General features: G+C 34.4%; 48 protein-coding genes and 1 tRNA gene (1 of these 49 cut by a window edge). 37 read left to right on the top strand and 12 right to left on the bottom strand.

Features of this window, described 5'->3' with window-relative positions; translation table 11 throughout:
* Nucleotides 1–174: 174 nt before the first annotated feature.
* The 3 genes from FD33_RS12335 to FD33_RS12325 all read right to left on the bottom strand — a co-directional run bounded on the left by FD33_RS12335 (nucleotide 175) and on the right by FD33_RS12325 (nucleotide 5,428).
* Nucleotides 175–3,093 carry a hypothetical protein gene (locus FD33_RS12335; protein WP_025085858.1) on the bottom strand — a complete coding sequence of 973 codons (2,919 nt, stop codon included), beginning with the start codon at nucleotides 3,091–3,093 and terminating at the stop codon, nucleotides 175–177.
* Nucleotides 3,094–3,420: 327 nt separating this feature from the next.
* Complete coding sequence (locus tag FD33_RS12330; protein ID WP_162256995.1) at nucleotides 3,421–4,746, bottom strand: sensor histidine kinase; 1,326 nt, start codon at nucleotides 4,744–4,746, stop codon at nucleotides 3,421–3,423.
* On the bottom strand, nucleotides 4,736–5,428 hold the full coding sequence (locus tag FD33_RS12325) for a response regulator transcription factor (RefSeq protein WP_056956012.1): 693 nt from the start codon (nucleotides 5,426–5,428) through the stop codon (nucleotides 4,736–4,738). Before FD33_RS12325 ends, FD33_RS12330 begins: the two co-directional genes overlap by 11 nt.
* A gap of 213 nt (nucleotides 5,429–5,641) precedes the next feature.
* On the opposite strand from FD33_RS12325, the gene FD33_RS12320 reads away from it, so the two are divergent.
* Together FD33_RS12320 and FD33_RS12315 are read left to right on the top strand one after the other, a co-directional pair.
* Complete coding sequence (locus tag FD33_RS12320) at nucleotides 5,642–8,053, top strand: glycosyltransferase family 39 protein (protein ID WP_025085857.1); 2,412 nt, start codon at nucleotides 5,642–5,644, stop codon at nucleotides 8,051–8,053.
* Nucleotides 8,054–8,074: 21 nt separating this feature from the next.
* Complete coding sequence (locus tag FD33_RS12315; RefSeq protein WP_227005254.1) at nucleotides 8,075–8,860, top strand: glycosyltransferase family 2 protein; 786 nt, start codon at nucleotides 8,075–8,077, stop codon at nucleotides 8,858–8,860.
* A gap of 382 nt (nucleotides 8,861–9,242) precedes the next feature.
* Here the strand turns inward: FD33_RS12315 and guaC are convergent, their stop codons facing one another.
* The gene (gene guaC, locus FD33_RS12310) at nucleotides 9,243–10,220 is read right to left on the bottom strand and encodes a GMP reductase (protein ID WP_025085856.1); all 978 of its coding nucleotides are present in this window, start codon (nucleotides 10,218–10,220) and stop codon (nucleotides 9,243–9,245) included.
* 313 nt (nucleotides 10,221–10,533) lie between these two features.
* Between guaC and glnA the strand changes: the two genes are divergently transcribed.
* Nucleotides 10,534–11,862, top strand: coding sequence for a type I glutamate--ammonia ligase (gene glnA, locus FD33_RS12305; protein ID WP_025085855.1), 1,329 nt, complete (start codon nucleotides 10,534–10,536; stop codon nucleotides 11,860–11,862).
* A 159-nt stretch (nucleotides 11,863–12,021) separates the two neighbouring features.
* Nucleotides 12,022–12,459, top strand: coding sequence for a MerR family transcriptional regulator (locus tag FD33_RS12300; RefSeq protein WP_025085854.1), 438 nt, complete (start codon nucleotides 12,022–12,024; stop codon nucleotides 12,457–12,459).
* Between the two features lie 138 nt (nucleotides 12,460–12,597).
* Here FD33_RS12300 and FD33_RS12295 read toward each other — a convergent pair whose 3' ends face one another.
* Nucleotides 12,598–12,879 carry a hypothetical protein gene (locus FD33_RS12295; protein ID WP_056956011.1) on the bottom strand — a complete coding sequence of 94 codons (282 nt, stop codon included), beginning with the start codon at nucleotides 12,877–12,879 and terminating at the stop codon, nucleotides 12,598–12,600.
* A 203-nt stretch (nucleotides 12,880–13,082) separates the two neighbouring features.
* On the opposite strand from FD33_RS12295, the gene FD33_RS12290 reads away from it, so the two are divergent.
* The 8 genes from FD33_RS12290 (at nucleotide 13,083) to FD33_RS13070 (ending at nucleotide 22,102) form a co-directional block, all read left to right on the top strand.
* A complete protein-coding gene (locus FD33_RS12290; protein WP_227005253.1) occupies nucleotides 13,083–14,204 on the top strand; it encodes a hypothetical protein in 1,122 nt (373 codons plus the stop codon).
* Between the two features lie 10 nt (nucleotides 14,205–14,214).
* The gene (gene wsfD / locus FD33_RS12285; protein WP_025084459.1) at nucleotides 14,215–15,699 is read left to right on the top strand and encodes a glycan biosynthesis hexose transferase WsfD; all 1,485 of its coding nucleotides are present in this window, start codon (nucleotides 14,215–14,217) and stop codon (nucleotides 15,697–15,699) included.
* Nucleotides 15,692–17,251: a hypothetical protein gene (locus tag FD33_RS12280; protein WP_025084460.1), complete on the top strand. Its 1,560-nt coding sequence runs from the start codon at nucleotides 15,692–15,694 to the stop codon at nucleotides 17,249–17,251. Before wsfD ends, FD33_RS12280 begins: the two co-directional genes overlap by 8 nt.
* 36 nt (nucleotides 17,252–17,287) lie before the next feature.
* Nucleotides 17,288–18,517, top strand: a complete 1,230-nt coding sequence (locus FD33_RS12275) for a glycosyltransferase family 2 protein (protein ID WP_025084461.1) — start codon at nucleotides 17,288–17,290, stop codon at nucleotides 18,515–18,517.
* On the top strand, nucleotides 18,462–19,085 hold the full coding sequence (locus FD33_RS13125) for a cellulose biosynthesis cyclic di-GMP-binding regulatory protein BcsB (RefSeq protein ID WP_338025604.1): 624 nt from the start codon (nucleotides 18,462–18,464) through the stop codon (nucleotides 19,083–19,085). The genes FD33_RS12275 and FD33_RS13125 overlap by 56 nt, the downstream gene beginning before the upstream one ends.
* Nucleotides 19,048–20,586 carry a cellulose biosynthesis cyclic di-GMP-binding regulatory protein BcsB gene (locus FD33_RS12270; RefSeq protein WP_319792510.1) on the top strand — a complete coding sequence of 513 codons (1,539 nt, stop codon included), beginning with the start codon at nucleotides 19,048–19,050 and terminating at the stop codon, nucleotides 20,584–20,586. Before FD33_RS13125 ends, FD33_RS12270 begins: the two co-directional genes overlap by 38 nt.
* On the top strand, nucleotides 20,573–21,436 hold the full coding sequence (locus FD33_RS12265) for a hypothetical protein (protein ID WP_056956010.1): 864 nt from the start codon (nucleotides 20,573–20,575) through the stop codon (nucleotides 21,434–21,436). Before FD33_RS12270 ends, FD33_RS12265 begins: the two co-directional genes overlap by 14 nt.
* A 543-nt stretch (nucleotides 21,437–21,979) precedes the next feature.
* Nucleotides 21,980–22,102: a hypothetical protein gene (locus tag FD33_RS13070; RefSeq protein ID WP_256970478.1), complete on the top strand. Its 123-nt coding sequence runs from the start codon at nucleotides 21,980–21,982 to the stop codon at nucleotides 22,100–22,102.
* Between the two features lie 156 nt (nucleotides 22,103–22,258).
* Here the strand turns inward: FD33_RS13070 and FD33_RS12260 are convergent, their stop codons facing one another.
* Nucleotides 22,259–22,744 carry a hypothetical protein gene (locus tag FD33_RS12260; RefSeq protein ID WP_025084462.1) on the bottom strand — a complete coding sequence of 162 codons (486 nt, stop codon included), beginning with the start codon at nucleotides 22,742–22,744 and terminating at the stop codon, nucleotides 22,259–22,261.
* A 167-nt stretch (nucleotides 22,745–22,911) separates the two neighbouring features.
* On the opposite strand from FD33_RS12260, the gene FD33_RS12255 reads away from it, so the two are divergent.
* The 3 genes from FD33_RS12255 to FD33_RS12245 all read left to right on the top strand — a co-directional run bounded on the left by FD33_RS12255 (nucleotide 22,912) and on the right by FD33_RS12245 (nucleotide 25,951).
* A tRNA-Gly gene (locus FD33_RS12255) sits at nucleotides 22,912–22,982 on the top strand.
* A 344-nt stretch (nucleotides 22,983–23,326) separates the two neighbouring features.
* The gene (gene argS, locus FD33_RS12250) at nucleotides 23,327–25,018 is read left to right on the top strand and encodes an arginine--tRNA ligase (RefSeq protein WP_025084463.1); all 1,692 of its coding nucleotides are present in this window, start codon (nucleotides 23,327–23,329) and stop codon (nucleotides 25,016–25,018) included.
* A 12-nt stretch (nucleotides 25,019–25,030) separates the two neighbouring features.
* Nucleotides 25,031–25,951 carry a prenyltransferase gene (locus FD33_RS12245; RefSeq protein ID WP_025084464.1) on the top strand — a complete coding sequence of 307 codons (921 nt, stop codon included), beginning with the start codon at nucleotides 25,031–25,033 and terminating at the stop codon, nucleotides 25,949–25,951.
* Nucleotides 25,952–26,012: 61 nt separating this feature from the next.
* On the opposite strand, the gene FD33_RS12240 is transcribed toward FD33_RS12245, so the two are convergent.
* Nucleotides 26,013–26,927 carry an RluA family pseudouridine synthase gene (locus FD33_RS12240; protein WP_025084465.1) on the bottom strand — a complete coding sequence of 305 codons (915 nt, stop codon included), beginning with the start codon at nucleotides 26,925–26,927 and terminating at the stop codon, nucleotides 26,013–26,015.
* Between the two features lie 90 nt (nucleotides 26,928–27,017).
* On the opposite strand from FD33_RS12240, the gene FD33_RS12235 reads away from it, so the two are divergent.
* From FD33_RS12235 to FD33_RS12215, 5 genes are read left to right on the top strand one after another with little or no spacing between them, the layout of a single operon-like run.
* Nucleotides 27,018–29,090 carry a PBP1A family penicillin-binding protein gene (locus tag FD33_RS12235; protein WP_056956009.1) on the top strand — a complete coding sequence of 691 codons (2,073 nt, stop codon included), beginning with the start codon at nucleotides 27,018–27,020 and terminating at the stop codon, nucleotides 29,088–29,090.
* A gap of 9 nt (nucleotides 29,091–29,099) precedes the next feature.
* Nucleotides 29,100–29,441: a YlbF family regulator gene (locus FD33_RS12230; RefSeq protein WP_025084466.1), complete on the top strand. Its 342-nt coding sequence runs from the start codon at nucleotides 29,100–29,102 to the stop codon at nucleotides 29,439–29,441.
* 60 nt (nucleotides 29,442–29,501) lie between these two features.
* Entirely contained in the window at nucleotides 29,502–30,665 is a 1,164-nt protein-coding gene (locus FD33_RS12225) for a metallophosphoesterase family protein (protein WP_025084467.1), read from the top strand.
* A 2-nt stretch (nucleotides 30,666–30,667) separates the two neighbouring features.
* A complete protein-coding gene (locus FD33_RS12220) occupies nucleotides 30,668–33,097 on the top strand; it encodes an ATP-binding protein (protein WP_025084468.1) in 2,430 nt (809 codons plus the stop codon).
* Nucleotides 33,097–34,035, top strand: a complete 939-nt coding sequence (locus FD33_RS12215; protein WP_025084469.1) for a 3'-5' exoribonuclease YhaM family protein — start codon at nucleotides 33,097–33,099, stop codon at nucleotides 34,033–34,035. Before FD33_RS12220 ends, FD33_RS12215 begins: the two co-directional genes overlap by 1 nt.
* Before the next feature lie 55 nt (nucleotides 34,036–34,090).
* On the opposite strand, the gene yqeK is transcribed toward FD33_RS12215, so the two are convergent.
* From yqeK to FD33_RS12195, 4 genes are all read right to left on the bottom strand, one after another.
* Entirely contained in the window at nucleotides 34,091–34,684 is a 594-nt protein-coding gene (gene yqeK / locus FD33_RS12210) for a bis(5'-nucleosyl)-tetraphosphatase (symmetrical) YqeK (RefSeq protein ID WP_051564088.1), read from the bottom strand.
* A gap of 59 nt (nucleotides 34,685–34,743) precedes the next feature.
* A complete protein-coding gene (locus FD33_RS12205; protein ID WP_025084470.1) occupies nucleotides 34,744–35,655 on the bottom strand; it encodes a peptidylprolyl isomerase PrsA in 912 nt (303 codons plus the stop codon).
* 112 nt (nucleotides 35,656–35,767) lie between these two features.
* Nucleotides 35,768–36,061 carry a hypothetical protein gene (locus FD33_RS12200; RefSeq protein WP_025084471.1) on the bottom strand — a complete coding sequence of 98 codons (294 nt, stop codon included), beginning with the start codon at nucleotides 36,059–36,061 and terminating at the stop codon, nucleotides 35,768–35,770.
* Nucleotide 36,062: 1 nt separating this feature from the next.
* Nucleotides 36,063–36,491: an HIT family protein gene (locus tag FD33_RS12195; RefSeq protein ID WP_025084472.1), complete on the bottom strand. Its 429-nt coding sequence runs from the start codon at nucleotides 36,489–36,491 to the stop codon at nucleotides 36,063–36,065.
* 89 nt (nucleotides 36,492–36,580) lie between these two features.
* Here FD33_RS12195 and FD33_RS12190 point away from each other — a divergent pair, with 89 nt between their 5' ends.
* The 3 genes from FD33_RS12190 to trmB are packed head-to-tail and all read left to right on the top strand — an operon-like array spanning nucleotide 36,581 to nucleotide 39,197.
* Complete coding sequence (locus tag FD33_RS12190; protein WP_025084473.1) at nucleotides 36,581–37,315, top strand: ABC transporter ATP-binding protein; 735 nt, start codon at nucleotides 36,581–36,583, stop codon at nucleotides 37,313–37,315.
* Nucleotides 37,316–38,533 (top strand): ABC transporter permease, encoded by a 1,218-nt coding sequence (locus FD33_RS12185; protein WP_025084474.1) that lies wholly within the window; start codon nucleotides 37,316–37,318, stop codon nucleotides 38,531–38,533. It begins immediately after the preceding gene.
* A gap of 16 nt (nucleotides 38,534–38,549) precedes the next feature.
* On the top strand, nucleotides 38,550–39,197 hold the full coding sequence (trmB, locus tag FD33_RS12180) for a tRNA (guanosine(46)-N7)-methyltransferase TrmB (protein ID WP_025084475.1): 648 nt from the start codon (nucleotides 38,550–38,552) through the stop codon (nucleotides 39,195–39,197).
* Between the two features lie 13 nt (nucleotides 39,198–39,210).
* Here trmB and FD33_RS12175 read toward each other — a convergent pair whose 3' ends face one another.
* On the bottom strand, nucleotides 39,211–39,525 hold the full coding sequence (locus FD33_RS12175; RefSeq protein ID WP_025084476.1) for a hypothetical protein: 315 nt from the start codon (nucleotides 39,523–39,525) through the stop codon (nucleotides 39,211–39,213).
* Between the two features lie 127 nt (nucleotides 39,526–39,652).
* Between FD33_RS12175 and FD33_RS12170 the strand changes: the two genes are divergently transcribed.
* The 14 genes from FD33_RS12170 to FD33_RS12105 form a co-directional block, all read left to right on the top strand.
* Nucleotides 39,653–39,979: a thioredoxin family protein gene (locus tag FD33_RS12170; RefSeq protein ID WP_025084477.1), complete on the top strand. Its 327-nt coding sequence runs from the start codon at nucleotides 39,653–39,655 to the stop codon at nucleotides 39,977–39,979.
* A 22-nt stretch (nucleotides 39,980–40,001) separates the two neighbouring features.
* Nucleotides 40,002–40,637, top strand: coding sequence for a YtpR family tRNA-binding protein (gene ytpR, locus FD33_RS12165; protein WP_025084478.1), 636 nt, complete (start codon nucleotides 40,002–40,004; stop codon nucleotides 40,635–40,637).
* 8 nt (nucleotides 40,638–40,645) lie between these two features.
* Nucleotides 40,646–41,977, top strand: coding sequence for a UDP-N-acetylmuramate--L-alanine ligase (gene murC, locus FD33_RS12160; RefSeq protein ID WP_025084479.1), 1,332 nt, complete (start codon nucleotides 40,646–40,648; stop codon nucleotides 41,975–41,977).
* 52 nt (nucleotides 41,978–42,029) lie between these two features.
* Nucleotides 42,030–43,448 carry an MFS transporter gene (locus FD33_RS12155; protein WP_034543787.1) on the top strand — a complete coding sequence of 473 codons (1,419 nt, stop codon included), beginning with the start codon at nucleotides 42,030–42,032 and terminating at the stop codon, nucleotides 43,446–43,448.
* Between the two features lie 114 nt (nucleotides 43,449–43,562).
* Nucleotides 43,563–46,220: a DNA polymerase I gene (polA, locus tag FD33_RS12150; protein WP_025084481.1), complete on the top strand. Its 2,658-nt coding sequence runs from the start codon at nucleotides 43,563–43,565 to the stop codon at nucleotides 46,218–46,220.
* Nucleotides 46,221–46,234: 14 nt separating this feature from the next.
* The gene (gene mutM, locus FD33_RS12145) at nucleotides 46,235–47,062 is read left to right on the top strand and encodes a DNA-formamidopyrimidine glycosylase (RefSeq protein ID WP_056956008.1); all 828 of its coding nucleotides are present in this window, start codon (nucleotides 46,235–46,237) and stop codon (nucleotides 47,060–47,062) included.
* Complete coding sequence (gene coaE / locus FD33_RS12140) at nucleotides 47,059–47,652, top strand: dephospho-CoA kinase (RefSeq protein WP_025084482.1); 594 nt, start codon at nucleotides 47,059–47,061, stop codon at nucleotides 47,650–47,652. The genes mutM and coaE overlap by 4 nt, the downstream gene beginning before the upstream one ends.
* A 21-nt stretch (nucleotides 47,653–47,673) precedes the next feature.
* Complete coding sequence (gene nrdR / locus FD33_RS12135) at nucleotides 47,674–48,147, top strand: transcriptional regulator NrdR (protein ID WP_025084483.1); 474 nt, start codon at nucleotides 47,674–47,676, stop codon at nucleotides 48,145–48,147.
* A gap of 17 nt (nucleotides 48,148–48,164) precedes the next feature.
* Nucleotides 48,165–49,532 carry a DnaD domain protein gene (locus FD33_RS12130; protein WP_152319008.1) on the top strand — a complete coding sequence of 456 codons (1,368 nt, stop codon included), beginning with the start codon at nucleotides 48,165–48,167 and terminating at the stop codon, nucleotides 49,530–49,532.
* Between the two features lie 2 nt (nucleotides 49,533–49,534).
* Nucleotides 49,535–50,443 carry a primosomal protein DnaI gene (gene dnaI, locus FD33_RS12125; RefSeq protein WP_025084486.1) on the top strand — a complete coding sequence of 303 codons (909 nt, stop codon included), beginning with the start codon at nucleotides 49,535–49,537 and terminating at the stop codon, nucleotides 50,441–50,443.
* 297 nt (nucleotides 50,444–50,740) lie between these two features.
* Nucleotides 50,741–52,711 carry a threonine--tRNA ligase gene (gene thrS, locus FD33_RS12120; RefSeq protein ID WP_025084487.1) on the top strand — a complete coding sequence of 657 codons (1,971 nt, stop codon included), beginning with the start codon at nucleotides 50,741–50,743 and terminating at the stop codon, nucleotides 52,709–52,711.
* A gap of 357 nt (nucleotides 52,712–53,068) precedes the next feature.
* Entirely contained in the window at nucleotides 53,069–54,190 is a 1,122-nt protein-coding gene (gene ald, locus FD33_RS12115) for an alanine dehydrogenase (protein ID WP_025084488.1), read from the top strand.
* A 46-nt stretch (nucleotides 54,191–54,236) separates the two neighbouring features.
* Nucleotides 54,237–55,265, top strand: coding sequence for a bifunctional threonine ammonia-lyase/L-serine ammonia-lyase TdcB (gene tdcB, locus FD33_RS12110; protein WP_199800324.1), 1,029 nt, complete (start codon nucleotides 54,237–54,239; stop codon nucleotides 55,263–55,265).
* A gap of 90 nt (nucleotides 55,266–55,355) precedes the next feature.
* On the top strand, nucleotides 55,356–56,112 hold the 5' portion of the coding sequence (locus tag FD33_RS12105; RefSeq protein WP_056956005.1) for an APC family permease. It continues 629 nt past the right edge of the window; 757 of the gene's 1,386 nt are visible here — the first part of the coding sequence; it begins with the start codon at nucleotides 55,356–55,358; its stop codon lies off the right edge, out of view.

Raw genomic sequence — 56,112 nt, 5'->3', positions numbered from 1 at the left:
CCTAGAAAGTTATTGAACTATAAAACGCCACAAGAACTCTTTGCTAGTTCCTGTGGTGCTTAAAGACATATTTATAAACTTCAAATACTGATATCACTTGGATTCAATTTATTTTGTCCAAGTGGCTAACTTGTTATTGAAATTTTCGGATTGTAAATTTTGTCATCTTTTTTATTATTTAATTGAATCAACAGTTTGCCATGTCCAGTGACTAACATAATTACCATCAGGAGAACCAGTAGTACCTGTACGGAAACCAATTCTAAGATTCTTCAAAATTCGTTTAGTAAAGTCAGTAGTATATTCCCATTCGAATCCGGTTTTACCAGTAGATTTACCAATAATGATGTTACTACTATTAACTTTTTTATTTTTCCAGTAGACATCATGAAGAAGGTACTTTCTGTCAGCGTCAACGATTCTTCGATCAGGATCGTTGGAGGAACCAGAATCATCCCCGTTGTCTTCATCATTGTGATTTTCTGTCTCTTCTTGATAAAACTTACTCATTGAAAGGCTAATGGCAATCGGGTTAGAATCTTTTTCACGATAATCGTCTAAAATGACGTTTCCTTCATCAATTTTTGGTTGAGTCATACTTTCAGTAGTAGGTGAAACGGAGATGGTACCAAAGTCAATTTGTTCGGGTGCCGTTAAAATTAGACTACCTGCAACGTGGCGGAAGTAGAAGAAATCATTTCCTATATGATCTTCAGTATCAACAATTCGCATTTCAATCGTATGGACATCGAAATCATTACAATTTTTGATATCTAAATCTTCAAGTTTCCAAGAATTAGATTCACCCAATTGGGGATTATCTAAATCTTCACTGAGTGTTTTTTCTTCACCGTCATCAACTATATAAGAAATACTTTTGATTAACTTACTGTCTTTATCGTTCCAATATCCTTCAAGTGTCATTTTGTGCATCATCGGATTGTGTGGTTCTTTTTTAGAAGAACCAGGAGAAACTACACTGATTTGTGGTTCGACAGTTGCTGGCTTTTTGAATTTAATGACATGTTCTTTGACGTTAGAAATGTTGCCTTCTTTATCCTTCATATAAAAGCGAAGTTTGTGTTTGTTTTCTTTGAAATCATTAAGAGAGACCTTTTGATCCTTGATTTCATGATGTTTACCAACAATAGCTTCTTTATCAGATTGTTTAGCATCAAATAGTACTTTGAAGTCTTCAGGATCTTCACTATCAATGGAATAGTACATTGTTACATCCGTACTATCAAAGTCATACCACAAACTAGTTAAAGGTAATTCATTTTGACTGATTGGCAAGATTTGAGGATTATCATCAGTACCATTCAAATCTAATTGAATAACGGGACTAAAAGTTTTTCCTTTTACGTCAATCTGAGATGTATATTCCATTTCAACTGTTTTACCAACGGATAAATCTTGTGGAGCAGTTCTCATGGTTAAACCAGCGTCCCAGGTACTTTCATCCTCCGCAGCTCCCAGTCTTCCACCAGCATCATCAGTTCTTTTTGAGTCACCAGCATCGTATTGATCATTGAAAGCATTAAATAAGTGTTCAGGTACGTAAGGAGAGGTAAAGTGTTTTGTCTTTTTATTGTGATATTTGGTAGGGATATATAGTGGGAAACCAGAATCTTTAGGTTTACCAATTTTCCATGGATAATATCTTTCTCTAAAGGCAACAACACCAATTAAACCTGGATTATAACTGTAACCTTTGGTAGCTATATAAGAACTACTTGAAGAGCGGGCAGCCCAGGCGTCAGGTCCATTAGTTTGATTTGTGAAATAACTAGTACGTACACGGTTGTCTTCCGATTGCATGTACATACCACGACCATTACCTAAAGTACGTAATTTTAAATAGTTACCAATTCGACGACCTTTAGTATCGGTAACTTCTTTATTGTCTTCATTTAATGATAGATCATGGTTAGAGAAACCAATGAAATTTTTAAAGAGTTCTTTACCAGTATTTTTAAATTTAATATTGGTAACGACACGTCCCATTTTATTGAAACTAAGTTTGATAGTGGTAGTAATCTCTGGGTTGGGACGATGCTTTTTATCAACAAAGTAGGCTTTTTGTTTGAAAACTATTTTTTGTTCTTCCAAGCCAGTCTGTGGATTAGTTCGATAATAAAACTTTGGTGTATCTAGCATAGAGTAACTTTGACCTAGTTTGTTAGGGCCAGAAGTACCAGGGACACCGACACCATCTGATGATACAACGTAGTTAAATAAATCATTAGAAATAAAAGTTCTGGGTGATCCGTTGGGACGGTCTTCGATTCCTAATGGAGAAAGACCCATATTGATGATATCAGGTGAATCATAGTCTCCTTTTTGATTATCACCGTAATGATCAGTAAAAATATGATTACCTGGAGCAGTAGGACCATCCAAAATACGACTACCTTTTTCGGCGTAAAGAATGGCAGAACCAGCAGCAGTTAAACTATTTACACGAGATTTACCACTAGGCTCATAGGAATCACTGACAGAGGCACGACGGATAGCATAATTATAATCCCCAAAGTAAAGATAGGGGCGAGTGCTAGTTCCATCAGAATATTCTTTAATGGGACCTTCGCTGACACGAAGATGTTCTGCAAATGTCCAACCAGCTTCGCTAGCATCATCTGCAGCATCGTCAACTTCGGGTGTTTCACCAGAATACTTTTCAGGTTGATTTAATTCATAATCAAAGATATTTTCACCGTTAGGCTTTAATACAGATAATTGGAATGGTTTTTTATTATTGACGAAAAGTTTGAAAGAATTGGTGTTAGGTTTATTCAAAGTAACGGTGGTTTCTAATTTTTCGTTATCAACTGTTACATTGGATTCACCAAGTTCTTCTTTTAAAGCGTCGATATCAAGCATATCTTTGACATCTGTCTTCAATATCAATTCTTTTTTTTCTTCTAGGACATAACTGATGATTAATTCGGTATTTTCCTTATGTTGATATTGTTCTGCAACATCAGCATCAGTCATTGGTGCAGCTTTAACCGTGGTAGTAGGTTTAAAGCATAAAAAAAGAATGCTTAAAAAGTACAATAAGCATAGTAAAGGTATGTTTTTAATTTTCATATAAGCAGCACTCCCTCAAACATGATTTTGATATCTTATCATCTGAATAACTTTTTTCTGATTCAAATTAATAGAGTCATTTTTTTGTGAAATGAAGTGCAAAATATTAAAAAACATATTAAAAATATTAATAAAATACGTTCTTTTGAGGGGTTGTTATATAAGAAATAAAAAAAATAATTGTGATAAATAAGTATTAATGTGGTTCTTTCGAAAATTTTGTCAAATTTTAAAAATAAAAATAGCAGTATCTATTTAGAATAGGCGTATGTAATTACGTCTCTAAATAGATACTGCTTGGAATAAGTAGTAAAGGAAGCCATTTTTTTAATGATTTTTTTTGATTGGCAATTCAACGACAAACTCACTGCCGTGTGGTAGGTTATCTTGAATAAAAATTCTACCATGGTGATTTTCTACAATCTGTTTGGCAATTGCTAAGCCCAATCCATGTCCACCACTGCTTTGGTTGCGTGATTTATCAACGCGATAAAAGCGATGGAAGACTTTTTGCTTATCAGCGTCAAGAATACCAGCACCAGTATCAGAAATGATGAATTGATATTTAGAACCTTCAACTTGATCATAGATCCTGATGGTTCCATTTTTAGGCGTGTATTTAGTGGCATTGTCTAAAAGAATAATTAACAGTTGTTTGATTTTATCACGATCCAAATAGAGTGTAGGATGGTGATAAAGGTTAATTTGAAAGACCTTAGATTGTGAATTGATAATATCTTTGAAGGGTTCAATTGGATCTTTAAGAAAGAATTCTGGTTGAGTATATTCAAAATGCAGTTCTGTTGTAGCTTGATCAAATCTTGCCAAATCTAACAGATTATTCGTTAAATTATTAAGACGACTAACTTCATCAAGTGAAACTGAAATTGATTCAGCTTCGTCAATGATTTTTTTATTTGGCCTAGTCAGCATATACTCTAGTTTACCTTGAATGATTGTCAAAGGTGTTCTTAGTTCGTGGGCAGCATCATTGACGAATTCGGTCTGTTGTTTCCAGGACTTAACGATTGGTAACATATTAATACGAGCTAGAAAATAAGAAACCACTAAAGCAATAACCCAAAAAATGAAGAAGGTGAGTGACAAAATTTTAATGAAATTATTCATAGCTTGAATTTGTGTATCAATGTTTTGCATGATCAAAACATAATGACCAGCGTACATTGGATTATTATTATTTTTTGAGACTTTTATTAATATTGAACGGAAATTCATATTCTTAACAAGTAAAGTTTGTTTTTTATTAAGAGCTTTTTTATTTAATTTTATATTTTTTAGTATAGAATAACGATTTCCTAAACTCGATTTATTTAGCAATTTGCCATTGTTATCAAAAACTAAAATTGAAGCCTGAAAAGGAGCCTTGGGACTGGGTTCCTTTTTTTTGCTTTCAAATTGATTATTTGGATTATGCGGTCCCATGGGAGAATCATCCTGTTTTATACTAGGCTGTTTTTTAACAGAGGCCATTTCAATCTTAATATCTTTATCAATACTCTTATAAGTAGATGATTGAAAAAGATTAAAAATAATCAATCCCAAAGTTAAGAAAAGGATGGCAAAGGCGGCCATGATTGAAAGAAATAATTTGAATTGTTGTCGACGAGTAATAGTGCTTTGTTTAGATTTCATTTTCATCTTGGAAAATATACCCAACATTTCTAATAGTTTTGATTAAATTATCATTGCCTGAAGGACGTAATTTTTTACGTAGATTACTCATATAAACTTCGACAACTGTAATTGAAGTATCAGAGTCAAAACCCCAAATACGTTCAAAAATTTGATCTTTAGTCAGAATAGTATTTTTATTTTGTAATAAATAAACTAGTAAATCATATTCTTTAACGTTTAATTCAATTTTTTGTTGGTCGGCAAGTATTTCATGATTATTTAAATTTACTTCCAAATTATTAATCTTAATGGTGGAATCATCCGTTAAAGCACCACTTCTTTTTAATAAAGCTTTAACTCGTACTAATAATTCCTCACGATGAAATGGTTTAGTCAGATAGTCATCTGCTCCCAAATTAAAACCATGAACCTTATCATCTAATTCAGCTTTGGCGGTCAAAATTAAAACAGGAGTGTTGATGCCATCAGTCCTAATATTTTTTAACACATCATAGCCGTTCATTTCAGGCAACATGATATCCAAAATAATTAGATCATAAACATTTTCGGTAGCAGCAAATTTTCCACTTAAACCATCACTTTCAATATCAACTTCAGAAAAATCTGATAAAAAAGTAGCAATATTGCTTGCTAAATTTTCATCATCCTCTACAACTAAAATTCTAATATTATTTGACATAAAAATCTCCTTTTACAAATTCTACCAATTAAATATAAAACATAAATTTTAATTTAAGCTTAATTTAAGCTAGTTTGTCTAATCTTGTTCCTGTCGTTAAGAAAGGAATTGAACAGATGAAAAATTTACAACCGATTTTATTATCGATTCTAGTTTATTCAGTCATTTGTTTTTTAATCAATATAGCTTTTTAGAGATAGGGGAAGATAGATGATGGAATCAAAAGAATCTAGTCGTGTTCAAAAAAATGAACATAATAGTTTTCTACATAAATTGAGAAATATTAAGTATGACTATTGGTTGATTGCTATTTTAATTTTAGCAGCATTCTTGTATGCCTGGAATATTTGGGAAGCAGGTGAAGCTAATAATTTCTATACAGCAGCAATTGTTAGTATGACAAAGAGTTTCAAGAATTTCTGGTATGCCAGTTTTGATCCGGCCGGTTTTATAACGGTTGATAAACCACCAGTAGCATTATGGTTTATGACTATCAGTGCCAAAATTTTTGGAGTTCATGGATGGAGTGTTGTTTTACCGTCAATTTTATTTGGAATTGGTTCGGTATATCTAATTTACAACATGGTTCAAAAAAAATTTGGTAAAGTTCCAGCTCGTTTAGCTGCATTGATCATGACATTGACACCAATCGTTGTAGCAGATTCAAGAACTAATAATATGGATGCTACATTGGTATTCTTCCTGTTACTATCAGTTTGGTTCGTTCAAAAAGCTGTTTTAAGTAAGCAACAACGCTATGTCTGGATTGGTTTTGCTTTAATTGGTTTTTCTTTCAATATTAAAATGTTACAAGCTTTTATGGTCTTACCTGCACTCTATTTGTATTATTGGATTGCTAGTGATGTTAAATGGAAAAAGAAATTGGTTCATTTATCTATAGCAACGGTTTTCTTGGCAATTTTCACGTTGATTTGGCCTTTGTCAGTCGACATGACTAATTCGAATAATCGTCCTTATGAAGGTGGCTCGGAAACTAACTCTGCTTTGGAGTTGGCTTTTGGTTATAACGGAACTGAGAGATTACTAGGACAGACAACTGGTACTGGTGGAGCTTTTCCAGGGATGTCCAGTTCTAAGAAGAGTAGTAAATCAATGACCCCACCAAGTGGGTCTAAGAGTAAAAGTAGTTCTAAGATGGGAAATCCACCATCTAAATCAGGTAAATCTAATGGTGCACCTAAAATACCATCAGGTAGTAAAGGACAAGGACAACCTGGAGGAAATAGTCAAAAAGGTGGTGGTGCAGGCACTGGTGGCGCCGGTGGTGGTGCTTTCAATATTGGTACCGCTGGACCATTTAGATTATTCCAAAAAGAATTGGGACCACAAATTAGTTGGTTATTATTAATTGCTTTATTTGGATTAATATCTAGTTTTGCCTACTATCGTGGCTCAAAGATGAAGAAATGGTACTCACTCAATGCTCAAAGAAAAGAACTTTGGCTTTGGGTTGGCTGGTTAGTTCCTGTAGCTGGATTCTTCTCAGTTGCTAGTTTCTTCCATCCTTACTATACAATTATGTTAGCTCCAGCCATTGCGGTTTTAGCCGGAATTGGAATTTTTACAATGATTCGACAGTGGCGTGAGAAATCGCTTTGGGCAATGCTTTTGCCATTAGCAATTCTTTCAACAAGTATTCTACAGGCCTGGTATTTAACGGATTATTATCCAACTTTGGCATGGATCTTGTTGATTGCCGGAATCATTATTTCTATCCCACTGTTTGTTCTTCCTTGGATTGCTATTAAGCTAAATAATAAACGTATTTGGCCAGCAATTGCTTTAATTTTAATTATGTTGGCACCTAGTTATTGGTCATTAACACCAACATTGGCTGGTTCTAGTGATGGTATTCCTAGTGCGGGTCCATCGTTATTATCTTCCGCTGGTGGTGGCGGCGGAATGGGTAATTCCCAAACTGATTCAACTTTGCTTAAGTATTTGGAAAAACATCAAGGTAATGCCGAATATCTTTTTGCCACTGATGATTCTAGTACTGCCGCCCCATATATTATTGCAACAGGTAAGGCTGTTATGGCAATGGGTGGTTTCAATGGTACCGATAAGGCTATCACATTGAAACAATTTAAGAAGTTAGTTAAAGAAGGTAAGCTGAAGTATTACTACTCTGGTGGTAAGACTGGCGGCTCTAATAACGAGATTGTCAGTTGGATTAAGAAACATGCTAAGAAGGTTAAATTAAGTAGTTCCAATAATAACCAAGTAGCATCTAGTTCAGTAACAGTCTCTTCGAAGACTGAGAATTCTTCTACTAATGCTCCAACTCCTAACGGTAGTGGTCAAAGTGGCAGTATGGCTAGTGGCAAAGCACCATCCGGTCAAACTCCACCAAGTGGTTCTAAACCAAGTAAAAAGCCATCAGGTACAAAAGGTAACACTGCACCTAACGGCAATAGTGGTGCACCAAGTGGTATGAAGAAGCCAAGTGGTACGAAGAAACCAACTGGTACGAAGAAATTAACTAAGAAACAATTAAAGAAGATGAAGAAATCTGGTAAATCAAGTGGTCCATCAATGGGCGGCGGAATGGGTGGCCCTGGTCAATCAGGTACCCTATATGATTTATCCAGCATTTATAAATAAGCTAGAAAGGAATGATTGACGATGAATCAATTAATATCGATAGTGTTACCAGTTTTTAATGAAGAGGCTGGTATTCAAGTAACCATTGACACGTTACTTAATTATATTGAGCAACAAGAAGAACGATATGAACTGATTTTTGTCGATGATGGTTCAAAAGATAAGTCCGTTCCTATTATCAAGCGTGCTCTGGCCCAAAACAGTAGCATTAAATTAGTAGAGTTTTCACGTAACTTTGGTCATCAGATAGCTATTACAGCTGGATTAAATTATTCTAAGGGAGATGCAGTCGTTGTTATGGATGCAGATCTCCAGGATCCTCCCGAAGTTATTCCTCAAATGATTGAGAAATGGCATGAAGGTTATGAGATCGTCTATGGCAAGAGAATGCAACGTGATGGTGAAACATTTTTCAAAAAATTTACTGCCAAAATGTTTTATCGAACCTTCAGAAAACTAGCTACGATCGATATGCCTTTGGATACAGGTGATTTTCGTTTGATGGATCGTAAGGCTGTTAATCAGTTGATGAAATTACATGAAAAGGATCCATTCGTTAGAGGACAAGTGACTTGGATTGGTTTCAAACAGACTAGTGTAAAGTACCATCGTCAAGAGAGGATTGCTGGTGAAACTAAGTATCCACTCTCTAAGATGATTAAATTGGCATTAGATGGAATCACATCTTTTTCTATGAAACCATTACAATTTGTTAATATTTTTTCCATTGTGCCATTAGTAAGTAGTGTTTTTTATCTAGGTTACTTGATAGCTAGCGAAATTACAACGCTGCTTCAGTTGGAATAACAATCTTACTATTTAGTCTTGGATTGTTGATGTTAGCCATTGGTATATTGGGAAGTTATCTCGGGAGAGTTTTGGATCAAGTTAATGATCGTCCCAGATATATTGTTAGCAAAACAGAGGGTTTTGAAGAGAGAAACAATGGGATTCATAAATTCAATGCTCGACAAATTAATAATTAATCAAATTAAAATTAATCTTTGAAATTAAAAAGTTTTCATACTGTTTAATTAACATAGAATGTGTTACAGTAATGGTAAATTTGATAAGTTGAAAGTTGTTTGATGGACAACTTTCTTGTCAAATTGAACATGAACTATCCCATTCATAAAAAAGAAGCTGACGAACACCCAGTCGTCAGCCTCTTTTTTTGTATTATTATATTTTAATAAACATCACCATTATAAATTGAATTCTTTACGATGACATAATCTACCTTACGTAGTGATAGAAGATCTTTGCCACCACCGTAAGAAATTGAAGATTGAAGATCTTGTTGCATTTCGGTTAGAGTATCCATGATCTTACCCTTATAAGGAACAAGCATTCTTTTACCTTCAACATTTTTGTATTCGCCTTTTTGGTATTGGGATGCTGATCCAAAATAGGCTTTGTATTTTTGACCGTCTTTTTCGATGACCTTGCCAGGGGATTCTTCGTGTCCAGCGAGTAGGGAACCAATCATTACCATGCTTGCTCCGAAACGAATTGATTTGGCAATATCACCGTCATTTCTAACACCACCATCAGCAATAATAGGTTTGCTAGCAGCTTTAGCACAAAGCCTGATAGCAGCTAATTGCCAACCACCAGTACCGAAGCCAGTTTTTAGTTTAGTGATACAGACTTTACCAGGCCCGATACCAACTTTAGTAGCATCAGCTCCAGCATTTTCAAGTTCACGTACAGCCTCTGGTGTACCAACGTTGCCGGCGATAAGGAAGCTGTTTGGAATATTTTGTTTGATGTATTTAATCATTTTAATGACACGATCACTGTGACCATGTGCTACGTCAATTGTAATGTAATCAGGAGTTAAGTTCTGTAATGTTAGTTGGTCAATGAACTTGAATTCATCTTCTTTGATACCAACACTAATAGAAGTAAAGAGTCCTTTTTGTTGCATGTCTTTTATGAAATTAATTCTGGTTGCTGGTTCAAAACGATGCATGATATAAAAATAATCATTTTCAGCTAGTTTTTCAGCCAATTTTTCATCTAAGATGGTTTGCATATTGGCTGGTACTACTGGAATCTTAAAAGTCTTAGGTCCAAATTGTATACTTGTGTCACATTCTGAACGACTGTCTACGATACATTTGTTCGGTATTAGTTGAATATCTTCATAATCAAAAACTTGCATGTATTATCCACTCCATTAATTGCGAACTATTTTTATTTTTATATTCGATTTCGTTCGTATCTATAATTTAACTGGTTCACGTTCAGAAGTCAAATATATTCTTCGGCTAAATTAAATTATGTGATAGAATCTTGGTATACAAAAGAATTTGTATATCTTATTATTGATTAGTTTTTTTAATAATATAACGATAAATATTTGACACTGAAACATGTAATTGGTATTATCATTATATTGTTAATGGAACCTTATATTAATAACGTTTATTAGAAGTCTACAAAAAATTGGTATATACAATAGGAGTGGTTAAAAAATGCAACATTATACTGCAGAAGATATTACAAAAATGGTAAATGATGAAAACGTTGAATTTATTTGTTTAATGTTTACAGATATCAACGGCATCATTAAGAATGTTGAAGTTCCTGTTTCTCAATTGGATAAAGTATTGGCAAACAAGATTACTTTTGATGGTTCATCAATTGATGGATTTACTCGTATTGAAGAAAGTGATATGCTACTACATCCAGATTTATCAACATGGTTGATTTTCCCTTGGGGAGAAGAACATGGTAAAGTAGCTCGTTTGATCTGTGATATTTACAAATCAGATGGCACACCATTTGAGGGTGATCCTCGTGTTAACCTTAAACGTGTTATCAAGAAAATGGAAAAGATGGGTTACACTAATTTCAATATTGGTTCAGAACCTGAATTCTTCCTATTCAACCGTGACAAGCAAGGTAATCCAACTCTACATTTAAATGATGATGGTAGTTACTTTGACTTTTCACCTGTCGACTTAGGTGTTAATGTTCGTAAGGATATTGTGCTTGTTCTTGAAAAGATGGGCTTTGAAGTTGAAGCTAGTCACCACGAAGTTGCTCCTGGACAGCAAGAAATTGATTTTAAGTATCAAGATGCTTTGTCAGCTGCAGATAGTATTGAAACATTCAAATTAGTGGTTAAGACAATTGCTAGAAAGAACAACCTATATGCAACATTTATGCCAAAACCAGTTCAAGGTATTAATGGTTCAGGTATGCATATCAATATGTCATTATTCAAAGGTGACGACAATATCTTTGATGATCCCAACGATATGTTATCTGATACAGCTAAAGAATTTATGAGTGGTGTCTTAAAACATGCTCGTGCTTTAACCGCTATTAATAATCCAACTGTTAATTCATATAAACGTTTGGTTCCAGGCTTTGAAGCTCCAACATATATTGCTTGGGCAAGTAAGAACCGTTCACCATTGATTCGAGTACCTGCTGCATCAGGTAAATCAAAACGTATTGAAATTAGAAGTGTAGATCCAACAACAAATCCATACTTGGCAATTGCATGTATCCTTGATGCTGGACTAGACGGTATTGATCAAAACTACGAATTGATGCCAGAAGTTAAGGATAATATTTATAATATGTCTGATGACGAACGTCGCGAAGAGGGTATCGTTGATTTACCTTCAACATTACATAACGCTCTTAAGGCTTTGCGTAAAGATGAATACGTTCAACAATCACTTGGTAAGGATTTAACAAATAGTTTGTTTGCTGCTAAAAATGCTGAATGGGCAAGATACCAACAAACAGTTTCCCAATGGGAAAGAGATACTTACATGTCACAATATTAAATTACGAATAAAATCGGAGTTATATTTCACTTCGTTTAGGCTGCAAGTTCACTGTAAGTGAATTTGCAGTTTTTTTTTATTCAATATTAAAATAATATAAAAATATGAACTATACGATTATACTTAAGATAATAATTTAAAGTTGAAAGGAATATTCAAATGGCTTATTCAATTGGACAAGTGGCCGAAAAAAACGGCCTTTCAAGTTATACCCTGCGATACTATGATAAAGAAGGATTAATGTCTTTTGTTCATCGTGATGACAATGGTCGTCGCAAATTTACTGAAAATGATATGGATTTTGTTGAACTTATTTCATGCCTAAAAGAGACTGGAATGTCGTTGAAGGAAATTCGAGAATTTGTCAATATGTCAATGGAGGGTAATGTAACTTTAGAGCAAAGATTGGCAATGTTTAAACGACAACGTGATGAAGTAATGCGTCAAATTGCCCAGTCTGAAAAGTATTTAGAAAAACTTGATCATAAAGTTAAGTATTTTGAAGCTGCCTGTGCAGCTGGTTCTGAAGAAGGATTAGAAGATTTTTGTGATACTTTGGAAGCAGCTTCAAAAGCCAGTCAATCTATGAATAACTAATTTTTTATTTACATAGATTTTTCTGGAAATCAGTTTTTTTTAATGTTAAGATTTAGCGTAATCAAAATTCTGATTACTGCTTTCCCCCCAGAGAGCAGAAAAGGTTCCAGCGTAAGCTGGAACCTTTTTTATTTGCCATTAATCTCTAGTAATACCTAGAACAGCAGTAGTTTTAATAGAATTATCGTTGTCTTTACCAATCGTTAACCAATCAGCGGCACTGATTAAACCTTCGAGTTTGTTTTCTTCGTGATCCTCAGTAACCTTGCCATCTTCAAAACTACCTTTGAAAATGCAGTCTAAGTAGTAGTGATCGGCGTTACTTGCCATTAGTGATGATTGATATTTCCAAGCCACCAAGTAAGTATCTTCATTTATGAGAATGTTTTTACCATTTATTAAATTAATATTCAAAGCCATGAGAGCGCCTCCTTAAATTCGATTATATCAGAGATGAAAAGAGATATTTCGAAAATATTATATTTATAAAATAAAAAAATGTTCAAATTTATACTAAAAGAATTGGCATGGAGCCCAATATCGTAGATAATTACATATGATGGTAAAAAGATATGCAAAAAAGATATTAAAAGTATTAACTTAGTATTAAGTGAGGGAAAATTTTGAAAAAGAGATTCCAAATAATCCTGCTATTCTTGATGGTCTTGATTTTAGCGGGATGCAGTGATCAGAAAACCAAGGTTTTAGTACCTAATGGTGATAGTAACTTTAGTAAAAGATCCCATTATGGTAACTACATTTCTAATGAAAAAGAATTACAACACTTCATTGAAAATAAGATGATGACTAAAAAGGGTATCTATACGAATTATAAGAAACAATCTTATAAAAAAAATGTTGCTCGTGGTCATGAGTTACTTTCAGAATCATCAGGTATGTGGTTGGAATATCTGATCTATACACATCAATATAAAAAGTTTAGAGAATTTTACCGAGAAACTAAAAAAACTTTTGATCAAGGGTCTCAGTTTAGCTATCGTTACACACCTGCAACTAATAAAAAATTTGATGTTAATGCCACTCTAGATGATTTGAGAATTATTAGGGCGTTACAAATGTATGCCGATCAAACAGGAAACAAGAATTATAAAAAAGAGGCGGCACGAAGATTTGGGTCATTACAAAAGAATACAATGAGCAACGGAAAAATTGCTAGTTTCTACGATGTTAAAACTAAGAAGGCTAGTGACGATGGTTCATTAGCTTATTATGATTTCTCGACTTTAAAATACTTTGAATCAACTTCTAAACAGAACAAGAAGATGTACAAAAAGCAGTTAGCGGTCGTTCAAAATGGTTATTTAGGTGACGCATTTCCACTCTATGCTTCTAGTTACAATTGGAGTAACAAAACCTATAGTAATAACGACTTAAATACTTCAGAGGCTTTGGAGACATTACTTCACTTGTCAGAAATAGGTAAGCTAAAACAAGTCTCTTTAAATTGGTTAAAGAATCAAGTGGATCGTAATACGCTATACAATGGTTATTCTGTTAATGGTAATGTGGTCAGTCGCTCTCATTCGGCGGGTAGTTACGCTTTGGCAGCTATGATTTTTGCTAAGCAAGGTAATAAAAGAATGTATCAAAAGGCTATGAAATTAACTTGGAAGTATCAGGTGAAGAATGAAAAGTCTGCTATCTACGGTGGTATTGGAATTGAGCATCAAAATGAGGCTTATTCGTATAATAATTTAACAACGTTATTGGCAGCAAAATATTGAGGGTGAGTGTTTGAAAAAATTTATATATAACTGTTTAAATAAATTTTCAAAATTTGTCTCTCCAGCACTATTAGCAACGGTTTTGGCAGCCATTATTAGTGGCATTTTATTATTTGTACCACCAATTCATGGATTGGCTGATAATGGAGATTTTTATCGTTCTATTTTGAGTAATGGTATTTATCGATTACCTACTAGTTACAGTCAGTACAGTGATTTTGTGATAACCAAATTTGGTATTATGCAGTACTTTAATGAAAATAACGTATCAGTATTATCATCACAAACCATATTTATTCAAATAGCTTTGTTATTGAATAAACTATTTTATAGTAGGACTATTTTTGATATTAGATTTATGGGTTTAGTTTATTATTTATTCTATTTAGGTGGAATTTATCTTTTAACTAACGCTTTCGTTCGCCCATATCGTAAAGTTAAGAGCTATGTAATGGGACTTTTAATCGTGTTCATTTTTGCCGACTCAGCATACACCTTATATTTCAATTCTTTCTTCGCTGAACCGGGAATGTTTATTTTAATGCTTTACTTGTGTGCATCGATTATTTCCTTAGCAAGAAATATTTATTCAAGAAGATGGCCAATGACCTTTCTATTCTTCATTTCGACAATTCTACTGATTACTAATAAGCAACAGAATGCACCATTGGCTTTGAGTTTTGGTGTGGTAGCGATAGGTATCATGTTTTTACCACATTTTAGGGCCAGAAGAATGGCCACGGCATTGGGAATTGTTTTGGTATTGATGTCTGGCGTGGGAATTTATAAGTCCATCGGATCAGAAATTGTTGGAGCCAATACTTTTCAAACATTTTCGCATGGAACATTATTGGAGACTAGCGATCCAACTAAAAAAATTGAACGTGGTGGAGTCGATGGTCAGTTTGCTCTCATGAGAAATGAAAACTATTATTCTAAAAACTATGCAACGTTAGATCCAGGTAGTAAATATGTAAAAAAACATCTGATGGATAAAACGGGTTTTGCTTGGATTGTCCGTTACTACGCTGGTAATTTGAAACAATTTAATAATTTATTGGACGTAGCTGCTAAGGATGTAACCGCAGTACAGCCACGAGCGGTAGGTAATTTTGTTAGAAATTCAGGCCATAAACCAGGAGAACAAGTAAAATATTTTACTGTATATAGTTCTTTAATGGGAGCTTTCTTTCCAGGGAAATATGCTTTTGACTGTTTACTTGCGATCGGCTTTATTGCTGTCTATAGTGTTGGCTTTTATTTAGATATTAAAGCTAAACGTTACATGGGTATCTTACGATTTTTCTTGATTTTCGGATTAATGACTGTAGTTGTTTTTGTACCGATTGTTTCTATTGTCGGTGATGGCGATGCTGATTTGGCTAAGCATTTGTTTTTAGTACCGGTCAGCTTGAATATGTCTTTACTAATGTTTATTTCCGATTTGATAAATCATACGTTGTGGAATACTGAGGGGGATGAAGTCAGTGAATAAAGGGATTAAATTTTCTTTAGTGATGTCCCTAATGTTAATTTTATTTTCATTATTTAATTTCTCTCGAACCATAAATGCTGCTACGAATCATAATCGAGTTTTACTAGTTTATGATTCACAAAATGATGTAAAGAATGATAAGAAGAATATTGATGCTTTACAACGAAGCCTAACTAGTATGGATTTACGTGTTAAAACTGTTTCACAGGCTGATTATAAAAAAGGTACCTTGGATAAAAAATATTTGGGTGTCATCACGATGATTAATTGGCGTCAGGTCGGTTTGATCAATCGAGAATTTATTAATGATCGAGATAAATTTTCAGGTATAAAATTACATATTGGTGAAAATCTTACGCAAACAGAAATTAATCAATTGGGAATTAAAGTTCAAAAAGTTTATCAGCAACAATTTATTTTGAAAAAAGATTCTAACCGTGAACAATTGCCGTTTAGTCAGAGTATTACGGTCATTACCCAGCAGGCCAATGGAGCAAGCCAAGTAGGTACTCTATCAACTCAACAAACAGATCAAAGGAGTTATCCTTTTGGATATATCAATGGCAAACAGGGATATTTGCCATTTTTTACAAATAAAGGTTTGAGCTTGATTGTACAAACCCAAATGATTGCTCAATTATTTGATCGAGTGGGGAAGTTTCAACCATTATTGACAATAACTAATGTGACTCTATATACAAATTTACGAACACTGGATGAATTAAGTAAATTCTGTTACAAGATGGGAATACCTTTTGCTATAAGTACAACCTCTGTAAGTAAAAACACTGAAATGAAAGCCTTTGATCGATTCACGGCGGTTTTAAGAAATATTGAAAATCGTGGAGGAATCATCTTTTTACAGACTCCTGAAGTCAGCAGTGGTGTGGATACCGCTGGTCAATTACTTAATCAGAAATTTCTGACATATATTGTCAGCTTGGCTCGACAGCAAGTCTTTCCGGTCGGTATAAGTTCTGCTGGTTTTTGGAATCAAGACAAGGTTTTACGAAACAATTCTTTGAAATATGCAGATCATTGGTTATTGATGCAGGATGGGACTAAAGTTACTTACGTTAATCAAGATAACGATGCACAGATTGCTAAACAGAGCTTTTTTGCCATGCCAGCGGCTTCACTTAATGATGTGAAGAAGAGTGATTCTACGACATTTACAATTCCGACTGCTTTAACAATCAATATGCCGTATTCGCAAAAAGAATTAGAGCATGTAGAGAGCGAAATTAAAAATCTTCCACTGAATTGGTATAATCCAGTGGAAGATGGTTTTAGCTCTGAAATTAATACTGAAACTACTAGTTTGAAATATAATCATGGTGACTATTTAGTTAACGGTAAGTTAGAGGATATTCAGAATACTAATTTGGATTTGAATAAACAATTTTCTGATGGTAAGCCTAATTCGCTTTTTAAAGATTACTTCAAAGTCCAGGGCAATATTTTGGCCGTTTTCTTTGTCATTATTATGATTATCCTTTTGATTTTCATTTTCATTGGACAAAAGGTTTATTGGAATCGATTTAAACGTTAAGGAGGGATAGTTATTTCAGTCTTAGATTTTTTTCTGATGATTGCAATTATCTCCATTTGGGGAACTTTGGTAGTTAATTTAATCTTAACTGTTGCTGGATACACATGGTATTTGCGACATGTTACAAGGCCTGATCCTAAGTTACCAGAACAGGCACCGTTCGTATCAATATTGGTGCCGGCACACAATGAGGGCATTGTTATTGTTAAAACGGTTTTGTCATTACTGAGTTTTGATTATCCACAAGATAGATATGAAGTTATTGTTATTAATGACAATTCTAGTGATAATTCAGCGGATTTATTAAAGAATTTGCAGGATCAATTTGGTGAAGCACGCTTAAAGGTTATCAATACTGACAAGGTTACTGGCGGTAAAGGTAAGTCTAATGCCTTAAATATTGGTTTAAAGAGTGCTAAAGGAAGTATTATTTCAATTTATGATGCAGACAATACACCTGAACATGGAGCGCTGAGAATTCTTGTAGCAGAGTTATTATCGGACGATAAATTAGCGGCCGTTATTGGTAAATTTAGAACGCGTAATAAGAATGCGACATTATTGACGCGTTTTATCAATATTGAAACTTTATCATTTCAATGGATGGCTCAAGCAGGACGTCAACAATTATTCCATTTGTGTACGATTCCGGGAACCAATTATGTTATTCGTCGTAGCGTAATTGAAAAAGTTGGTGGTTGGGATGTTAAGGCCTTGGCTGAAGATACCGAAATCAGTTTTCGAGTTTACCAAATGGGTTATAGAATTAAATTTCAACCTCGAGCCGTTACTTGGGAACAGGAACCTCAAACTTTGGATGTTTGGTTCCATCAACGAACTCGCTGGGTAAAGGGAAATATATACGTTATTATCAAAAATGCTAAATTGCTTTTTCAGAAGAAAGGTCGTCCCATTCGTTTTGATCTTTTATACTTTTTGACGATTTATTTTCTATTAATGACGTCATTGGTTCTATCTGATTCAGTTTTTGTCTTGTCAGTGGCAGGAATCGTTCATTCCAATTTACAAGGTTTTAGTAATTATCTCTGGTTATTCGCTGTCTTGATGTTTGTTATCAGTACTTTTGTAACGATAACGACTGAACGAGGTGAGTTAACCTTTAGCAATTTGTTATTAATTATTTTTATGTATTTAGTTTATAGTCAAATGTGGCTAGCGGTAGCTGCATACGGAATGGTGGGGTATATTCGTGAACAAGTCTTTCATAAGCAAGCAAAGTGGTATAAAACGAAACGTTATAAATAGTTTGGCAATTTTGGTTGCCATTTTCATTGCTGCAATAACTTTGTCACAACCAATTTCAGTACAGGCAGCAGACAATCAGACCTATACGCAACAATTTCAAAATAGTATAACGACACTTTCAGGTAAATCAGTGGAAGCTAATATGTATTTTACGAAGATGGATTATTGGGATCTAAAGAAAGTTACTTTCAATTTTAATTATCAAATTTCGCAATTAGCTAATCGTCAAGCATCTGATATTACAGTTTCTTTAAATGGTGTTAAATTCTATTCTTTTAGATCTAAAGATAAAACCGGTTTTCAAACTGAAAAAATCACTGTGCCTTTAGATTTAGTTAGTGGCAGTAATCGGTTGACAATCACTGGTCAAGTCTTAGATCAAATGCCGGATAAAAATTATCAATTGCAGCAAACTCCGGCAAATTGGTTAACCATTGGTAATGGTTCTAATGTTAATTTTGAGTATCAACTTAAAGAAGCAGAGAATACCCTAAGTTCTTTCTATGCCCATTTCTCAGGTCAGGATACAATTGCTTATCAAAGGTCAAAAAATAGCAACAGCCGATAATCCAACCGCTAAGGAATTGACTGCTAGTATGGTTGCCTTATATGGTGAATCTCGAATTATTACCACTGAGAATGATCAGATTCCTGTTGTCAAGTTATCAGAACTGAATGCAGCCAAGAACGACTATATGTTAGTAGTTGCCCAATATGATCACTTGCCTGATGAATTGAAAAAGCAAATTGATCCTGACCAATTAAAAAATAAAGCTCTTATCAAGACATATTATACTGATGGTAAATATTATCTGATTGTTACCGCCAAATCGGGAGCACTGTTGGAAAAAGCAGCTCGCTTTGTGGCCAATGAAGAGTTGATGAAGGAAACCGATAAAGATACAGAGGAAGTTGATGAGACTACCGATACTTATACTTCATCTCTACACGATAATGGGACACACTATTTGACAACATCAGCAGATCGAATTGAAGGGGCAGGTCATAAGGAGAGTAGCTACTTAGTCCAGATTCCTAATGATCGTTCAAATGCTGATGGATCACAAATAACACTGCATTTTAATTATAGTAAAAACTTGAATTTCAATCGGTCGTTAGTAACGCTTTACGTTAACAATACAGTAATTGGCAGTAAAAAATTGACAGCTGTTCATGCTAACAACGATACCTTAAGTGTTAAATTACCGCGTGGTTTGTCATTGGGAAGTAGTTTTACTGTTAGAGCAGCTTTTGATCTTGAAATGAAAGATCAGGATACTTCTGATAATAGTAATACGCCGTGGGCACAGGTTAGTCCAGATTCGAAAATGTTGGTCAAATCACAACGAAGTAATGACCTGCTATTCACAAATTACCCCACGTTATTTATCAATAATGAGACTTATGATGATATAGCTGTGGTAGCTCCTAAAACCTTGAATACAGACGACTTTAAGACTTTAACTAATATCTTTAATTTAATTGGTAATTTTGCAAAGAGTAATACAGGTAGAATTCAGTTTTATAAGTCGATGCCAAGTCAGAATGTTTTGAAGAACAGTAATGTGATTGTATTAGGAACACCACGGAATAATTCAATGATAAAAAAGTTGAATCCTAATCTTTATTTTAAATATTCAAAGAATTTTGATCGAATTATTTCTAATGAGAAATTAAGTATTGAAAAAGATTATGGTAAGAATATTGGAACAGCCCAACTAATGCGTTCACCTTATAATGATAAACGAGGAATGTTAGTTGTTACGGGAAGTAATACTAAGGATGTCTATTTGGCTTCGACACAGATTAACTTTCAAAAAAACATTCAACAATTTACTGGAGATGCTGTGGTTGTTGACATGAATAATGCCCACTATGGATACCGATTTAAGAAGAATAAGGCTATTGATAAGTCTCTGGAAAATAAACGTACTTTTAGTAAAAATTCGCAATTGATTTTATATTTAGGCTTGGCTTTGATCGTGATAATTCTAATTGGAGTAGGAGTTATCTTAACCGTTCGAAAGCAAGGACACTTGAATGGAGGGAGCAAGCATGGCGGAAAATAATAATGATGACGAAAAAAGTTCACTTCTACAGGATGTTGGATTACTCGTTTTTCTTTCTTTGTTTAGTGCTACGGCAATACTTATGGCACTGACGGGCAATATTTTATTAAACGTAATTTATTTGTTCTGTACAGTTATGTTATTGATGATTACTTACTTCTTTGGCATTTTGCCCAGTTTGATTTCTAACATTGTTTTTATTGCGATTCAGGCCATAATCATGATTTATCAATATGTTAGTCAGACGGCGCGAATTCCTTGGCAATTGAGTTTTTGGATGGTTATACCAATGTTATTATCATTGGCACTTTATTCAATGACAAAGAATCAGGTAGCCCTTCAAAAGTCTAACGGAGAGCTGAGAACAGCTTTGATAGAACGTGGGGCATTTGATGAACAGACTAATTTGCGGACGACAGTGGCCTATATTGAAGATATAGCAGTATTTGCAGAAACTAATCGTCGCTTTGATATCCCAGTTACGACAGCAATCATTAAAATTCGCTATTTTAACGACTTGAGACGAATGATGAGTCCTAATCAGACTAAGTTGTTATTAAAATTGACAACTGATTCCATTAAAGAAAAAACGCGTACTAATGATATTACGTATTTGTTAAATAGTGATGATCCGACTTGGGCCATTCTGTTATATACCGATAATAAAGGGGCAGGCATAGCCACTGGTCGAATTAAGGAAGGCTTTGAAAAAAATGTGAAAGCTAACGATTCCCTTTCGACAATGGCTATCTCTATGATCGTAGGAATTGCTTCATGGGATTCGTCAACAATGAAGACACCTTATGATCTAATGAATGCCGGTATTCATGAAACACAGTACGATGTGTAAATGAAACATTAAAAAAGTTCAAAGCAGTGAACATCGAAGATGATGCTGCCTTGAACTTTTTTTTAGGTACGAAAAATTGAATACGCTTTTTTGCATGAAAAGGTCGTTTTGCATTAAAGACAAATTGTATTCAATTTTTAAAAAATTAGAAGTGAAACTAATGACAAAAATAAAAAAGACACTCATTTCTGAGTGTCAAATATATTTGTATGTTAGTGATTTATTATAAGTAAAAAAATCGCAAAAAAGATAATATCAAGAATGGCCGACCATTCATACCATTTATCAGGTTTATTAAACTCTACTGTGTTATGCCCTCGTTTACGAGGGTACCACGACGGATATTCTTTTTTGGACATGTTCTTCATTTTGCATCTTCTCCTTATTTATTGACTTAATTATATCGAGATTTTAGAAAAAATTCTACCGATAAGCAGAATTTTTGAGCGAAAAATTAAAAATGTAAGGGCTTGCTTTTTATAAAATTAGTAATATAATTGTCTCATCCGTTGAGTTAACAACAAACTATTAGGAGGTAGACAAATGAAATATCAAGTAAGCTTGAATACTAAGTCTCAAATGTTTACCGTTGTGGATACAAATACAAAAGTCTTTGCAAACGGTAAAACAATTGAAGAAGCAGTTAACAAATTAAAGACTGCATAATTTTTTTTAACAATAAAATTCAGTTATTAATCAATAAATGATCCATGGTTTAAAACCGTGGATCATTTTTTTGTTTTAAATAAAAAATTTACAAATTGTATAATGAAAAAAGCTAATGGAAAATCCTAATGGATTCTCTATTAGCTTTTATTGATTTTACTTGTTCTTAGCGTTCTTTTGTACGGCCTTAACTGCTTGTTTATGAGTTCCGTCGTATAATTTCCATTTCTTGCCATCAGAAGTTTTGATTGTTGTCTTGCCAACTTTGACAAAGTTCCAATCGAAGTCAGGTTCCATAATAATTCTGAAACCATCGATCTTGAATTTCTTAGGGTTCTTTTTGTCCATAACGATTTTGGCCTTTTTAAAGTTAGTGATATTCTTTTGTGAGCCATCTTTATTTACACGGTTAAATTGGACTTTCTTTTTATCTTTGCCAGTAAAGAAGGTGATGTACTCATCTTTGTTGTCACTACTTACACCAATGTAATCATGACCTTTGATTTCATCTTTTGTAATCTTCTTTGCAGAGTGTTGATCTACTTGTTGAGTACTTTTGGTATTTGAACAACCAGTAGCCACTGTGGCAAATCCACCCATTAATGAAACAGCGGCTAATAAAGTAACCAATTTTTTTTTCATTATAATCTTCTCCTTGATGCACAATATGTCGATAGAAATCTATCATCACTGTTGATTCTATGGTAATGAAATGTAAAAAGCAATTTATATTGTAAATTTTCAAGACAATTTTAAATAAAACTTATCTTTTTGGAATATTATGTTGTATACTTAACTAGTTATGACATGCGAACTTAGTTTAATGGTAAAATACCAGCTTCCCAAGCTAGTGTCGCGAGTTCGATTCTCGTAGTTCGCTTTATACAAGTTTTGAAGTATTGATCGTTTCTGGTCAACGTTTTTTTGTATCAAATGATGTGATATTATTCGTAATAATTATTGTTATTGGTAATTTTATGTGCTATCATATTTTTGCAAAAGAGGGACTAATTAGTTAATTGTTTTCAAGCGAGGTCAAATTTTGGTGTAAGTTGACTATTTCAATGACTAAGTCGCATCCTTTCTTAATTTAAAATGTAAACTGAATATATTAATTAATGAGTGGATATTAATCAATTAGAGTGGTACCGCGGGAAATCTCGTCTCTTTCAATAAGGATATATTATTGGAAGAGGCGTTTTTTTTATCTAATAGGAGGAAAATATGGATTTTAAAAAACAAGTAGTTGACGCTTTAGTCAAAGTTTTACCTGACGAAATTACAGAGGAACAAGTTACAAAATTAATTGAAAAACCTAAAACATCAGATCTTGGTGACTATGCTTTTCCAACATTTATTTTGGCTAAATCCCTACATAAAGCACCAAATATGATTGCTGAAGATTTGGTAGGCAAAATTGAAACAACTGGCTTTGAAAAAGTTGTTAATACTGGTGCCTATATTAATTTCTTCTTAGATAAGAAAGCTTTTTCAAATTCTGTTTTGAATGAAATTTTAAATGATAAAGAAAATTATGGTAACGCTGATGAAGGTAAGGGACGTAATGTACCAATCGATATGTCATCACCTAACATTGCTAAACCTATGTCAATGGGTCACTTACGTTCAACTGTAATTGGTAACTCAATTGCCAAAATTATCGCTAAATTGAATTACACTCCGGTTAAAATTAATCACTTGGGTGATTGGGGAACACAATTTGGTAAGTTGATCGTTGGCTATAAGATGTGGGGTTCAGTTGAAGAGGTTGAAGCCGATCCGATCAATAATCTATTGAAGTATTATGTTCGTTTCCATAAAGAAGCTGAAGAAAAACCTGAACTTGACGATGAAGCTCGTGCTTGGTTTAAGAAGATGGAAGACGGTGACAAGGAAGCTCTTGCTCTTTGGTCATGGTTTAAGGAATTATCATTGAAGGAATTCCAAACAATTTACAACCGTCTAGATGTTCAATTTGATCACTTTACAGGTGAATCTTTCTATAACGATAAAATGGATGCCATCGTTGATACTCTTGAAGAAAAAGGGTTGCTTGAAGAAAGTCGTGGTGCTGAAATTGTTGACTTATCACAATATGATTTATCACCAGCTTTGATCAAGAAGACTGATGGTGCAACACTTTACATTACTCGTGACTTGGCTGCTGCTAAATATCGTAAGGATACTTTTGACTTTGTTAAATCACTTTATGTTGTTGGTAGTGAGCAAGCAGAGCATTTTACAAAACTTAAGATTGTTCTTAAGAAGATGGGTTATGACTGGGCCGATGATATTGTCTATATTCCATTTGGTTTAATTACAACTGGTGGTAAGAAACTATCAACACGTAAAGGTAATGTTATCTTATTAGATAACGTTTTGAATGATGCAGTTGATCTTGCTAAGAAACAAATTGAAGAAAAGAATCCAGATTTGAAAGACAAAGATGCTGTAGCTGAGGCTGTCGGTGTTGGTGCAGTTGTTTTCCATGACTTGAAGAATGATCGTCGTGACAGTTTTGATTTCAATTTGGAAGAAGTTGTTCGCTTTGAAGGTGAAACTGGTCCTTACGTTCAATACACTAATGCTCGTGCTTTAAGTATTTTAAGAAAAGCCAATGTTGATTATTCTGATACAAAGGATTTAGCTATTGCTGATGATCAAGCTTGGGATACCATTAAGATGCTTCAAGACTTCCCAGAGGTCGTTAAACGTGCTGCCAAGGAATATGAACCTTCAGTTGTTGCCAAATATGTTTTGAAACTTGCTAAGAGTTTTAACCAATATTATGCACACAGTAGAATTTTAGCTGACGACGAAGGATTGAAAGCAAGACTTGCTTTAGTTAAATCAGTTTCAACAGTATTACAAATGTCATTAGCACTTCTTGGTGTTAAGGCTCCGGAAGAAATGTAGGGTGAATTAATTTTGGATAGAAAACTCTTTAGCGAACTATCAGAGATAAAAACGACCACACTAGATATAGCATGGTTGATATTAGCAATAGTCTTTGCCTATCTAAATTATGGAACTTACAATTTGGTATATGGTATTTTAGGTTTTATAGCTGTTTTCTTTATTCATTTATTTATTAATTTTCATAATAATTATATGGATTATCGTAATTCAACTAGTGAAGAATATCGTAGCAAAATTAGTACGATTGGAATTAATCGTGAATCATTGGCAATAGTTAAAAAATGGATGTACGGTTTGGCCATTTTTCCATTATTGATTGGGGCATTCTTAATTTATAAGACGGGCTGGATAACTTTAATTCTCGGTATTGTCGGTATCGGGGTTGGATTATTGTATTCGGCAGGTCCCAAGCCACTTAACTCCACGATGTTTGGAGAAGCAGTGGTAGCTATTGCCATTACCCAACTAATTCCAGTGACATACTCTTACTTAGGGTTAGCTGGAACTGGTAAGTTTGATTCTAGTACAGCCATTTCTGTTATTTTGGTGAGTTTGCCAAATACCTTTGCCTTTTTCTGTGCAGAGCTCAGTAATGGAACTTCTGATCTAGAAGCAGATATAAAAAATGGTCGTCATACATTGGTTATTAAAATTGGTAAAACCAATGCCTTGAGTTTGTTTAAAGCTAGTTGGGCTTTAGCCTTCCTGCTAATTCCCATTTTGGCAATTCTCAAAGTAGTACCTTACATTACACTGTTACTCGTACTACTTTATCCAAATATATGGGATGATCTACGTCCTTATCTAAAAGAACAGATAAAGACAAAGACATATCCTCTAGTAATAAAAGCTGTTACTAAGCTGGTGGTGGGATATATTTTATTAATTGCTGTCGGGGCGATTATAAAATTGATTATGTCCATCCTTTAGTACAGTCCAACCAAGAAAGTTATTTCACTCCTAAACTTTTTTGGACAAAAAGAGAGCTCATCTAATTGTCGGGATTAGATGAGCTTTTTGGTTGCTTAAAATAAGCACATATTAAATTATACATATCTTTTGATAATTTTGCCTTAATTATTTTTGAATTATCTGTGAAAGGTTCTTCAAAGGTTAATTTGTCAGCAAACAATAATAGTTTACCATGTTTAGGATCTGAGTTGTAGAGGGGATCATTGACAATAGGCCAACCCATATGAGACAAGTGAACTCTTAACTGATGGGTTCGACCTGTTTGTAAATTTAATTTGAGTAGGGCAAAATCATTGTTCTTTTTGATCACTTCATATTCGGTGATGGCGTTTAATCCATCTTCAGTTACCATACGTTTGCGAACATCGGTGGGATCTTGTCCAATCGGCAAATCAATTGTGCCAGAATTGAAAATTGGTTGATTCAGCTTAACAACAGCAAGATATTGACGATGTAATGTCTTGCTACTCAATTGACGATTGAAGATAGGTACTAAATAAGGTGTTTTAGCGATTAAAACTAAACCAGAGGTTTCCATATCGATACGATGAACCATGTAAGGATGTGCATCTTGCAAGTAATTTTCCACGTCATTCATTAGGGAATCATCTTCAATTTTGCGGTTAGGATGTGTTTTTTTACCAGCTTGTTTGTTGACAACAATAATATCATCATCTTCATAAGCAACATCGATTGGATCATGTCCAGGTAAATAATGTTGTTCCGTTCGAGGTTCAAAGTTAAAGTTCAAAGTAAGCACATCTTTATCTTTAATAATGGTATTAAAGGGCTGATAAATGTCATTTATCAGAACATCGTGCTGTATGCGAAATAGATGTTGCCACTTTTTAGGAATTAACCACTTTTTGAGAAGTTCTCTTAGGGTTAATTTTTCGTTATTTTTAGAATGATAAGTGATTTTCTTCTGGTACATCGAGAGGATTCTCCTTAAATATTGATGAGTAAATTAAAAAATATTCCAATAATGTGATAAAATTTGTTCTTATACAGAGGTATTTAAACAATGAATAATGAAAATAGGTTTTGGGATTGGCTTAAACCGAAATTACTAGTTGCTTGGTCTTTTATTAAAAAGTATTGGAAAAGATTCCAAATTACCCGTTGGATTATCTTATTGGTTTTAACAGCAATACTAGTTTTAAGTAGTTTTTGGACTTACAAAGCTAAAACTTCAAATGTACAAAACTTGCAGTCGTCTTTGCAAACTAAGACAACCGTCTTGGATAAAGATGGAGACGATGCAGGTGAATTATATGCAAACAAGGGAACATATGTTAGTTACGATAAAATTTCTAAAAATATTCAGAATGCAGTAATTTCTACTGAGGATCGTACTTTCTGGACTAACCCTGGTTTTAGTATTAAAGGTTACGCACGTGCTGCACTAGGTTATTTGATACATCATGGCATTAGCGGTGGTGGTAGTACCTTAACGCAACAATTAGCGAAGAATTCCCTTTTAACACAGAAACAGACACTTTCTCGTAAAGGAGAAGAATTATTCTTATCAATTGAAATTAATCACGTCTATTCTAAAAAAGAAATTTTGACGATGTATTTGAATAACGCCTATTTTGGTAATGGGGTCTGGGGGGTTCAAGATGCTTCTGAAAAGTATTTTGGTAAGAATGCCTCCGAATTAAATCCAGCCGAAGGTGCCGTTCTAGCAGGAATTTTAAAAGCTCCTAATAACTATAATCCAATTGATAGTATGTCTAACTCGAAATCTAGACGTAATTTAGTTTTGGATTTAATGGTTGCAAATAAAAAACTAACTTCATCACAAGCTACATACTATAAGAATACACCAATTTATTTAAATGATAATTATGCAGAGAGTAGTTCCTACAAATATCCGTATTTCTTTGACGCTGTTATATCTGAAGCCGTAAATAAATATGGTCTTAAAGAAGACGATATTTTGAATAAGGGCTACAAGATTTACACGACGCTGGATCAAAAGATGCAAACAAATATGCAAAACTCTTTCAGTAATAGTTATCTTTTCCCAGCTAATGCTGCTGATGGTACTAAGATTCAAGGTGCCTCAATTGCTCTAGATCCTAAAACAGGTGGTGTTTTAGCTGTTATTGGTGGTAGGGGTGACCATACGTTTAGAGGTTATAATCGTGCAACACAGATGCAGCAACAGCCGGGTTCTACTATTAAACCATTGGCTGTTTATACACCGGCGATTGAGAATGGTTACAGTTATGATTCAGAATTACCTGATGAAATCACTAGTTTTGGTAAAAATAAATATACGCCAACTAATGCTGACGGTTTATATCAAAAATCAATTCCAATGTATAAAGCTTTGATTCAAAGTGAGAATGTTCCAGCTGTAGCTTTATTGGACAAAATTGGTGTAAAAAAGGGTGTCAATTCTGTAGAAAACTTTGGAATTAAGATTCACAAAAACGATCAGAATTTAGCTTTAGCTTTGGGTGGTTTGGAGAATGGTGTTTCACCAATGCAAATGGCCCGTGCGTATACTGCTTTTGCCAATGAAGGTAAATTAGCTAATACACATTTTATTACTAAAATCGTAGATTCAACTGGAACTGTTATTGTTGATAACACTAATAATTCTACTAAACAAATCATTAGCAAAAACACGGCTAAAGAAATGACAAGTATGATGCTTGGTGTCTATAACGAGGGAACTGGTAAAGCCGCTAAACCTTCTGGTTATCAAATAGCTGGTAAGACTGGTAGTACTGAAGTTCCACGTTCGTGGGGTTATGATGGTACTAAAGATCAGTGGATGATTGGTTATACTCCGGATGTAGTCGTTGCTAGTTGGATCGGTTTCGACAAGACAGATCAAAATCATTTCATACCTGGTACCAGTGAAAATGGTCTAGCTTATCTCTTCAAGGATGAGATGGAAAATATTTTGCCAGAAACTAAAGGTACTGATTTCGGAGTGAAGGACGCCGCAAATTTGGCTAAAGCCGATAAAGATGATTCTGGAAATAAAGATATTACAAAATCTATTGAAGATGGCGTAAACAACGTTAAAAATAAAGCTACAGAATGGTATAATGATATTAAGAACTTTTTTGGTCAATAGGAGGACTGTATGAACATTTATGATAGTGCCAATCAACTTGAACAAGATTTAAGAAAGACAACAGAAGTTTCCGAATTAAAGCTTGCTTTTGAAGCTGTTAAGGCTAACGACCTAGCTTATAAGCTTTTTGATAAAGTTCAAAACAAACAATTTGAACTTCAACAAAAACAAATGCAAGGCCAAGAAATCACGGATGATGACGTCAACTCAATGCGTGAATTAACAGATCAACTTTCAAACTACAGTGAAATTCAAAACTTAATGGAAAAAGAGCAAAAGATGAATTCGATGATGGATGAATTGAACAAAATCATTTCAAAACCAATCGCCGAAATTTATCAAGATAAATAATAAGGACTTAGGGCTTAGGTATTTTGCTCAAGTCCTTTTCTTTTACGGGGGAGTTTTAGAATGAAGTTTTTGCATGCAGCTGATTTGCATTTAGATACGCCATTTGTAGGAATAAGTGACTTTTCAAAAGAATTACAAGCTAAATTAAAGGCTTCAACTTATGAAGCGGCTCGGAAGCTTTTTCGAGTTGCCTTGGAAAAAGAAGTCGATTTTGTCATCTTGGCAGGAGATATTTTTGATGATACAGATAGTTCTTTAAAAGCACAGATGTTTTTGAAGTCCGAATTTGAAAAATTAAATCAAGCTGGCATTAAAGTTTTGATGATTTATGGTAATCATGATTATTATCGTAGTAATTTTTCAGTTATTGATTTTCCTGATAATGTGACAATTTTTGGTCAAAATCCTACAGAAGAAACACTGATTACTAAAGATGGCCAAAAGGTTGGTATTGCAGGATTTAGCTATTATCAACAACACATTAGTAAAAATCTCGTTCAAGATTATCCTGAACGAAATGGCGTAGATTATCAAATTGGCGTTTTGCATGCAGGTGTCGGTGATGACAATTATGCTCCCTTCAAGATTAATGATTTATTGAAAAAAGGATATGACTACTGGGCATTAGGTCATATTCACAAGCGACAGATTTTAAACGAGAGACCGATGATTGTTTATCCTGGTGATATTCAAGGTCGTAATCAAAACGAAACAACTCCTAAAGGTTTTTATCTTGTTTCAGTTGAGAATGGTACTACGCAATTAGAATTTGTTCAGAGCAGCATCTATACATGGGAAAAAGCCAACTTAAATGTCACGACAGATGATACAGTTGATTCTTTGATAGAAAAAATACAACAACTTTTGAATAAACCAAATGTTTTATTAACTTTAACAATTGAGAATGCACAATATCTGGATGCAGATGTTGTTAAGACAATTAATCGAAATGAACTCGAACAACAATTACAAACTTTGGCAACTTCAGGAATACTTTATAAGATTTATTTGAAATATAACAGTAATCCTCAATTAGCTACGATTGATCAGAAATATTGGGATGAAGCAGAACAGAAGTCTATTAATTTAGATGATATCAAGGATTTAGATAGTAGACTTTACAGTTCGGATGTTATTCGAGAGCATATTAAACAGCCAGACTTTTTAAAACATATTGTCGGACTGACTAAAAATACAATTAATCAAAAATATACTGGAGAATAATCGTGAAACTAGTTAAAGCAAAAATATATGGCTTTGGTAAATGGGTCGACCAAGAATTTGACTTTCAGCAAGATTATCAAGTTATTTTTGGTTCCAATGAAGCCGGTAAAACGACCCTCCTAAATTTTATAAAAAGTATTCTCTTTGGTTTTGCATCAGCTAGAGGAGATAATAAGTACCTACAATATAAGCCTAAGACAAGTAGTCAATATGGCGGTGAATTAGTATTTAAGGCTGACGATAACAGTAATTGGACCATTCGTAGAGTTGACGGTAAAGGTGACGGTGAATTAACCCTTTTTCATGATGAACAACAAGTTCCCGAAGCACTTTTAAAAGAAATTATCGGCAGTTTTACTAAAGATGACTTTGAACATACGCATGTTTTTGACGATAAAAATATTTTTTCTATTTATGGATTAGATGAAAATCAATTAGAAACGGAAATTATGTCCGTTGATGCCGTGGGCAGTAAAGAATGGTTAGCCACAGCTGATCATATGACAGCTTCAGCAGAGAATATTTATAAACGTCGTGGTCAGAAACAACCTTTGATTGCTAAGTTAAAAGAACGTGATGACCTAATTGAAGAAAAAGCAGAGTTTGAGAATCAACAAGTTGTTTACCAAAAAGTTAAGAATCAAACCCAACAGACTCAAATTGAGTTTGACGATAATGCAAAGTTATTGAAGCAGGTTAGTGAACAGGAAAACCTTTTACGTAATTTAGATAAGAAGTGGGAACGCTTTGAAAAATTAAGGAAGAATAAACAACCTGCTGGTAATAACGTTCAAATTAGTAATGAAGATTGGGAAAAATTTCTAACTGATAATCAAGAATTAAGTACATTACAAGAGACAACGACGACTAATCGTGTGGCTCAACTGAATAATGTTGAAAAACAAATGTTAATCAATTATAAAGCCAATCAGAAGCGCATGGATTATATTCGCAATCAGAAATTTGAGTTGCAAAACTTACAATTTCATCGGGATGATATGAAATCTAAGTTACTAAAAGTAGATACGCAGGTTGATCAACTGTTCAAAAATAATCCGCAATTATCAGAAGACATGCGGCCATTATCGAGTGAGGAATTGGATCAGATTAATCCACAACAACATGTAAATAATAATAATTTGCCATTGTTGATTTGTGGTATTGCTGCAATTTTAGCTGTAGTGACAGGTAATCCTTTAAAAGTGATCTTTGCAATTGTGGCAATTGGTTGTGGGGGTTGGTATTTCTATCAAAGTCGCAATCTTAAATCTAACCAAAAATTAACTAATTATGCTTTTCTTAGTCAAAAAGGTTATCAAACTTTGAATCGAGAAAGCATTGTTAACATTCAAAGTACGGTTATTCAATTAGCTAATTACCGTTCAACTCAGAATAGCTTGAGCGATGGTATTAAGGCAATTGAAGTTGATTTGAATAAGTGGCGTAATATTCTATTAGAATTGAACATCTTAGATAAGTCGTATAAGAATGATAATTATAATGAACAGATTGAAAAGTACTTTACGAGGTTAGATCAAATCAAAGCGCGGGCTGATTTAAACGAGCAGAGTCAATCAGAAACTCAGGTGATCACTGATAATCGTAATCAACGTTTGCAGGAGATCAATGCAGAGATATCACAAATAGTCGATAAATATCGATTGGTGAGTGTAGAGCAATTTGTCCAAATGCATACGAGTCAAGTTAAGAATCAGATGGTTATTAATCAGATTAAACAGGATAAGGCCTTTTTAGGTGATGACTTAAAGCGATTACAACAATATTCCAATCACGATGAATTGATTAAGGATTTGCAACAAGTTGTTACGAGAAAAGAAACTTTGACTGATAAGAATAATGAATTGAGTCGTCAAATTGGTTCGCTGAAAGAACAGATGCAACAAGTTTTGGACAATACTCAATATCAACGAGTAGTTGACCAATTGGCACAGAATAAAGTTGATATTATTGAATATTATGATGAATGGCTTTCTAAGACCTTAGCTAGTAGATGGATTCGAGAGATGCTAAATATTGCAACTGAAAATCGTTATCCTAAGATGATGCAAAAAGCTACACAATACTTTGCTTTGTTGACGAATAATAACTATGTTAAGATAGATTTTCACGATAACGATATTGCAGTCTTTAGTCAGTCCAAGAATCGCTTCGATGTTCACGAATTATCACAGGCAACAACAGTTCAATTATATATTTCGTTACGTTTGGCTTTCGTTACTGAGATAGCCGACTTAATCAAATTACCAATTTTGATTGATGATGCGTTTGTTGATTTTGATATATCAAGAACAGAAAATGTTTTTGAATTGATTCAAAAAATTGCTAAAGATAATCAAGTTATTTATGTAACTGCCAGTGAACCTAGGTTGTTGCCACAGGATCATATATTGAAATTGAAGGAGGAAGCCTAGTGGGTAAACATATTATTGATTTTAACAACGGAGAAACAATGAGTTTGGAAGTTATTATTAAACGTTCTGATTTTCGACTTGCTAAGAATGGCAAAAATTTTTTGTCATTAGTTTTTGAAGACAAATCAGGACAGATTCCTGGTAAGTATTGGGATGCTAGTGAGGATGATGCCAAGAAGTATCATGTTGGTGCTATTGTCCAATTAGAAGGTCGCCGTGACTTGTATCAAGGAAAGCCACAAGTTAATATTACTCGTCTAGGGCTTTTGGATGCTGAGACTGTGGATATGTCACAATTCGTTCAAACAGCACCTATGAAACGTGCTGATATGGAAAATGAATTTGAGGATGTTTTTTTGCAGATTACTAATGGTGCTTGGAATAGAATTGTTAGATACCTGTTCAAAAAATATCATGATCAATTCTTTACTAGTGCCGCCGCCAAAAGTAACCATCATGATTTTCAAGGTGGTTTAGCTTTTCACACTTTGAGTATGGTACGTATGGCCGAGAAGATTTCTGATCTTTATCCACAAATCAATCGTGCTTTACTGATAGCTGGAGCTTGTTTGCATGATTTTGGTAAAATCATTGAATTAACAGATAGTTTGGACATTGAGTATACCTTTGAAGGTAATATGTTAGGTCATATTACTATTGTTGATGAGGAAATCGTTAAGGCTGCTACAGATCTTGATATTAGTCTTGAAAGTGAAGATATGATTCTTTTGAGGCATATGATCTTGTCACATCATGGTTTGCTTGAATATGGTTCACCAGAACGTCCTAAGCTGTTAGAAGCCGAAGTTCTACATAATATCGATATGATGGATGCTTCTATTAATATGATCACTAAGGCTTTGGATAAAACTGAAGAGGGCAAGTTCACTGAAAGAATTTTTGGTTTAGACAATCGCTCATTTTATAAGCATAGTTAATAATAAAAAGCAGTATCTATTAGATGATTTCATCTGATAGATACTGCTTTATTTTCTATATGGTTAATTGTTTTTTAGCAGCTAATAACCAAGGATGGGCTACTAAAAGGTTGTGTGATAGTAGATAGTCAATATACACAAGAGCAGCTTCTTGATATGAAACTTTTAAAGCAGTGTTCAATTCTTCTAAATATGGAGGAATACCAGGTTGATCCCAGGCAATTTTATCGGCCAGAAAAACAATTAAATCAAAATTATTAAAATTCTTTTTTAGCGTAGTGTGACACTTTATAGCGTTTAAAATTATTGGATCCTTAATTTGAAAGCATTTTTCAGCAATATAGGCGGAAAGTTTTTGATGTAGTAGAAGTGGGACTTGATGTTCTTCTTTTAACACGGGAATATGTAACTTTTCAGAAATCAACAGACGCTCGCTTTTGGGAATAAAGGCGCTGATGTCGTGTAAAAGTCCTGCTTGGTAAAGTTGTTCGTGATATTCCTTAGAAAGGCTGACAGCTTCTTTAGCGACCATCTGGCCGTGATAAAAGGTAGAGATGGTTTCAGTTTCTTGATAGAAACGTTCGATATTCTCCACAAAGCTTTGATTAGTTTGTAACCTGAAGTCGTTGATGTATTTAATGTAATCCATATTTTTCCTCAAAAAAAAGAACCTTGGATTTTTATGTCCAGAGTTCTTTTATCAATTAATTATTTTTTACTTGATGTTGAAGAAGATGATGATACATAACCTGAAAGAACATCTTTCAAATCGCTATCCTTGATAGAAACATCAGCATTCTTCAATACTTTAGAAATAACTTTTTGCATTACAGTTGAATCTTGTAACCATGAAGCGTAAATCTTAGATTTAAGTTCAGCTTCGTGATCCTTCATGTTACCCTTAGCAGGTTTCTTAAGAAGTTTGATAACACTGTAACCGTAACTTGTCTTAACAGGTGTTGTTGTGTAATCGCCGACTTTGCTTAGCTTGTAAGCAGCTGTCTTAAAGTCTGAATCAATACTTGTTGAATCGTTATCGAAGGCTGCTAATTTACCACCCTTGTTCTTTGTAGCAGAATCTGTTGAATATTCTTTAGCAAGCTTAGTGAAATCTCCACCATCTTGAAGCTTAGTAATAACTTCTTCAGCAGTTGATTTCTTAGCTACTAAGATATGAGCAACAGTAATCTTAGGTTGGTAATTCTTCCATTCTTTTTGTAGTTCTTTGTTTGTAACTTTCTTGTTCTTCTTCAAAGCAACCTTTGTAAGAAGATTTGTACGGATATTCTTCTTAAATTGAGCAGTTGTCATGCCGTTTTGTTGAAGAATTGAACTAAATGAAGAACCGTATTGACTCTTGTACTTGTTGTATTCCTTGTTAACTTGTTTTGTTGAAACACTCTTACCATATTGGTCCTCAAGGGCCTTTGTGATAATCATTGTTTGAAGGGTTTGTTTACCTTGAGAAGAACTCTTCATTTCCTTGTAGTATTCTTCTTGAGTAATTCTTCCACCCTTAAGTGTAGCAACAGTTTTGTTACTTGAACATCCAGCAGCAACAACAGTTACCATAAATAGACCAGCAAGTGCTAGGATCCATTTAGTTAATCGTTTATTCATCTTTACACATCCTTAATTAAATAAATATATCTACAGTTGAAAAGACTACCATAAAAAGCTATTAATAGTTTATCATTTTATGAAAAAATCACAAAAACTTCATAATTTAATTTCAATCTTTGTTTAATTCGCTGAGATTTGATTTCATTTCAGCGATAGATTCTTGAAGTTCTTCCACATCTGGTTTGATGCTTTCTGAGTAGTTGGATAAATCTTCTTGAATACCAGAAACTACTTCTGGAACTACTGCAGCGTTTTTCTGTAAGTCAGTTAATATATCCTTAAAATCTTTTATATTCTGAAATATCTTGGTATCATTAACACTAGATAGCGCATCTTTTGATTGGACAAGATGAATTGCGACTCCAGAAATGGTACCAACCACGAATCCAGTAAAAAATTTCATTTTAATCCTCCAAGTTTTCCTTGATCTTGTCAGCACGAGATTGAAGTTCTTCAGCACTAGCAAGACCAGTATTGTCACCCCAGTGCATTGAGAAGGCATCGTCTTTTGAATAACGAGGAACTAAATGAATATGTGAATGCATGACACTTTGGTAAGCAATTTCACCATTATTTTGGCAGATATTCATACCAATAATATTAGGATTTGATGCTTTGATAGCACGTGCAATCATAGGAACTTTCTTGAAAACACGTTCAGCTAAGTCTTCATCATAAGCAAAGATATCTTTGACATGCTTCTTAGGTACCACGAGTGTGTGGCCTGGTGTAACTTGAGAAATATCGAAGAATGCTAGTACATCATCATCTTCGTAAATTTTAGTACTAGGAATATCTCCGTTAATAATTTTACAAAAAACACAATCATCCATGTAAAAAACTCCTTTCAAAAACAGCAATATATTTACTACAATGCTATCATATTAACATTATTAAAAACAGATAATAGGTGGTTTAATCCATGACTTTAGAAGTAAAAGAATTGACCGGAGGATACGGTCAAGTATCAGTTTTAAAGAAAGAGACCTTTAATGTTGAAGGTGGCCAAGTTGTTGGCTTAATTGGTTTAAATGGTGCCGGAAAATCAACAACTATCAAACACATTATCGGACTATTAACTCCGCGAGGAGGACAGATCTTAATCGATGGAATTAGTCTGCATGATGATGTTGAAAAATATCGAAAAAAAATTGCTTATGTTCCTGAAATGCCGATTTTATATCCTGAACTGACTTTAAGGGAGCATATTGATTTAACAATTATGGCGTATGGTTTGGATCATGATAAAACTTGGACCAATGCAACCAAATTGTTAAAGACATTTCGTTTGGACAATAAATTGGATTGGTTTCCACAAAATTTCTCCAAGGGTATGAAACAAAAAGTTATGATTGTTTGTGCCTTTATGACCGATGCTAGTTTGTTTATCATTGACGAACCATTTACGGGTTTAGATCCATTGGCGGTTAATGATCTTTTGAATATTGTTGAAGCTAAGAAAAAAGCCGGATGTTCTGTATTGATGTCAACTCACATCCTAGCTACTGTTCAAAATCATGCGGACAAGTTTGTTTTGATTAATCATGGTCAAGTTAGAGCTGATGGAACTTTGGATCAACTCAAAGCTAAATTCAATATGCAGCAGGATAGTAATCTTGATGATATTTATATTAAGATGTCGCACGAGGATCTCTAAATGACAAATTTATGGCAAGAAAGATTGAGAAGACATCAACTCGATCAATTTAAATATTTAAGACTTATTTTTAATGATAATTTTGTCCTCGCATTTATTGTCTTGATAGGTGCCTTAGGATTTTGGTATTCTAATCTTTTAGGAACAATTCATCATCAATTAATTTTGGGTAAACCAATTGTTATCCTACTGCTATTTTTAGCGACGCAAGTAGGTGGAATTGCTACTTTACTTGAGGAACCTGACAGTACTTTTTTACTAGTTAAGGAAAAAGAATTTTATAAGTATTTTAAAGCTGCTAAGAATTACAGTGTTTTCATTCCAATCGTAACTTTAGCTTTGGTTAATTTCTTGTTGTCAGCTTTTGCTTCAAGGGCAGCAGGAATGAAAATTATTGATATCGTTTTAATTGCGATTGGCCTAATTGTTTTCAAATTGGGATCCCTAAATATTAATCTGATGGCATTGTATGGTCAGGATCACTTTGGAAGTTTAAACATGCGCCTAGTTTCAAACATTCTTTTGATTGTTTCTTTGATTTCTTCAACATATTTTTTGAGTGCCATTATGGTAATTGTTGGAGTGATTTATTACTTGTTCTTGAATATGAGAGTAAGGCCTTTAGAAACTAGTGGACAATTACAGTGGAAGTACGCAATTGAAACTGAGAACCAACGGATGTTTCGTATCAAGCGTTTCTACAATTTATTTACGGATGTGCCTGGTGTTAACAGTAAAATTAAACGTCGTAAGTGGTTAGATGGACTCTTTAATTTCATTAAACCGAAGAGTTCTAATACTTACTTATATTTGTTTGCACGTGGTTTTGTCAGAAATAATGAATATATCGGTCTTTTCCTGCGCTTGACGATTATTCAGGCAATCATGCTTTGCTTGATTGATAACTTTTACATTTCTTTAATTGTTGAAATGTTATTCATCTATTTAGTTGGATTCCAATTGAAACCATACTTCAAAGAAGTTATGCAAAATTTAATGCAACGTTTATATCCAATAAGTAGCAAAGATAAGATTGCTTCTTTTACAAAATTAAGTACAATAATTCTAAGTATTCAATGGATCGTCAGTGCTTTAGCTATTATTTATAAGTTTGGATTAAGTATGAATGGACTTATAATTATTGTTGCTGGAGCTTTGGTATTAGTATTTGTAAATTATTTCTATATGCCAAGACAACTGAGAAAATATTTAAACTAATGGAGAATTTTGATTTATGCGATTAAGAAACAAACCTTGGGCCAAGGATATGATCAATGACAACCTTGACCTAATTGCTGTACAACCAGAAAATATGCCCGGTAAGTGGCAAGATCGTTTCGAGAAGAAACAACCTTTATTCATTGAAGTTGGTTCTGGAAAGGGTAAATTCATTACTGAATTGGCCCAACAGAATCCGCAAAATAATTATATTGCAATGGAAGTTCAAGAGGGTGCCATTGCCTTGGTACTAAAAAAGCAAGTTGAGTTAAAATTGCCCAACTTGCAACTATTGTTAGCTAATGGTGCTGATTTATCAGATTTGTTCGCTGAAAATGAAGTTGCTGGAGTTTATCTAAACTTCTCCGATCCATGGCCAAAAACACGTCATGAAAAGCGCCGTTTAACTTATAAGTCTTTCTTAAAACAGTATCAATATATTTTGAAGGATGATGGCTATCTACAATTCAAGACTGATAATCAGGGACTGTTCGAATATTCATTGATCAGTATGAATAATTTTGGCATGAAATTTGATGAAATTTCATTGGATCTACACAATGATGAAGTCTTAAATGCTAAGAATATTGAAACTGAGTATGAAAAAAAATTCTCAAAAAAAGGCTTCAGGATTAATTACCTGAAAGCCCAATTTGAAAATTAATTATTGATTATTATTATTGTACTTTTTTAATATTAAGTAACTCACCAGTAATGGCGTCAGCAATGAAGTGATATTGAGCAACGTCAAATTCGTCCATAGTTGTAACGCCACCAACGATTCCCCATGTGGAATGACCATTTACGTCAACACGTTGGTAAAGTGGTTCTACCCATGAACCGATTACTTTACTATCTTCGCCCAAGACGGACTTAACTTTATCAATTATTTTTTCGCTATCTAGATGGTGTTTTACTAAAACTGTAGCAGCTGTTCCAGCTACAAGTACAGAACCAGCAACGATTAATGAACCGATACCTTTTTTACTCATAAAAAATCACTCCTTGATTTCAATTTAATGATATATTACCACTATTATATATCATTCGAATACTCAAGAACATTTAATTGACCGTTTAATAAATAAAAAGTATCTTATTGACAGAGGTGAATTAGTTATGAAGACAATTGAAGACTATAACGTAAAAGACTGGCACGAAGCTACTAAAGAAGGAAAATATGTTCTATTTTTCCATGCTGATTGGTGCCCAGATTGTAAATTTATTGAACCAAAGCTTCCAGAATTAGAAAAAGAATACTCAGACTTTACTTGGATCAGCTTTAACCGTGACAATAACATGGAAGTTGCTCAAGAATTAGGGATTATGGGTATTCCTAGCTTTGTTGTTATTGAAAATGGTAAAGAAATTGGTAGACTAGTAAATAAAGATCGCAAAACTAAAGAAGAAGTTGAGACCTTTATTAACAGTGTAATTAACAAATAATTAATCAAGTGAGGGGAAAAACTTGCTATTAAGCTTTTATAATCCAGATGTTTTAGGGGATGTCCTTATCGTTGAGCTAGCTAATGATGCTGGTATCACTCAAGGAACTGCCCAAAAAGATAATGTTGTACGTATTTTTAATGAAAAAAATGATGAAGCCATCGGTTTTAATTTCTTTAGCCTCGGAGAAAAACTAGGAATTGAAAATGACTCCGGTCAAATATTCTTAGATGATGAACAAGTCAACGTCTTAAATGACGCACTTGCTCAAGCAGGTTTTTCTGATAAGTTAGTAGCAGATAAGAGTCCTAAGTTCGTAATCGGACATGTTGATGAAATGAAAGCTCATCCTGACTCAGATCATTTGCACATTACGCAAACTGATGTGGGCTTGGATAAGCCTGTTCAAATCGTTTGTGGTGCACCAAATGTAGATCAAGGACAATTAGTCGTAGTTGCATTACCAGGTGCAGTTATGCCTACCGGTAAAGAAATTTGGCCCGGTGAATTGCGTGGAGTAGATAGCTTTGGAATGATTTGCTCAGCTAGAGAATTGGGTATTCCAAATGCACCACAAAAACGTGGTATTCTAGTACTTGATCATGGTACAGCTGGTCAAGCATTTGATTTTGAAGAAGCAAAGAAATTGTTCAATTAGGAGCTATTATGGAAAAGACAGTTTATCATTTTGTTGGAATTAAAGGAACAGGAATGAGTGCTTTAGCGCTTATCTTGAAAGATTTAGGATACGAAGTTCAAGGATCAGATATTGATAAATATACATTTACACAACGTGGTCTTGAACAAGCTGGAATTAAGATTTTACCCTTTGATGAAAAGAATATTCATGAAGGTTTAACGATTGTTAAAGGAAACGCTTTTAGTAATGATCAAGTAGAAATTAAAAAAGCCAATGATATGCACTTAAAAGTAATTACATATCCTGAATTAGTTGGTACATTAGTTTCTGACTATACTTCAATTGGTATTGCCGGATCACATGGTAAGACAAGTACAACAGGTCTTTTAGCACATACTTTAAGTGGTATCGCTAAGACATCATATTTGATTGGTGATGGTACTGGTAAAGGTATCAAAGATGCTAAGTTCTTTGTTTTTGAAGCCGATGAATATCGTCGTCATTTCTTGGCATACTCACCAGATTACTTAATCATCACAAATATTGATTTTGATCATCCCGATTACTTCTTTGGTGGAATCAATGATGTTGTTGATGCCTTTGAATCAGAAGCTAGAAAGACTAAGAAGGGTATCTTCATCTGGGGTGAAGATGAACATGCTAAGTCAATCAAGGCTGACACACCAATCTATACCTACGGATTAAATGAATCAGATTATATTCGTGCTACAAACATTCAACGTACTGTTAAGGGATCATCATTTGATGTTTCTATCGACGGCGAGAATATCGGTAACTTCCAAGTTCCATTGTTTGGTGAACACAATGTTCTGAATTCCTTGGCCGTTATTGGTGTAGGTCACATGGAAAAGCTTGATCATGCCTTGATCAACCGTGAATTACAAACATTTAGTGGTGTTAAGAGACGCTTTAGTGAAAAGAAAGTGGCTGATCAAGTTATCATTGATGACTATGCTCACCATCCACAGGAAATTAAAGCTACAATTGACGCTGCTAGACAAAAGTATCCTGACAAGAAGATCATTGCTGTCTTCCAACCACATACTTATACAAGAACATTAGCTTTGATGGATGACTTTGCTAAGTCATTGGATATGGCTGATGAAGTTTACTTGACTAATATCTTTGGTTCCATCCGTGAAGCCCATGGTGATATTACAAGTAAGGATCTTGGTAATAAGATTCATAAAGGTGGTAAGGTTCTAACACTTGATAACATGTCTCCATTATTGGAATACCATAATACCGTTATGATATTCATGGGTGCTGGAGATGTTCAAAAGTATGAAACGGCTTATGAACAACTATTGAGTACTTTAAATCCTAATCAACAATAATATTTAAATTAACAGAAGGCTATGACAGAGCGTATTGTCATGGCCTTTTTTTATGAAAAGAGGTAAAAACGTGAAAGATGTTGTTTCTACAAGAGTTAAATTGTCGATTTTAGCGGTTGGCTTATTGTCATTTACAGGAATTTTAATTGAAACCTCGATGAATGTTACTTTTCCTACATTGACGAAGGTTTTAAATGTCAGTTTGGGAACTGTTCAGTGGCTAACAACTGGATATTTATTGTTAACGACAATGGTAATGAGTACAACAGCTTATATTTTAAAAAAATTTAATCCACGAAAAGTTTTTATATTTGCGGCAGTACTCTGTTTGATAGGTTCAATTGTTTGTATGATAGCACCAAACTTTCCAATTCTAATGTCTGGTCGTCTTTTACAAGCAGTAGCTACAGGATTGTCGACGCCATTGATGTTCAATCTGATTTTTTTGGAAGTTCCTCAATCAAAATTAGGTCTCTATACTGGGTTGGCTGGAGTAGTTATTTCTCTGGCTCCAGCTTTAGGTCCAACGTATGGTGGAATCGTTAATCGCATCTGGACATGGCGAGAAATCTTTGTTGGTGTAATTCCATTGATTATTATTTTATTCTTGATAGGTTATTTTTCGATACAAGGAGAGGCCCCAGGAACTAAGGGAATTTTGTTTGATTATGGTAGTGTTATTGGTTTAGCCATTATTTTTTCGATGATTTTGTTTACCTTTGATCAGGCTGGAGCACACGGTTGGATATCTCTGAATTTTGTAGGTTGGCTAATAGCTTCAATTGCTGTTATTGGAATTTTTAGTTGGTACAATCGGCGCAGCAGTCGTCAATTAATTGATTTTTCAATCTTGAAATTATCGGTTTTAAGACTCAGATTATTCAGTTATTTCAGTTTACAATTTATTAATATCGGTTTGTCATTTGTATTACCAATTTTTGCGCAAACAGCTTTGAAATTGGATTCGGCTCAGGCTGGTTTAATGTTGTTGCCGGGGTCTATTTTAGGGGCAATTGTTGGTCCCTTTGCCGGGTATTTGTATGACAAGAAGGGCGCTTTGATACCACTTTTGTTCAGTGGCAGTTTGATAACGATTGGTTCAGCACTATTCTGGTTCAAGAGTGAGAGCTTAACTTTAACCAGTATTACTTTGATCTATATTATTTTAAGAATTGGATTTAACTTTGGCTTTGGAACTTCATTGTCTGATGGTAGTATGCAGGTTCAAGGTTCTAAGAAATCGGATCAAAATTCATTATTCAGTATGATGCAACAATATGCCGGTTCATTAGGGACCAATGTTTTGTCAGTCGTAATTTCAGCGGTAGCCTTAACTAGTGGTACGAAAAATATTGTTTATAATACAATTTTAGGAACAAAAATTGACTTTATTGTTTTAACTGTTCTATCATTGTTGGTACTGGTATCAGTGATTTATGTCTATTTTAGATACGAAAAGAAGAATAACTAAGTAAAAGCCTTGATTGGATTGTAATCTAGGCTTTTTTAGTTGTTCGGAAACTGTTACAACAGGTTGGTATTTGTTAAAATAGAGATAGTTAATTTCAGTTTTATTGGAGAATATATGTCAAAAAATAAAAAGTTACTTTTAATAGATGGAAATAGTGTTTCATTTAGAGCTTTCTTTGCAATGCATAATGTTTTGGATAAATTTGTCAATGGTGAGGGAATACATACTAATGCTCTGTACGCTTTCAACAATATGTTGGAAATTATTCTAAAAGATGAGAAACCAACACATGCGTTAGTGGCATTTGATGCTGGAAAGACCACATTTAGAACTAAAATGTTTGATGAATACAAAGGTACTCGTGCTAAAACACCTCAAGAATTGATGGAACAATTACCGTTGATTCAAGAGATGCTTAATTATCGTGGTATCAAAACTTATGAATTGCCAGATTACGAGGCTGATGACATTATTGGAACTATGTCACATAAGGCTGAAAAAGATGGTATGGATGTCACTATTATTACTGGTGACCGTGATTTGACACAATTAGCCACTGATAAGGTGACAGTAAAAGTCAATGTAAAGGGAGTAACTGAAACTGAAAGTTATACACCTGAACATGTTCAAGAAAAGTTAGGTATTACACCTAATCAGATCATTGATATGAAAGGCTTAATGGGAGATAACTCTGATCACTATCCTGGTGTTGAAAAAGTTGGTGAAAAAACAGCAATTAAGTTGATTAATGAATATGGTAGCGTTGAAGGTATTTATGATCACGTTGATGAGATGAAGAAAAGTAAATTAAAGGAACATCTGATCAGTGATAAAGATAAAGCTTTCTTGAGTAAGAAATTGGCTACGATCGATTTGGATGCACCAGTAGAAATTAAATTGAGTGATTTGGAATATCATGGTGATGATGAAGAACAATTGATGCAATTTTATCAAAAGATGAATTTCAAAACATTTTTGAGTCGGATGGACGTGCCTCAAGAGAATACTGCTGAAGATCTGGCTGATATAACTGTAAAGCCTTTGGATGATGAGGCTGTTAAAACAATTGTGAGTGATTCTAAAGCTCACACGTTGATTGTTGAAGGCTTTGGTGAAAATTATCATACAGCACCAATTATTGGTATTTTGATTTCTGATGGTAAAGATTTCTATGGAACAACTGACTTTGCCATTTTAGAGAATAAATCTTTGAAAAATTGGTTAGCTGATAAGACAAAAGAAAAGTATTTATTCGATAATAAGCGCACAATTGCCTTATTACATCGCTATGGTTGTGATTTGTCCGGAATTAGTTTTGACATGTTACTAGTGTCTTACTTATTGGATTCAAATGATAATAAACAAGATATCGGTTTAGTAGCTAAGAATTACAATGTTAATTTGCCAACTGAAGAAGAATTCTATGGTAAAGGTGTTAAAAAAGCTGTTCCCGAAGATGAGAAACTTTTGTTGAACTTCCTAGCTCAAAAAGCACAAGTTATTGATAACTTGAAAGACCAAATGTTGAAAGAATTAAAGGACAATGACCAGGATAGTCTTTATGATGAGATTGAGTTACCGTTGTCGATTGTTCTGGCTGAGATGGAAATCAAAGGTATTACGGTTGAAGTTTCTAAATTAAAGGAAATGGAAAATACTTTTGCCACACGTTTGGCTGAGATTGAAAAAACAATTTATGAAGAGGCTGGTAAAGAATTCAATATTAATTCTCCAAAACAATTGGGTGTTGTCCTATTTGAAGATTTGAAGTTACCGGTAATTAAGAAGACTAAGACCGGTTATTCCACTTCAGTTGATGTTTTGGAAAAATTAAAAGATAAGTCACCAGTAGTACAAAAAGTATTAGATTATCGTCAAATTTCTAAAATTCAATCGACATATGTGGTTGGTTTACAAAAATTTGTTCAACCAGATAATAAAATTCATACTATTTATCTACAAACATTAACTCAAACAGGTCGTTTATCATCAATTGAGCCCAATTTGCAAAATATTCCTATTCGTATTGACGAAGGAAAGCAGATTCGAAAGGCCTTTGTACCACAACATAAGGATTGGGAGATTTTTTCAGCCGATTATTCACAAGTTGAATTGCGTGTGTTAGCTCATATCTCTGGGGATGAACATATGCAGGAAGCTTTCAACGAAGATTATGATATTCATGCTCATACAGCAATGAGAATATTTGGATTAAACAGTACTGATGAAGTAACACCCAATATGCGTCGCCAAGCTAAGGCTACTAACTTTGGAATTGTTTATGGAATTAGTGATTATGGATTATCACAAAATATCGGTATTAGTCGTAAGCAAGCGGCAGCCTTCATTGAATCTTATTTTGAACAATATCCAGGAGTTAAGAAGTATATGGACGATATTGTTAAGTACGCTCGTGAGAATGGCTATGTTGAAACGATTATGCACCGTCGTCGTTATCTTCCAGATATTCATTCAAAGAATTTCAATGTTAGAAATTTTGCTCAACGAACAGCTATGAATACCCCAATACAAGGTAGTGCTGCTGATATTATTAAAGTAGCCATGATTAATATGCAAAAAATGCTGGTTAAAGAAAGTTTACAAGCTAATTTGCTTTTACAAGTACATGATGAAATGATTTTTGAAGCTCCAGTTTCAGAAATCGCAACTTTAGAAAAATTAGTTCCAAGTGTAATGGATTCAGCGGTTAAACTGGATGTACCGTTGAAAGTTGAAACGGCTCATGGAAAGACTTGGTACGAAGCTAAATAATAGTAGGTGATAAAATGCCAGAAATGCCAGAAGTAGAGACTGTCAGACGCAGTTTAATTGCTCAAGTGAAGGGTAGAAAGATAACTCATGTTGAGATTCGTTATCCTGATTTGATAACTGGTGATGTGGATCAATTTGTTGAATTTGTTACGGGAGCAACTATCAGTGATGTTGGTCGTCGAGCAAAATTTTTATTGATTCATTTAGATAATGGTTATACAATTATTAGTCATTTGAGAATGGAAGGTAAGTATCGTATTTCAGCTGATCCAAGTGCAATTGATAAGCATTCGCATGCTATCTTTACTTTGGATAATGGTCAAAAGATGATTTATAATGATGTTCGTAAATTCGGTCGTATGCAGTTGTGGAACACTGATGAATTATCAGAAAATAAGTCGCTTAAAAAATTGGGGCCAGAGCCATTATCAACTGAATTTACTTTTCAAAATTTAAAGCCAAGAATTATGCGTCATCATAAGGATATTAAGACCGTCTTGTTAGATCAAAGTGTTATGAGTGGTCTAGGAAATATTTATGTTGATGAAGTTCTCTGGCAAGTTAAATTGCACCCTGAGACGCCAGCTAATCACCTTAGTGATGAAGATATTCAAAAAATTATTGAGGCTTCTAATCAAGAGATGGATAAGGGAATTGCTGCTGGTGGCTCGTCAATTAGAACCTATGTGGATGCTACAGGCCACAAGGGTAACATGCAAAATAATTTAAAAGTTTATGGAAAAGAAGGAACACCTTGTCCAAGATGCGGTACTGAGATTGTGAAGATCAAGGTCGGAGGTCGTGGTACGCATTTTTGTCCAAAGTGCCAGGTAGTAAAATGAGTAAGATTTATGGTTTGACTGGAGGGATTGCCTCTGGTAAATCAACCGTTTTAAATTTATTTAGACATAATAAATTCATCGTATACGATGCTGATTATGTTGCTCGAGACGTGGTCAAGGTCGGAACCTTAGGTTTAAAACAGATTACCCAACAGTTTGGTGAGCAAGTTTTATTGCCCGATGGAAATCTTAATCGTCGAAAATTAAGTTCGATTGTTTTCAGCGATAGAGATGAGTTAGATAAGTTGGATAAAATAACGAGGCCTTTGATAAAAAAAGAAATTTTACAAACGGTTGCTGAAGTTAAAAGATCAACTGAAAAAACAATCTCCATTTTTGAAATACCATTATTGTTTGAAGGCAATTATCAAAATTACTTTGATGGTGTGATCAGTGTCTATGTCGAGCCGCAAATTCAATTGCATCGATTGATGAGACGAAACGCTTTAAGTAAGGAAGTTGCTTTGGAACAAATCAATTCGCAGATGTCGATGTACGAGAAAAAAGAGCGTGCCGACTTTGTGATTGATAATTCAGAGGATTTAGCACATCTTCAGGATGAGTTTAGTCGGTTAATACCACAACTTTAATTTGGAAAAGAGGCTGGAATTTTGATTTGTCCGCATTGTCATCATGATTCATCAAAAGTTATTGACAGTCGTCCCAGTGATGAAGGACGTGCCATTAGAAGAAGACGTGAGTGTGAATACTGTGGAACACGGTTCACAACGTTTGAAAGATTAGAAAAATCACCATTGTTGGTTATCAAAAAGAATGGCAACAGAGAGGAATTCAGCCGCGAAAAGTTATTACGTGGTTTAGTTCGTGCTGCTGAAAAACGTCCTGTAACGATGGATCAAATGAATAGTATCGTCGATAAAGTAGAAAACGAGATAAGATCAACAGGTGAAAGTGAGGTTCGCTCACAATTAATTGGTGAACACGTCATGAGAATTTTGTCCAAAGTTGATGACGTGACTTATATTCGTTTTGCTAGTGTTTATCGTGAATTTAAGGACATGAATGGATTTATGGAAGAGGTTCAGGAAATGATGTCCAATGGCAAGAAAATTGATAAGAAGTAAGGGGAGTATTAGTGTCCGTGAGTAATTTTGAATCAGATAAATTTACACCTTTAGTCGGTTATTGGTGTTTGCCAAGTGGTCATTTAAATGATGATGATCGTCATGTTTTGACTGACTTATATTTGCCCATTTTAGGTACTGAGGCTTTCAGTTTGTACTTGTTGCTGTGGGAAAAATTGCCTAATAAAGAAGTCGTCACGCAAAGAAAAAGCCATGCTGAATTAATGAGTTTACTTGGTATTGATTTGAAACGATTTTATGAGGCACGGATCAAGACGGAGGCCCTAGGATTAATTAGGACCTATCAAAAGAAAGATAGCTTAGGACCTTACTATATCTATCAACTTTTTGAACCGTTGTCACCAGATGAATTTTTTAAAGACGATTTGATGAGTATTTTCCTTTATGAGCAAGTTGGTGAGAGCAAGTATCATTTATTGGCCGATAAATACACACATTCAGATTTGATCTTGCAAAATTCACATGAGATAACAAAAGACTTTTTGGAAGTTTTCCAATTAAGTAATAGTGATTTGATCAATACGCCAACTGAAGTAAAGAATACCCAAGATAGTTTTGAAATAAATAATACAGACAATAAAAAACCGTCGTTGAATGAAGAAGAGATTCCTCAATTAGATTGGGAACTAATCTCGGATCGGATTCAACAGTTATTCAGAATTCATCCTGATAATCTGCTGGAAAATCAGGAATTAATTTTAAATCTTCATGCATTTTATGGCTTAGATGAGATTACATTGATTGATTTAATTGGTAAAACTTGTGATATCGTCAATAACAAGATCGATCCCGCACGTCTGAAAAAAGCAGTACAAGATCGTTTTGAAAAGAATGCTAATATTTCAGTTAAACAGCAAGCTAATACAGAAACGGAACCAGCTGAGCAAACTGACGGACAATTGAATCGTGCCGATCAATTGTTGTTAAAGCAAGCTCGTTCTTTGCGTCCTGCCGAATTTTTAGCAGCTCAAAAACAAAAGAGCGGTGGTTTTACTGGTACAGTAGAATCTAATGCTTTGAGAAATATGGCAACGAAGACTTATTTGTCTCCGGCGGTATTAAATATTATGGTGTACTATATTTTACAAACTTCACCGACTTTGACTTTGCCATTGATGGAAACGATGGCTAACGATTGGCAACAAAATGATGTTAAAACACCTGAACAAGCTTTGAAACGAATCAATGATTTTCAAACTAAGAGTCGTAATCCCAAACGACGTTACAATAATAAAAACCGTAAAATTGAACAGGCAACTGATTGGAGTAAGGTGAAAGCTAAGGTTCCAGCACAAAAGAATCAAAAAAATGAACAGGATGATCTTCAGAATCGTTTGAAGAGATTGAGAAATAAGGATAATTAAGTATGGAAAATTTAGGTAGTAGATTAGCAGAATATTTGAATTCAAAGAATTTGACGGAGGACTATCGCCGTCTTCTTAATAGTGCTTTGAATGATCCTGATGTACAGAGGTTTTTGAAGGAAAATAGCGATAGAATTAATCCTAATGCAATCTCTACTAGTGCGGCTAGTATTTATGAGTTTTATAATAACAAGCGACATACGAGTGAATTAACGCGCGGATATTATCCTAAATTGATTGTTAACAATCATAATATCGAAGTGGCTTATTATCCTAATGAGCGCACTCAAAACCGAGAGAAGAGAAGTCAGTACGAATCAGGCTTTGTTTTGATGGACATGGCTCCAGATATTCGTCGTGCAAAATTGGATGATTACGATGGTGAGGGTAGACAGGATGCTCTAGCCAAAGCTTTGGATTTCATTGATAATTATTTGCATCAAGATAGCTTCACGCCTGGACTATATTTGGCTGGTGATTTTGGAGTGGGTAAGACCTATCTTTTAGGTGCTATTGCGAATGAACTATTTAAACACGATGTTCATACAACTTTAATGCATTTTCCAACTTTCGCGGTTGAAATGAAAGACTCTATTGGTCAAAATAATGTGTTGGCCAAAGTTAATAAAATTAAAGGTGCCGATATTTTGATGTTGGACGATATTGGTGCCGATACGATGTCTAGTTGGATTCGTGACGAAGTGTTAGGGGTTATTTTGCAGTATCGAATGCAAGAAAATCTGCCAACTTTTTTCTCATCCAATTTTTCGATGAAAGAATTGGAACAACATTTAGCTGTGAATCAGCGTGGAGAAGAAGAACCTGTCAAGGCTAAACGGATTATGGAACGAGTTAAATACTTGTCACGAGAAGTAATTGTGACTGGTGAGAATAGAAGATTTAAAAAATAGCTTGCATTATCTGAAAATTAATGTTTCAATAAAGCCATGAAAGATAACACTTCGGTTCTATTCAGGGAGGGTACGGTCACTGGAAGCTTACCCATTACTGGAGTTACCACTTTCACATAAAATTGTATAAGTGCCGGTTACTTTATAACCATAGAGTGAAAACTGTTTTTTTATTATACAGTTTTAAAGTGGGTGGAACCGCGTAGAAATGCGTCCCTGAAGTATGTACATGTCTTAAGATGTGTCTATACTTCAGGGACGCATTTTTTGTTGTCTAAATATTAGGAGGAAAAGTATATGTCAAAAATCAAGTTAACATTCCCAGATGATTCAGTTAAGGAGTTTGACGAAGGCACAACTACTTTAGATGTTGCTAAATCAATTAGCACATCATTGGGTAAGAAAGCTGTTGCTGGTAAACTTAATGATACTTTAGTTGATCTTGAACGTCCGATCAAACAAGATGCTAAAATCGAAATTATCTCTGGAGAAGATAAGGAAGATGCTCTAAAGGTTTTGAGAAACACTGCAGCTCTAGTATTTAGTGCTGCTGCTAAGAGTTTCAAGAAAGATCTTCACTTTGGTGAAAAACAAGCCAATGATGATGGTTTCTATGTTGATACTGACAGCAAAGAGGGACAAATCAGTGTTGATGAATTGAAAGATATCAAGGCTTTGATGAATAAGATTATTAAGAACAATGACAAGATTGAAAGATCTATGATGGATAAAGACAAGCTTGTTGAAATGTTCAAGGATGATCCATACAAGTCTTCATTAATCGGTGCTATTGAATCTGTTCAAATTCCTGTTTACACATTAGATGGATTTGTTGATTTTGGTTATGATGCTGTACTTACAAATCTAAAGGCTTTGAAACACTTTGAACTACTTTCAGTTGCTGGTGCTTATTGGCAAGGTAAATCAAGTAACCCAATGCTTCAAAGAATTTATGCTACAGCCTTCTATAAGGAAGATGGATTAGAGGCTGATCTTAAACGTCGTGATGAAATTAAAGAACGTGATCACAGAACAATTGGCCGTGATCTAGACTTGTTCTTCGTTGACCCAGAAGTTGGTGCTGGTCTTCCATATTGGATGCCAAATGGTGCTACAATCCGTCGTGTTATCGAAAGATATATCGTTGATAAGGAAGTTGCCTGGGGTTACCAACACGTTTACACACCTATCCTTATGAACCTAAATGCTTACAAGACTTCAGGTCACTGGGCACACTACCGTGAAGACATGTTCCCACCAATGGATATGGGTGATGGCGAAATGCTTGAACTACGTCCAATGAACTGTCCTTCACATATTCAAATTTACAAGCATCACAACCGTTCATACAGAGATCTACCACTTCGTATTGCTGAACTTGGTATGATGCACAGATATGAAAAATCAGGTGCTTTGTCAGGTCTACAACGTGTTCGTGAAATGACTCTAAATGATGGTCACACATTCGTTGCACTTGACCAAATTCAAGAAGAATTCAAACGTACACTACAATTGATGGTTGAAGTTTACAAAGACTTTGATATCAATGATTACACATTCCGTCTAAGTTATCGTGACCCTGCTAATACAGAGAAGTACTTCGATGATGATGAAATGTGGAACAGATCACAATCAATGCTTAAAGCCGCTATGGATGATCTTGGTTTGAAGTACTATGAAGCTGAAGGTGAAGCTGCTTTCTATGGTCCAAAACTTGATGTACAAACAAAGACAGCTCTTGGTAATGAAGAAACATTGTCAACAATTCAACTAGACTTCATGCAACCAGAGAAGTTCCAACTAACATATGTTGGTTCAGATGGTGAAGATCACAGACCAGTTATGATTCACCGTGGTATTGTTTCAACTATGGAAAGATTTATTGCTTACCTAATTGAAATTTACAAGGGTGCTTTCCCAACATGGTTGGCTCCTACACAAGTACGTATTATCCCTGTTAACCAAAAACTTCACTCAGAATATGCCAATGAAGTTCTTTCAGAATTACGTGCTAAGAATATTCGTGCCGAAATTGATGATCGTGATGAAAAGATGGGTTACAAGATTCGTGATGCTCAAACAATGAAGGTACCATATACAGTAGTTATTGGTGATGAGGAAGCTAAAAACGCCACAGTTTCTGTAAGAAAATATGGTGAAGCTGATTCAGCTTCAGAAAATGCTAAGATGTTTGTAAGTTCTGTTGTTGCCGATATTGCTAACTTTAGTCGTAAAGATGTTACTGATAAATCTGATGCTAAGGATTAATTAATATCCTTCAATGAAATGAATTTTATAATTCAAATACATTCAATCATGAAAATGGTTGAGTGTATTTTTTTTGTTAAAAATGAAATGAATATAATATCAGAATGATACGATAAGTGTTCATTTTAAATGAACACTTGTTTTTACCTTGTAAACAATATATGGATCATAATTTTTTTAAAATATGATAATTTGTGAAATTAAAAATTTTTTTGATAAAATTTTCTCAATCTTAGCAATAGTTATCATAATCTTTAAGTTTGTGAAGTAAAAAAACTGGTTGATACCCTTGACTGTAAGCGTTATCATGCACTTGTAAGGAAATAGTTATTGTTTTCACAAAAGGAGAGTGTGAATATGCAAATCGCTGTAATTAAAGAACAAAAAGAGGGAGAAGGTCGTGTAGCGGCAACTCCAGAGAATGTTCGTAAGATGGTTGAAGCAGGTAATGAGGTACTTGTTGAAAAAGATGCAGGTATTGGAGCAGGCTTTACAAACGAAGAGTATGTCGATGCTGGTGGCAAATTAGTTAGTCATGAAGGTGGCTGGAAAGCTAAATTGATCATCAAGGTTAAGGAACCTGATCCTGAAGAATACAAGTATTTCTCAAAAGGTAAAATTGTTTGGGGATTTCAACATTTGGCATCATCAAAACCAACTGTTGAGGCAATGATGAAAGCTGGTACAACTGCAATTGGTGGTGAAACAATTGTCAAAGATGGGAAATTGGAATTGTTAGCACCAATGAGTGCAATTGCTGGTCGTAGATCAGTTATTATGGGGGCTTATTATCTTGAAGCACAGCATCAAGGTCAAGGAATTCTTCTACCCGGCATCCCCGGAATTGATGGTGGAAACGTTGTAATCTTTGGTGGTGGAAACGCTGCTATTAACGCTGCTACATTAGCTTTGAACATGGGCTGCTCAGTTGTAATTATCGAATTAAACGACGAAAGAATTAAGTTCCTACAAGATAAATTTGCAGGTAAGAAATTTAGAGTTGTCAAATCAAATGAAGAGAATTTAGCTAAGGAAATTAAGGATGCTGATATCTTTATTTCAACAATTCTGATTCCAGGTTCAAGACCACCTAAGTTGGTTAAAGAATATATGGTTAAATCAATGAAACCAGGAAGTGTATTAGTCGATGTAGCCATTGATCAAGGTGGAACTGTTGAAACAATTGATCATCCAACAACAATTGATGATCCAATCTTTGTAAAAGATGGAATTATCCATTATGCAGTTCCTAATCAACCGGGAGCAGTACCACGTACAGCCACAATGGCTTTGGCAAAAGGTAATTTAAGTTACTTACTAGAAATTGCTGATAAAGGTATTAATGAAGCCATCAAGACAGATAAAGCTTTGGCATCTGGAGTTAACCTATTTGAAGGTAAAGTAACCAATAAAGGATTGGCAGATTCACTTGATTTACCATACACAGAATTATCAGTTGATGAAGAATCAGTTAACTAAATATTGACAAAATGTATTTAAAATAAAAATGAATGAGGTACGGATCATGCTTAAAGGTGTAGGTATTGATAATATTGTTGATATTCATGATATTGAAGAGGCAAAGGCTATTGTTGGGAAATATGCTCGTAAGACCCCTCTAGTTCAATCCATGTTTTTGAGTCGTAATGTTGTTGGTGGGGACGTTTTCTTAAAACTAGAAAATATGCAATTAACAGGATCATTCAAATTCAGAGGTGCCAACAATAAAATTAATCACTTATCAAAAGAGGAATTGAGTCGGGGTGTTATTACCGCATCAGCTGGTAATCATGCTCAAGGTGTAGCTTTGACAGGACATTTATTAGGAATTGACACAACGGTTGTTATGCCTGAAGAAGCTCCACAAATGAAACGTGACGCTACAAGAGGTTATGGTGCAGAGGTTGATATCCATGGTGCAACTTTCGATGATGCACATCAATGGATGTTCGAACGTGCTGAAAGAGAAGGAAAGACTATCGTTGATCCGTTCAATGACAAATATGTTATCGCTGGACAAGGAACGATTGGCTTGGAAATTTTAGATGATATTTGGGATGTAGATACTGTTATTATTCCTGTCGGTGGTGGAGGATTGATTTCCGGAATGGCTACCGCATTGAAATCATTTAATCCTAATATCCATATCGTTGGTGTTCAATCAGAAAATGTTCATGGTATGTATGCATCAGTTAAAGCTGGTCAAATTACTAAACATCACGATGACTTTACATTAGCAGATGGAACAGATGTTGCTGTACCAGGAGACATCACATTCCCAATCGTTAGTGAATTAGTAGATGAAATCGTCTTAGTAAATGAAGATGAAATTGCTCATGCTATGAAGGATCTATTACAGAGAACTAAGGTTGTAGCAGAAGGTGCTGGTGCACTTCCAGTAGCAGCTCTTGAATCACATAAGATTGATGACAGATGGCTCAAGAATAAAAAGACTGTTGCTATGGTATCTGGTGGTAATGTTGACCTTAATCGTGTTTCACAAATTATTGATCAATTCTTGAAACCAGTTAAAGCCGACGGAGGCATTGGTTAAAAGTTAATTTGAAACCTGAAAAGATGCTGCATTTGAATGCAACATCTTTTCTTTTTTAAAAAATAACTTTTTACGTGGAGGTATAAGATTATGGGCGATCAAGATGCCAAGTTGAAAAAAACAATTGGTTTTTTCCCCGCTTTTGCTACTGTAACCGGGAGCGTAATTGGAACTGGAGTATTCTTTAAAGCATCAGCCGTAACTAACTATACGGGTTCAACAAGTTTAACTATGCTTGTCTGGTTATTGGGAGGCTTTATTACTATTTGTGCCGGTTTAACAGGAGCAGAATTAGCAGCTGCTTATCCTGAAACAGGTGGATTAACAAAATACATCGAACATAGTTATGGTGGATTTTGGGGATTTATGGCCGGATGGGCCCAAGCTATTATTTACTTTCCTGCAAACGTAGCAGCTATATCAATTGCTTTTGGTACACAATTCACACATTTATTTACACTCTCTAATTCGTGGATAGTACCAGTGGCAATATTAAGTGCTTTGTCAGTAACTTCGCTTAATTGGATCAGTGCTAAAGTTGGAGGAAGAGTTACATCAATTTCTTTAGTTGCAAAGTTGATTCCGTTAGCCTTGATTGTATTATTTGGGTTCATGCACAAGGGACCAGTTGAATTATCATTATTCCCCGTTGTTGCAGGTCCACATCGTAATTTGATCACCGCAATGGGAAATGGTTTGTTAGCAACTATGTTTGCATACGATGGTTGGATTCATGTAGGTAACATTTCCGGAGAAATGAAGAATCCTCGTAAAGATTTGCCCAAGGCTATTTCTTTGGGAATTGCAGTCATTATGTTAGTTTACGTTTTAGTTAATGCTGTTTTCA

The organism is Companilactobacillus paralimentarius DSM 13238 = JCM 10415 (assembly GCF_001434985.1).
GTDB classification, from domain to species: domain Bacteria; phylum Bacillota; class Bacilli; order Lactobacillales; family Lactobacillaceae; genus Companilactobacillus; species Companilactobacillus paralimentarius.
This window is presented reverse-complemented; position numbering and strand designations above follow the sequence as displayed.

Bases quoted from the DNA above. Each gene is read 5' to 3' on its own strand.
- guaC (WP_025085856.1), bottom strand. From the start codon at position 10,220: ATGCAAGTTTTTGATTATGAAGATATTCAACTAATACCGAACAAATGT.
- FD33_RS12195 (WP_025084472.1), bottom strand. From the start codon at position 36,491: ATGGATGATTGTGTTTTTTGTAAAATTATTAACGGAGATATTCCTAGT.
- FD33_RS12155 (WP_034543787.1), top strand. From the start codon at position 42,030: ATGAAAAGAGGTAAAAACGTGAAAGATGTTGTTTCTACAAGAGTTAAA.
- FD33_RS12260 (WP_025084462.1), bottom strand. From the start codon at position 22,744: ATGAAAAAAAAATTGGTTACTTTATTAGCCGCTGTTTCATTAATGGGT.
- argS (WP_025084463.1), top strand. From the start codon at position 23,327: ATGGATTTTAAAAAACAAGTAGTTGACGCTTTAGTCAAAGTTTTACCT.
- ald (WP_025084488.1), top strand. From the start codon at position 53,069: ATGCAAATCGCTGTAATTAAAGAACAAAAAGAGGGAGAAGGTCGTGTA.
- dnaI (WP_025084486.1), top strand. From the start codon at position 49,535: ATGGAAAATTTAGGTAGTAGATTAGCAGAATATTTGAATTCAAAGAAT.
- mutM (WP_056956008.1), top strand. From the start codon at position 46,235: ATGCCAGAAATGCCAGAAGTAGAGACTGTCAGACGCAGTTTAATTGCT.
- FD33_RS12230 (WP_025084466.1), top strand. From the start codon at position 29,100: ATGAACATTTATGATAGTGCCAATCAACTTGAACAAGATTTAAGAAAG.
- FD33_RS12300 (WP_025085854.1), top strand. From the start codon at position 12,022: ATGGCTTATTCAATTGGACAAGTGGCCGAAAAAAACGGCCTTTCAAGT.
- FD33_RS12240 (WP_025084465.1), bottom strand. From the start codon at position 26,927: ATGTACCAGAAGAAAATCACTTATCATTCTAAAAATAACGAAAAATTA.
- FD33_RS13070 (WP_256970478.1), top strand. From the start codon at position 21,980: ATGAAATATCAAGTAAGCTTGAATACTAAGTCTCAAATGTTTACCGTT.
- FD33_RS12175 (WP_025084476.1), bottom strand. From the start codon at position 39,525: ATGAGTAAAAAAGGTATCGGTTCATTAATCGTTGCTGGTTCTGTACTT.
- thrS (WP_025084487.1), top strand. From the start codon at position 50,741: ATGTCAAAAATCAAGTTAACATTCCCAGATGATTCAGTTAAGGAGTTT.
- FD33_RS12170 (WP_025084477.1), top strand. From the start codon at position 39,653: ATGAAGACAATTGAAGACTATAACGTAAAAGACTGGCACGAAGCTACT.
- FD33_RS12330 (WP_162256995.1), bottom strand. From the start codon at position 4,746: ATGAAATCTAAACAAAGCACTATTACTCGTCGACAACAATTCAAATTA.
- FD33_RS12325 (WP_056956012.1), bottom strand. From the start codon at position 5,428: ATGTCAAATAATATTAGAATTTTAGTTGTAGAGGATGATGAAAATTTA.
- FD33_RS12185 (WP_025084474.1), top strand. From the start codon at position 37,316: ATGACAAATTTATGGCAAGAAAGATTGAGAAGACATCAACTCGATCAA.
- FD33_RS12200 (WP_025084471.1), bottom strand. From the start codon at position 36,061: ATGAAATTTTTTACTGGATTCGTGGTTGGTACCATTTCTGGAGTCGCA.
- FD33_RS12225 (WP_025084467.1), top strand. From the start codon at position 29,502: ATGAAGTTTTTGCATGCAGCTGATTTGCATTTAGATACGCCATTTGTA.
- FD33_RS12275 (WP_025084461.1), top strand. From the start codon at position 17,288: ATGATTGCAATTATCTCCATTTGGGGAACTTTGGTAGTTAATTTAATC.
- tdcB (WP_199800324.1), top strand. From the start codon at position 54,237: ATGCTTAAAGGTGTAGGTATTGATAATATTGTTGATATTCATGATATT.
- FD33_RS12235 (WP_056956009.1), top strand. From the start codon at position 27,018: ATGAATAATGAAAATAGGTTTTGGGATTGGCTTAAACCGAAATTACTA.
- murC (WP_025084479.1), top strand. From the start codon at position 40,646: ATGGAAAAGACAGTTTATCATTTTGTTGGAATTAAAGGAACAGGAATG.
- FD33_RS12190 (WP_025084473.1), top strand. From the start codon at position 36,581: ATGACTTTAGAAGTAAAAGAATTGACCGGAGGATACGGTCAAGTATCA.
- FD33_RS12335 (WP_025085858.1), bottom strand. From the start codon at position 3,093: ATGAAAATTAAAAACATACCTTTACTATGCTTATTGTACTTTTTAAGC.
- FD33_RS12295 (WP_056956011.1), bottom strand. From the start codon at position 12,879: ATGGCTTTGAATATTAATTTAATAAATGGTAAAAACATTCTCATAAAT.
- FD33_RS12205 (WP_025084470.1), bottom strand. From the start codon at position 35,655: ATGAATAAACGATTAACTAAATGGATCCTAGCACTTGCTGGTCTATTT.
- yqeK (WP_051564088.1), bottom strand. From the start codon at position 34,684: ATGGATTACATTAAATACATCAACGACTTCAGGTTACAAACTAATCAA.
- FD33_RS12320 (WP_025085857.1), top strand. From the start codon at position 5,642: ATGGAATCAAAAGAATCTAGTCGTGTTCAAAAAAATGAACATAATAGT.
- glnA (WP_025085855.1), top strand. From the start codon at position 10,534: ATGCAACATTATACTGCAGAAGATATTACAAAAATGGTAAATGATGAA.
- FD33_RS12315 (WP_227005254.1), top strand. From the start codon at position 8,075: ATGAATCAATTAATATCGATAGTGTTACCAGTTTTTAATGAAGAGGCT.
- polA (WP_025084481.1), top strand. From the start codon at position 43,563: ATGTCAAAAAATAAAAAGTTACTTTTAATAGATGGAAATAGTGTTTCA.
- FD33_RS12265 (WP_056956010.1), top strand. From the start codon at position 20,573: ATGGCGGAAAATAATAATGATGACGAAAAAAGTTCACTTCTACAGGAT.
- coaE (WP_025084482.1), top strand. From the start codon at position 47,059: ATGAGTAAGATTTATGGTTTGACTGGAGGGATTGCCTCTGGTAAATCA.
- trmB (WP_025084475.1), top strand. From the start codon at position 38,550: ATGCGATTAAGAAACAAACCTTGGGCCAAGGATATGATCAATGACAAC.